The sequence below is a fragment of the Phenylobacterium sp. genome (assembly GCF_041691455.1).
Taxonomy (GTDB): domain Bacteria; phylum Pseudomonadota; class Alphaproteobacteria; order Caulobacterales; family Caulobacteraceae; genus Phenylobacterium.
The window spans coordinates 1-54,320 of sequence record NZ_JBEPUO010000022.1 but is presented as its reverse complement, the minus strand read 5'-3'; the positions used below and the strand labels follow the sequence as shown (position 1 = coordinate 54,320).

At 69.4% G+C, this 54,320-nt stretch carries 55 protein-coding genes; 33 read left to right on the top strand and 22 right to left on the bottom strand.

The genetic code is table 11. The features are described 5' to 3' along the window. Positions 1 to 147: 147 nt before the first annotated feature. Complete coding sequence (locus tag ACESMY_RS18720) at positions 148 to 354, top strand: hypothetical protein (RefSeq protein ID WP_372786133.1); 207 nt, start codon at positions 148 to 150, stop codon at positions 352 to 354. A gap of 3 nt (positions 355 to 357) precedes the next feature. Here the strand turns inward: ACESMY_RS18720 and trpE are convergent, their stop codons facing one another. Beyond that, positions 358 to 1,902 (bottom strand): anthranilate synthase component I, encoded by a 1,545-nt coding sequence (gene trpE / locus ACESMY_RS18715; RefSeq protein ID WP_372786132.1) that lies wholly within the window; start codon positions 1,900 to 1,902, stop codon positions 358 to 360. Then, on the bottom strand, positions 1,899 to 3,839 hold the full coding sequence (locus tag ACESMY_RS18710; RefSeq protein WP_372786131.1) for a SurA N-terminal domain-containing protein: 1,941 nt from the start codon (positions 3,837 to 3,839) through the stop codon (positions 1,899 to 1,901). Before ACESMY_RS18710 ends, trpE begins: the two co-directional genes overlap by 4 nt. Positions 3,840 to 3,975: 136 nt before the next feature. Between ACESMY_RS18710 and tpiA the strand changes: the two genes are divergently transcribed. Next, positions 3,976 to 4,719, top strand: a complete 744-nt coding sequence (gene tpiA / locus ACESMY_RS18705; RefSeq protein ID WP_372786130.1) for a triose-phosphate isomerase — start codon at positions 3,976 to 3,978, stop codon at positions 4,717 to 4,719. Here the strand turns inward: tpiA and ACESMY_RS18700 are convergent. Then, positions 4,716 to 5,129 (bottom strand): VOC family protein, encoded by a 414-nt coding sequence (locus ACESMY_RS18700; RefSeq protein WP_372786129.1) that lies wholly within the window; start codon positions 5,127 to 5,129, stop codon positions 4,716 to 4,718. The two genes, tpiA and ACESMY_RS18700, sit on opposite strands and share 4 nt — an antisense overlap. 39 nt (positions 5,130 to 5,168) lie before the next feature. Beyond that, complete coding sequence (locus ACESMY_RS18695) at positions 5,169 to 5,708, bottom strand: GNAT family N-acetyltransferase (protein ID WP_372786128.1); 540 nt, start codon at positions 5,706 to 5,708, stop codon at positions 5,169 to 5,171. 114 nt (positions 5,709 to 5,822) lie between these two features. On the opposite strand from ACESMY_RS18695, the gene secG reads away from it, so the two are divergent. The 3 genes from secG (at position 5,823) to ACESMY_RS18680 (ending at position 8,351) form a co-directional block, all read left to right on the top strand. Beyond that, positions 5,823 to 6,266, top strand: a complete 444-nt coding sequence (gene secG, locus ACESMY_RS18690) for a preprotein translocase subunit SecG (RefSeq protein WP_372786127.1) — start codon at positions 5,823 to 5,825, stop codon at positions 6,264 to 6,266. A gap of 77 nt (positions 6,267 to 6,343) precedes the next feature. Continuing rightward, complete coding sequence (locus tag ACESMY_RS18685; protein WP_372786126.1) at positions 6,344 to 7,984, top strand: CTP synthase; 1,641 nt, start codon at positions 6,344 to 6,346, stop codon at positions 7,982 to 7,984. 4 nt (positions 7,985 to 7,988) lie between these two features. Further along, complete coding sequence (locus tag ACESMY_RS18680; protein ID WP_372786125.1) at positions 7,989 to 8,351, top strand: MmcQ/YjbR family DNA-binding protein; 363 nt, start codon at positions 7,989 to 7,991, stop codon at positions 8,349 to 8,351. On the opposite strand, the gene ACESMY_RS18675 is transcribed toward ACESMY_RS18680, so the two are convergent. Then, entirely contained in the window at positions 8,348 to 8,758 is a 411-nt protein-coding gene (locus tag ACESMY_RS18675) for an MAPEG family protein (RefSeq protein ID WP_372786124.1), read from the bottom strand. The two genes, ACESMY_RS18680 and ACESMY_RS18675, sit on opposite strands and share 4 nt — an antisense overlap. Positions 8,759 to 8,900: 142 nt before the next feature. Between ACESMY_RS18675 and rpmF the strand changes: the two genes are divergently transcribed. Both rpmF and ACESMY_RS18665 read left to right on the top strand, forming a co-directional pair. Next, positions 8,901 to 9,083: a 50S ribosomal protein L32 gene (gene rpmF / locus ACESMY_RS18670; protein WP_111515250.1), complete on the top strand. Its 183-nt coding sequence runs from the start codon at positions 8,901 to 8,903 to the stop codon at positions 9,081 to 9,083. An 89-nt stretch (positions 9,084 to 9,172) separates the two neighbouring features. Next, positions 9,173 to 9,682 (top strand): hypothetical protein, encoded by a 510-nt coding sequence (locus tag ACESMY_RS18665; protein ID WP_372786123.1) that lies wholly within the window; start codon positions 9,173 to 9,175, stop codon positions 9,680 to 9,682. Between the two features lie 4 nt (positions 9,683 to 9,686). On the opposite strand, the gene ACESMY_RS18660 is transcribed toward ACESMY_RS18665, so the two are convergent. Together ACESMY_RS18660 and ACESMY_RS18655 are read right to left on the bottom strand one after the other, a co-directional pair. Continuing rightward, positions 9,687 to 10,457, bottom strand: coding sequence for an enoyl-CoA hydratase (locus ACESMY_RS18660; protein WP_372786122.1), 771 nt, complete (start codon positions 10,455 to 10,457; stop codon positions 9,687 to 9,689). Between the two features lie 49 nt (positions 10,458 to 10,506). After that, positions 10,507 to 11,958, bottom strand: a complete 1,452-nt coding sequence (locus ACESMY_RS18655; RefSeq protein ID WP_372786121.1) for a LytR/AlgR family response regulator transcription factor — start codon at positions 11,956 to 11,958, stop codon at positions 10,507 to 10,509. A gap of 112 nt (positions 11,959 to 12,070) precedes the next feature. Between ACESMY_RS18655 and ACESMY_RS18650 the strand changes: the two genes are divergently transcribed. Continuing rightward, complete coding sequence (locus ACESMY_RS18650; RefSeq protein ID WP_372786120.1) at positions 12,071 to 13,495, top strand: alpha/beta fold hydrolase; 1,425 nt, start codon at positions 12,071 to 12,073, stop codon at positions 13,493 to 13,495. Positions 13,496 to 13,502: 7 nt separating this feature from the next. On the opposite strand, the gene ACESMY_RS18645 is transcribed toward ACESMY_RS18650, so the two are convergent. Further along, the gene (locus ACESMY_RS18645; protein ID WP_372786119.1) at positions 13,503 to 14,639 is read right to left on the bottom strand and encodes an AAA family ATPase; all 1,137 of its coding nucleotides are present in this window, start codon (positions 14,637 to 14,639) and stop codon (positions 13,503 to 13,505) included. A gap of 118 nt (positions 14,640 to 14,757) precedes the next feature. Between ACESMY_RS18645 and eno the strand changes: the two genes are divergently transcribed. Both eno and ACESMY_RS18635 read left to right on the top strand, forming a co-directional pair. After that, positions 14,758 to 16,035, top strand: coding sequence for a phosphopyruvate hydratase (gene eno / locus ACESMY_RS18640; RefSeq protein WP_372786118.1), 1,278 nt, complete (start codon positions 14,758 to 14,760; stop codon positions 16,033 to 16,035). Between the two features lie 17 nt (positions 16,036 to 16,052). Next, positions 16,053 to 17,237, top strand: coding sequence for a tetratricopeptide repeat protein (locus ACESMY_RS18635; RefSeq protein ID WP_372786117.1), 1,185 nt, complete (start codon positions 16,053 to 16,055; stop codon positions 17,235 to 17,237). Here the strand turns inward: ACESMY_RS18635 and ACESMY_RS18630 are convergent. Beyond that, positions 17,234 to 18,484, bottom strand: coding sequence for a mannosyltransferase family protein (locus tag ACESMY_RS18630; protein ID WP_372786116.1), 1,251 nt, complete (start codon positions 18,482 to 18,484; stop codon positions 17,234 to 17,236). The two genes, ACESMY_RS18635 and ACESMY_RS18630, sit on opposite strands and share 4 nt — an antisense overlap. A gap of 125 nt (positions 18,485 to 18,609) precedes the next feature. Between ACESMY_RS18630 and ACESMY_RS18625 the strand changes: the two genes are divergently transcribed. The 8 genes from ACESMY_RS18625 to lpdA are packed head-to-tail and all read left to right on the top strand — an operon-like array spanning position 18,610 to position 25,494. After that, positions 18,610 to 18,906, top strand: coding sequence for a septum formation initiator family protein (locus tag ACESMY_RS18625; protein WP_372786115.1), 297 nt, complete (start codon positions 18,610 to 18,612; stop codon positions 18,904 to 18,906). Between the two features lie 50 nt (positions 18,907 to 18,956). After that, positions 18,957 to 20,018 carry a pyruvate dehydrogenase (acetyl-transferring) E1 component subunit alpha gene (gene pdhA, locus ACESMY_RS18620; protein WP_372786114.1) on the top strand — a complete coding sequence of 354 codons (1,062 nt, stop codon included), beginning with the start codon at positions 18,957 to 18,959 and terminating at the stop codon, positions 20,016 to 20,018. After that, positions 20,015 to 21,427 (top strand): pyruvate dehydrogenase complex E1 component subunit beta, encoded by a 1,413-nt coding sequence (locus ACESMY_RS18615; RefSeq protein ID WP_372786113.1) that lies wholly within the window; start codon positions 20,015 to 20,017, stop codon positions 21,425 to 21,427. The genes pdhA and ACESMY_RS18615 overlap by 4 nt, the downstream gene beginning before the upstream one ends. Beyond that, entirely contained in the window at positions 21,424 to 21,831 is a 408-nt protein-coding gene (locus ACESMY_RS18610; RefSeq protein WP_372786112.1) for a GFA family protein, read from the top strand. The genes ACESMY_RS18615 and ACESMY_RS18610 overlap by 4 nt, the downstream gene beginning before the upstream one ends. Then, a complete protein-coding gene (locus tag ACESMY_RS18605) occupies positions 21,828 to 22,262 on the top strand; it encodes a GFA family protein (RefSeq protein ID WP_372786111.1) in 435 nt (144 codons plus the stop codon). The genes ACESMY_RS18610 and ACESMY_RS18605 overlap by 4 nt, the downstream gene beginning before the upstream one ends. Before the next feature lie 3 nt (positions 22,263 to 22,265). Further along, complete coding sequence (locus tag ACESMY_RS18600) at positions 22,266 to 23,600, top strand: pyruvate dehydrogenase complex dihydrolipoamide acetyltransferase (RefSeq protein WP_372786110.1); 1,335 nt, start codon at positions 22,266 to 22,268, stop codon at positions 23,598 to 23,600. An 11-nt stretch (positions 23,601 to 23,611) separates the two neighbouring features. Continuing rightward, entirely contained in the window at positions 23,612 to 24,088 is a 477-nt protein-coding gene (locus tag ACESMY_RS18595; RefSeq protein ID WP_372786109.1) for a glutathione peroxidase, read from the top strand. After that, positions 24,088 to 25,494 carry a dihydrolipoyl dehydrogenase gene (gene lpdA, locus ACESMY_RS18590; RefSeq protein ID WP_372786108.1) on the top strand — a complete coding sequence of 469 codons (1,407 nt, stop codon included), beginning with the start codon at positions 24,088 to 24,090 and terminating at the stop codon, positions 25,492 to 25,494. The genes ACESMY_RS18595 and lpdA overlap by 1 nt, the downstream gene beginning before the upstream one ends. Positions 25,495 to 25,498: 4 nt before the next feature. Here lpdA and ACESMY_RS18585 read toward each other — a convergent pair whose 3' ends face one another. Then, complete coding sequence (locus ACESMY_RS18585) at positions 25,499 to 27,055, bottom strand: AMP-binding protein (protein WP_372786107.1); 1,557 nt, start codon at positions 27,053 to 27,055, stop codon at positions 25,499 to 25,501. Between the two features lie 141 nt (positions 27,056 to 27,196). Here ACESMY_RS18585 and lipA point away from each other — a divergent pair, with 141 nt between their 5' ends. Continuing rightward, entirely contained in the window at positions 27,197 to 28,162 is a 966-nt protein-coding gene (gene lipA, locus ACESMY_RS18580) for a lipoyl synthase (RefSeq protein WP_372786106.1), read from the top strand. Beyond that, positions 28,159 to 28,623: a type II toxin-antitoxin system RatA family toxin gene (locus ACESMY_RS18575; RefSeq protein ID WP_372786134.1), complete on the top strand. Its 465-nt coding sequence runs from the start codon at positions 28,159 to 28,161 to the stop codon at positions 28,621 to 28,623. The genes lipA and ACESMY_RS18575 overlap by 4 nt, the downstream gene beginning before the upstream one ends. Here the strand turns inward: ACESMY_RS18575 and ACESMY_RS18570 are convergent. Then, the gene (locus ACESMY_RS18570; protein ID WP_372786105.1) at positions 28,620 to 29,111 is read right to left on the bottom strand and encodes a CinA family protein; all 492 of its coding nucleotides are present in this window, start codon (positions 29,109 to 29,111) and stop codon (positions 28,620 to 28,622) included. The two genes, ACESMY_RS18575 and ACESMY_RS18570, sit on opposite strands and share 4 nt — an antisense overlap. A 92-nt stretch (positions 29,112 to 29,203) precedes the next feature. Here ACESMY_RS18570 and ACESMY_RS18565 point away from each other — a divergent pair, with 92 nt between their 5' ends. Beyond that, complete coding sequence (locus ACESMY_RS18565; RefSeq protein ID WP_372786104.1) at positions 29,204 to 31,516, top strand: spermidine synthase; 2,313 nt, start codon at positions 29,204 to 29,206, stop codon at positions 31,514 to 31,516. Here the strand turns inward: ACESMY_RS18565 and ACESMY_RS18560 are convergent. Continuing rightward, positions 31,513 to 32,658, bottom strand: coding sequence for a bifunctional 2-C-methyl-D-erythritol 4-phosphate cytidylyltransferase/2-C-methyl-D-erythritol 2,4-cyclodiphosphate synthase (locus ACESMY_RS18560; RefSeq protein ID WP_372786103.1), 1,146 nt, complete (start codon positions 32,656 to 32,658; stop codon positions 31,513 to 31,515). The two genes, ACESMY_RS18565 and ACESMY_RS18560, sit on opposite strands and share 4 nt — an antisense overlap. Before the next feature lie 101 nt (positions 32,659 to 32,759). Here ACESMY_RS18560 and dusB point away from each other — a divergent pair, with 101 nt between their 5' ends. From dusB to hflX, 8 genes are all read left to right on the top strand, one after another. After that, entirely contained in the window at positions 32,760 to 33,767 is a 1,008-nt protein-coding gene (gene dusB / locus ACESMY_RS18555) for a tRNA dihydrouridine synthase DusB (RefSeq protein ID WP_372786102.1), read from the top strand. Further along, positions 33,764 to 34,885: a nitrogen regulation protein NR(II) gene (locus ACESMY_RS18550; protein ID WP_372786101.1), complete on the top strand. Its 1,122-nt coding sequence runs from the start codon at positions 33,764 to 33,766 to the stop codon at positions 34,883 to 34,885. The genes dusB and ACESMY_RS18550 overlap by 4 nt, the downstream gene beginning before the upstream one ends. After that, positions 34,882 to 36,303 carry a nitrogen regulation protein NR(I) gene (gene ntrC / locus ACESMY_RS18545; RefSeq protein WP_372786100.1) on the top strand — a complete coding sequence of 474 codons (1,422 nt, stop codon included), beginning with the start codon at positions 34,882 to 34,884 and terminating at the stop codon, positions 36,301 to 36,303. The genes ACESMY_RS18550 and ntrC overlap by 4 nt, the downstream gene beginning before the upstream one ends. An 85-nt stretch (positions 36,304 to 36,388) precedes the next feature. After that, entirely contained in the window at positions 36,389 to 38,605 is a 2,217-nt protein-coding gene (locus ACESMY_RS18540) for an ATP-binding protein (RefSeq protein WP_372786099.1), read from the top strand. Between the two features lie 11 nt (positions 38,606 to 38,616). After that, the gene (locus ACESMY_RS18535) at positions 38,617 to 40,008 is read left to right on the top strand and encodes a sigma-54-dependent transcriptional regulator (RefSeq protein WP_372786098.1); all 1,392 of its coding nucleotides are present in this window, start codon (positions 38,617 to 38,619) and stop codon (positions 40,006 to 40,008) included. Further along, complete coding sequence (locus tag ACESMY_RS18530) at positions 40,008 to 40,871, top strand: D-amino-acid transaminase (RefSeq protein ID WP_372786097.1); 864 nt, start codon at positions 40,008 to 40,010, stop codon at positions 40,869 to 40,871. Before ACESMY_RS18535 ends, ACESMY_RS18530 begins: the two co-directional genes overlap by 1 nt. A 102-nt stretch (positions 40,872 to 40,973) precedes the next feature. Further along, complete coding sequence (gene hfq, locus ACESMY_RS18525) at positions 40,974 to 41,219, top strand: RNA chaperone Hfq (RefSeq protein ID WP_293367327.1); 246 nt, start codon at positions 40,974 to 40,976, stop codon at positions 41,217 to 41,219. A gap of 47 nt (positions 41,220 to 41,266) precedes the next feature. Next, complete coding sequence (gene hflX, locus ACESMY_RS18520) at positions 41,267 to 42,535, top strand: GTPase HflX (RefSeq protein ID WP_372786096.1); 1,269 nt, start codon at positions 41,267 to 41,269, stop codon at positions 42,533 to 42,535. On the opposite strand, the gene mazG is transcribed toward hflX, so the two are convergent. Beyond that, positions 42,532 to 43,347 carry a nucleoside triphosphate pyrophosphohydrolase gene (gene mazG, locus ACESMY_RS18515; RefSeq protein ID WP_372786095.1) on the bottom strand — a complete coding sequence of 272 codons (816 nt, stop codon included), beginning with the start codon at positions 43,345 to 43,347 and terminating at the stop codon, positions 42,532 to 42,534. The two genes, hflX and mazG, sit on opposite strands and share 4 nt — an antisense overlap. A gap of 62 nt (positions 43,348 to 43,409) precedes the next feature. Then, positions 43,410 to 43,898: a hypothetical protein gene (locus ACESMY_RS18510; RefSeq protein WP_372786094.1), complete on the bottom strand. Its 489-nt coding sequence runs from the start codon at positions 43,896 to 43,898 to the stop codon at positions 43,410 to 43,412. A 159-nt stretch (positions 43,899 to 44,057) separates the two neighbouring features. Between ACESMY_RS18510 and ACESMY_RS18505 the strand changes: the two genes are divergently transcribed. Further along, positions 44,058 to 44,744: a GNAT family N-acetyltransferase gene (locus tag ACESMY_RS18505; protein WP_372786093.1), complete on the top strand. Its 687-nt coding sequence runs from the start codon at positions 44,058 to 44,060 to the stop codon at positions 44,742 to 44,744. A 36-nt stretch (positions 44,745 to 44,780) separates the two neighbouring features. Here ACESMY_RS18505 and ACESMY_RS18500 read toward each other — a convergent pair whose 3' ends face one another. The 8 genes from ACESMY_RS18500 to ACESMY_RS18465 all read right to left on the bottom strand — a co-directional run bounded on the left by ACESMY_RS18500 (position 44,781) and on the right by ACESMY_RS18465 (position 51,207). Continuing rightward, a complete protein-coding gene (locus tag ACESMY_RS18500) occupies positions 44,781 to 45,416 on the bottom strand; it encodes a glutathione S-transferase family protein (RefSeq protein WP_372786092.1) in 636 nt (211 codons plus the stop codon). A 64-nt stretch (positions 45,417 to 45,480) separates the two neighbouring features. Continuing rightward, positions 45,481 to 46,209, bottom strand: a complete 729-nt coding sequence (locus ACESMY_RS18495; protein ID WP_372786091.1) for a class I SAM-dependent methyltransferase — start codon at positions 46,207 to 46,209, stop codon at positions 45,481 to 45,483. A 69-nt stretch (positions 46,210 to 46,278) separates the two neighbouring features. Beyond that, the gene (locus ACESMY_RS18490; RefSeq protein WP_372786090.1) at positions 46,279 to 46,878 is read right to left on the bottom strand and encodes a formyltransferase family protein; all 600 of its coding nucleotides are present in this window, start codon (positions 46,876 to 46,878) and stop codon (positions 46,279 to 46,281) included. After that, complete coding sequence (locus ACESMY_RS18485; protein WP_372786089.1) at positions 46,875 to 47,699, bottom strand: MBL fold metallo-hydrolase; 825 nt, start codon at positions 47,697 to 47,699, stop codon at positions 46,875 to 46,877. The genes ACESMY_RS18490 and ACESMY_RS18485 overlap by 4 nt, the downstream gene beginning before the upstream one ends. Beyond that, positions 47,696 to 48,472 carry a TatD family hydrolase gene (locus ACESMY_RS18480; RefSeq protein ID WP_372786088.1) on the bottom strand — a complete coding sequence of 259 codons (777 nt, stop codon included), beginning with the start codon at positions 48,470 to 48,472 and terminating at the stop codon, positions 47,696 to 47,698. Before ACESMY_RS18480 ends, ACESMY_RS18485 begins: the two co-directional genes overlap by 4 nt. 8 nt (positions 48,473 to 48,480) lie before the next feature. Continuing rightward, positions 48,481 to 49,479: a DNA polymerase III subunit delta' gene (locus ACESMY_RS18475; protein ID WP_372786087.1), complete on the bottom strand. Its 999-nt coding sequence runs from the start codon at positions 49,477 to 49,479 to the stop codon at positions 48,481 to 48,483. After that, positions 49,472 to 50,107 carry a dTMP kinase gene (gene tmk / locus ACESMY_RS18470; protein WP_372786086.1) on the bottom strand — a complete coding sequence of 212 codons (636 nt, stop codon included), beginning with the start codon at positions 50,105 to 50,107 and terminating at the stop codon, positions 49,472 to 49,474. Before tmk ends, ACESMY_RS18475 begins: the two co-directional genes overlap by 8 nt. 32 nt (positions 50,108 to 50,139) lie before the next feature. Continuing rightward, positions 50,140 to 51,207 (bottom strand): septal ring lytic transglycosylase RlpA family protein, encoded by a 1,068-nt coding sequence (locus ACESMY_RS18465; protein WP_372786085.1) that lies wholly within the window; start codon positions 51,205 to 51,207, stop codon positions 50,140 to 50,142. Between the two features lie 129 nt (positions 51,208 to 51,336). Between ACESMY_RS18465 and ACESMY_RS18460 the strand changes: the two genes are divergently transcribed. From ACESMY_RS18460 to ACESMY_RS18450, 3 genes are all read left to right on the top strand, one after another. Then, positions 51,337 to 52,131 carry a glycosyltransferase family 2 protein gene (locus ACESMY_RS18460; protein WP_372786084.1) on the top strand — a complete coding sequence of 265 codons (795 nt, stop codon included), beginning with the start codon at positions 51,337 to 51,339 and terminating at the stop codon, positions 52,129 to 52,131. A 103-nt stretch (positions 52,132 to 52,234) separates the two neighbouring features. Next, on the top strand, positions 52,235 to 53,473 hold the full coding sequence (locus tag ACESMY_RS18455; protein WP_372786083.1) for an LLM class flavin-dependent oxidoreductase: 1,239 nt from the start codon (positions 52,235 to 52,237) through the stop codon (positions 53,471 to 53,473). Positions 53,474 to 53,560: 87 nt separating this feature from the next. Continuing rightward, a complete protein-coding gene (locus ACESMY_RS18450; RefSeq protein WP_372786082.1) occupies positions 53,561 to 54,184 on the top strand; it encodes a hypothetical protein in 624 nt (207 codons plus the stop codon). Positions 54,185 to 54,320 lie beyond the last annotated feature (136 nt).

Sequence of the window (54,320 nt, the reverse complement as noted above, 5' to 3'; positions counted from 1 at the left end):
AGGTAATGAACCAGGTTGTAGGTGAAGCTGTCGTAGTTATCGATCACCAGGATCATGGCGCCTATCTAGGCTGTGGCGGCGCCCGCGCCAAGCGCGGCGATTGGCGCCCGATTGGCGAAGGCCGCGACTCCCGCGATCCTGCCGCCAATGGCGAGTCCATTCTCCGCGATCGATCCAGAGGCCATGGCGCGCGCCAGGACGTTGCTCCTGCGCCCCGTGCGCCCCCAGAAGATGTGGCCGGTGCTGGCCGCGGCGGCCGTCCTGGCGGTCAGCGCGCTCGCCTTCGCCGCCGCCATGATCCTGGCCCCGCCGATCACCAGCGAGCACGTCGCCCACGAGCGCGGCGCGACCTGAGGCTCAGACGAAGCGCCAGCTTTCCTCGGCCGCGCGGCGCAGGGCGCGGGCCTTGTGCAGGGTCTCGTCGTATTCCGCGTTGGGATCGCTGTCGGCCACCACGCCGCCGCCAGCCTGGACGTACATCGTCCCGTCCTTGAAGAGCGCTGTGCGCAGGATGATGCAGGTGTCGACCGAGCCGTCGCAGCCGAAATAGCCGGCGCAGCCGGCGTAGCCGACGCCGCGCTTTTCGATCTCAAGCTCGTCGATAATCTCCATGGCCCGCACCTTGGGCGCGCCGGAGAGCGTGCCGGCCGGCAGGGCGGCCATCACCACGTCGACGGGATCGAGTCCTTCCGGCGCGTCGCCCTCGACGTTGGAGACCAGGTGCATGACGTGGCTGTATCGCTCGACGAAGAAGCTGGCGGTCACCCGGACCCGCGGCGCGCCGCGTTTCGCCTGCGGGGTCTGCGGCGGCTCGTTGGCGCCCTGGGCCTTCAGCATGGCGACTCGGCCCACGTCGTTGCGGCCGAGATCCAGCAGCATCAGATGCTCGGCGTGCTCCTTCGGGTCGGTGATCAGCTCCTGCTCCAGCGCCATGTCCTCAGTGGGCGTGGCGCCACGCGGCCGGGTGCCGGCGATCGGGCGGATGGTGATCTTGCCGTCGCGCAGCCGCACCAGGATCTCCGGCGAGGAGCCGGCCAACTGGAAGTCGCCGAAGTTCAGGTAGAACAGGAACGGCGAGGGGTTCATCCGCCGCAGCGACCGGTAGAGCGCGAACGGGTCGCGGCTATAGGGGCTGCGGAAGCGGTGACTCGGCACCACCTGGAAGACGTCGCCGGCGCGGATGTAGTCCTTGGCCTGTTCAACGATCTCGCAGTAACGCTCGCGGCTGATCGGCGAGGTGAAGGCGTCGGGTTCCGGCTCGCCGTCGCCGGCCAGCGGCGGGGCGGGCGTCTTCAGATCGGCCATCACTGCCTGTAGGCGAGCCTGGGCCGCCGCATAGGCCTCGTCGGCCGCGGCCTCGCCGGGGCGAACCGGCGTGACCAGGATGATCTCCTGGGCGATGGCGTCGAAGATCGCGACGATCGAGGGCCGGGTCATCACCCCGTCCGGCAGGTCCAGGGGATCGGGATTGACGTCAGGCAGCCGCTCGACCAGCCGGATCATGTCGTAGCCCATCACCCCGAACAGGCCGGCCGAGGGCGGCGGCAGGCCGGCGGGGAGCTCGATCCGCGAGGCGGCGACAAGGTCGCGCAGGCTGTCGAGCGCGCCGCCCGGCTGGGCCACGAACCGGCCGGCGGCGATCTCCTCGCCCTCGGCGACCTCGGCCAGGTCGCCGCGGCAGCGCCAGACGAGGTCGGGATTGAGGGTGATGATCGAATAGCGGGCGCGGAAGGCGCCGCCCTCCACGGACTCGAAGAGGAAGGCGTAGGGGCGCCCGTGCCCGATCTTCAGATAGGCCGAGACCGGGGTCTCCAGATCGTCGATCAGGCGCGTCCAGACAAGCTGGGGGCGCCCCGCCTGGTATGCCTGCTCGAAAGCCGGATACGCAGGCTCGACCTTCATTTCGCCAGGGCCGGCTTGGCCGCACCCTTCGACCCCGACGCGGCCTTGGGATCGATCGGCTCCAGACCGATCGCCTGGCGGGCGCGGTTGGCGTCGACGGTCACCTTGATCGTGTTGCGGGCGGCGGTGTGCGCGGACTCCCCGATCTCACGGAAGAAGGCCTGGCTCATCTGCGGACGCAGGTCCTCGGCCATCCGCGCGATCGTTGCGGGATCGCCCGCATGGATCGCCTCCAGCTTGCCGACCACGAAGCCGAAGTGGTTGTTCTGGGCGGTGAAGGTGTCGCCGGGACGCGAGGTGAAGAGCTTGCTCAGCATGTCCTGCGAAAGCATGGGGTTCTGGCCCGCGGTCCGGCGGTCGATGCCGGGGACCTGGGTCACCGTCGCCCCAGCGGCCTTGGCGACCGCGTCCAGGCTCTCGCCCTTCTTCACGCGATCCGCGAAGCCCTGAGCGCGGGTTTCCATCGCCTTGGCGAGTTCGCGCTGCATCCAGACCTGCACGAGCTTCGGCTTGACCTCGTCGAGCGGCGGCATGGCGGGCGGGATGACCTTCTCGACGCGCACGGCGAAATATTCGCCGCCCCCGGCGTCCTCGACCTCGCTCTCGCCGCCGGCCGGCAGGGACCAGGCGGTCTCCACCAGCTTCTGGGTCAGGCCCTGCACCGGCTGGCCGGTCAGGTCGCGGCCGTTCTGGGTCAGCGGGCCGAGGGTCACGGTGGGGACACCGGCCTTCTGGGCCGCGGCCGCCAGGCTCGCGCCACCCTGGTGGGCGTCGTCATAGGCCTGGGTCAGGGCGTAGACCTTGTCGGTCGCCGCATCCTTGCGCAGCTCGGCCTCGATCGCCGGGCGCACCTCTTCCAGGGTCACGGCGTGGCCCTTGGTGACCGAGACCACCTTGACGACGGCCATGCCGAGATCGCCCTTCACCATCGCCGCCTGGCCGGCGGGCGTCTGGAAGGCCGCTGCGCCGACCTTGGGGTCGGGAATCGCGGTCTGGGGCTTGTTGTCATAGGTGATCGCCTCGACGCCGGCGGCCTTGGCCACCGCGGCGGCGTCCTGGCCCTTGGCCAACCCCTGGATGATCTGCTGGGCTGCGGCCGGGTTCTTGACCGGGATCTGGATGATCGTGCGCGTCTCCGGCGAGGACAGGGTGTCCTTCCGGAAATCGAAGCGCTTCTTCAGCTCGGCCTCGTCGATCGGCAGGCTTCCCGCGATCAGCGCCGGCGAGAAGCGCACGACGGTCAGCACCCGGAATTCCGGCCGGGTCAGCTGGGAGGCGTTTTCCTTCATGAACTGTGTGAGCTGGGCGTCGGTGGGCGGCGCCGGCGGCGGCACGCTCGACGGTTCGATCCCGAAGTAACCGAAGTCGCGGCTCTCAAGCCCATAGACGGCGGCCAGCGCCGTATAGGCGCGCGGCGCGCGCAGCCCGGCGACGAGGCCAGTGGCGGCCTGCTGCTCGGTGATCTGGTCGCGCACCCGCGCATCGAAGGTCGTCGAGGTCATGCCGTTGTCGGCCAACCGGCGCAGGTATGACTGTTTGTCGAACCGCCCGGTCACCTGGTCGAAGAAGGCCGGAATCTTCTGGATCTCACCGGCGATCAGCTTGTCGGAGGGGCGCAGGCCGATCTTCGTCAAGAGCGCCGCGAAAGCCTCGCGCGTGGCGACGCCTTCCAGCACCCGGCGGTCGAGGCCATTGGCCGCGGCGATCTCCGGCGTGATCGGCTGGCCGACCTGCTGTTCGACCTGCGACTTGTAGCCGTCGAACTCGCGCTTGAAGTCGGCAGGGCTGATCGAGCGGTTCCCGGCGGTGACGACGTCCGTCGAAACCTTGGCGCGGAACATGTCTCTCGCGCCGAACACCGCGAAGCTGATGATGAGCAGACCGATCAGGACGGCGGCGTAGGGCGATTTCGCGAAAGCGCGAATGGCGGCGAGCATGGATTCCCTTTCCGGGGCGCGGGCGTGCGCGCCGGGTATAGTGGAGGCGGCTCCCGCCCCGCAAGCACGTGACACCGGCGCGAGCTTGGCTTAACCGCCGCCAACAGCCGATTTTCGCGACCCCGAGTGAGGCCAGATGACCGCTCCGACCCCCCTGATCGCCGGAAATTGGAAGATGAACGGCACGGCGGCCTCGCTTGGCGAAGCGCTGGCCGTGGCGGCCCAGCAAGGTGGCGGGCGGGCGCGTGTGGCGATCTGTCCCCCCGCCACCCTCATCCAGCGGATGAGCGCAGCGCTGGCCGGTTCGGCCGTCATGGTGGGCGCGCAGGACTGCCGCGCGGAGGAAGCTGGGGCCTTCACCGGCGATGTGTCGGCCGAGATGCTGGCCGACGCCGGCGCGAAGCTGGTGATTCTCGGCCACTCCGAACGCCGCGCCGGCCACGGGGAGACCGACGCGCTGGTGGCGACGAAGGTCAAGGCCGCGCTTCGAGCCGGCCTGGAGCCCATCATCTGCGTCGGCGAGACCCTGGACCAGCGCAAGGCGGGCGACGCGCTGGGCGTGGTGACCGGGCAGGTGCGGGGGTCGCTGCCCCCGGAACTCGCCGGCAAAGCCTGGTCGGTGGCCTACGAACCGGTCTGGGCCATCGGCACGGGCCTGACGCCAACGACGTCCGAGATCGAAGAGATGCACGTCGCCATCCGCGCGACCCTGCGCGATCTCTTCGGCCCGGAGGGCGCCGGGCCGGCGATCCTCTATGGCGGCTCGGTGAAGCCCTCGAACGCCGCTGAGATCCTGCACGCGGCCGAGGTCGGCGGGGCCCTGGTCGGCGGCGCCTCGCTGAAGGCCGACGATTTCCTCGGCATCATCCGCGCACTCTAGGCGCTCGGCCCCTTGAGCTCGACGGTATTACCCTCCGGGTCGCGGACGTAGAGCGAGAAACCCGTGCCGTCGGCGCCATAGCGCTGGCCTTCCTCGACCACAGCGACGCCGTGCGAGGCCAGGTGCGCCCGGATCGCGGCCTCGTCGAACGGCCGGACCTGTAGGGCGAAGTGGTCGAGGTTGCGGCCCTCTGCGTCCGGCCCAGCGCCGCCCATCCGGCCCAGCGGCCCGTCGAGCGTCACCAGATCGATCATCTGGCGGCCGGCGCGGATGTGGGTCAGGCCGAGTTCCGGGCGGTCGCGATCCACGGAAAGGCCCATGACGCCGACATAGAAGCCGAGCATCGCGGCCTTGTCGCGGACCCGCAGAACGATGTGGTCGAAGCCGTCGATCTGGATCGGATGGGCCATGAGCGTCTCCCTGCCGGATCGCAGATAGGCAGCCGACGCCTAGAGCAGAAGGCCGAACAGTCGGCAGTCGCGCCGCTCGCCGTCGCGCAGGACATGGCCGCGCAGCAGGCCCTCCTGCTCGAAGCCGAGTTTCGCTAGCACGGCGTCGGAGCGGCTATTGCCCAGGTGGGTGCGGGCCAGCAGCCGGCGCAGGCCCAGCGTCGCAGCGTAGGACACGACCGCGCGCACCGCCTCCTGGGCATAGCCCTGGCCCCAGGCGTCGCGGCCCAGCAGGAAGCCGACCTCAGCGCGCTTGTGCCGCCGGTCGATCTCGGAGAGGTCGCAGGTCCCGATGAAGCGGTCGTCGGCCAGCGGGCGCAGCGCCCAATAGATCGCCCTGCCGTCGCCCATCTCCTCGACCTGTGCGGCGACGATGGTGTCGATCAGGTCGGGATCGTCGCTTTCCGGCATGTCCCAGAAAGCCATGACCTCGGCGTCGCGCATCAGCGGGAAGATATCGCGCGCATCGTCGGCGGCCAGCGGCGTCAGCCGCAGGCGTTCGGTCTCGAGGATCGGGAAGAGGCTGGGGTCGAAGCTCATGTCTTGTGTTGCGACTGCGACGCCCTAGCTATGGCCTTGGGGCGGGCTCGGTGATAGAGCCCGCGCTTCATTTCGGTGCGGTGTATCCGCCCGAACATATCGGACCAAAGATTAATGCTCATTGGCATCCTGCTCGCCGCCCAGATCGCCGTCAGCCTGATCCTGATCGGGGTCGTGCTGCTACAGCGTTCGGAAGGCGGCGGTTTCGTCGGCGGCGGCAGCCCGTCGGGCATGATGTCCGTGCGCGGCGCGGGCGACCTCTTGACCCGCACCACCTGGATCCTGGGCTCGGCCTTCTTCATCATCAGCCTGCTGCTGACCATCCTGGCCGGCCGGGAGAAGGGCGCGTCCTCGGTCGTCGACCGGCTGAAGATCGACAACGTCGACCCCGGCGCCCTGCAGCAGTCCAAGCCCAGCCAGCCGCCGGCCGGCACGGCCCAGCCCGGCAATCCGCAGAGCGCGCCCAGCCCGCTGCAGGCGCCGACGCCCACCGTGCGCAACCCGTTCCTGGGCGACACCCAAGGCCAGCCCGCCCCTACAGCGCCGCCGCAGAAATAGCCGTGGCGAAAAGAAGCGGGGACGAATCGCACCGGGGCAGGGGCCGCGGCCCCGAATCACGGCTAACCTGAACGCCCATGGCCCGGTACATCTTCATCACCGGCGGCGTGGTCTCCTCACTTGGTAAGGGTCTCGCGTCAGCCGCTCTCGGCGCGCTCCTGCAAGCGCGCGGCTATGGCGTGCGGCTGCGCAAGCTCGACCCCTATCTGAACGTCGATCCGGGAACCATGAGCCCCTACCAGCACGGCGAGGTCTTCGTGACCGACGACGGCGCGGAGACCGACCTCGACCTTGGCCACTACGAGCGGTTCACCGGCGTCAACGCCACCAGGAACGACAACATCACCACCGGCCAGATCTACAAGACCATCATCGAGAAGGAGCGGCGGGGCGACTATCTGGGCGCGACCGTCCAGGTGATCCCGCATGTCACCGACGAGATCAAACAGTTCGTGCTCTCCGACCCGGGCGAGGGCGTCGACTTCGTGCTGGTCGAGATCGGCGGCACGGTCGGCGACATCGAGGGCCTGCCGTTCTTCGAGGCCATCCGCCAGCTCGGCCAGGAGCTGCCGCGCGGCCACGCCTGCTTCATCCACCTGACGCTGCTGCCGTTCATCAAGACGGCCGGCGAGATGAAGACCAAGCCGACCCAGCACTCGGTCAAGGAGCTGCGCTCCATCGGCATCCAGCCGGACATCCTGCTCTGCCGCTGCGAGATGCCGATCCCAGAGGGCGAACGGAAGAAGCTCGGTCTGTTCTGCAACGTCCGTCCCAGCGCGGTCATCCAGGCGATGGACTCGGCCAACATCTACGCCGTGCCGCTCGACTATCACGCCCAGGGCCTGGACGCCGAAGTGCTGGATGTTTTCGGCCTGACCGACACCGCGCCGGCTCCCGACCTGACGCGCTGGGAGACCATCGCCCATACGCTCAGCCATCCGGACGGCGAGGTGAACATCGCCATCGTCGGCAAGTACACAGCCCTGACCGACGCCTACAAATCGCTGATCGAGGCGTTGGCGCACGGCGGGGTCGCCAACAACGTCCGCGTCAAGTTCGACTGGATCGAGGGCGAAACCTTCGAGCGCGACGAGGAGCTGATCGGCGAGCGCCTGACCGGCGTGCATGGCGTCCTGGTGCCCGGCGCCTTCGGGGAACGCGGCTCGGAGGGGATGATCCGCGCCGTGCGCTTCGCCCGCGAGCACGACGTGCCCTATTTCGGCATCTGCTTCGGCATGCAGATGGCGATGATCGAGGCGGCCCGGAACCTGGCCGGCATCCATCAGGCGTCATCCTCTGAATTCGGCCCGACCTCGGAGCCGATCGTCGGCCTGATGACCGAGTGGGTGCGCGGCAACGACAAGGAATTCCGCGCCGAGGGCGGCGAGCTCGGCGGCACCATGCGCTGCGGAGCCTATGAGGCGGTCCTGACCCCCGGCAGCCAGGTCGCGGAGATCTACGGGACCTCGGCGATCTCCGAGCGCCACCGCCACCGCTACGAGGTCAACATCGGCTACCGCGAGGCCATCGAGCAGGCCGGGCTGAAGTTCACGGGCCTCTCTCCCGATGGGGTGCTGCCGGAGCTCTGCGAGCGCGAGGACCACCCGTGGTTCATCGGCGTGCAGTTCCATCCCGAGCTGAAGAGCCGCCCCTTCGACCCGCATCCGCTGTTCGCCAGCTTCATCGGCGCCGCGCGGAACCGGAGCCGGCTGGTCTAGGGCGATGGCCGGCGCGGCCGATCTTCGCCGGATCGCGCTGGCCCTGCCGGAGGCCTATGAGGACGTCCATCGTCGCCGGCCGGCCTTTCGCGTTCAGGCCCGGATCTTCGCCATGCTGGGCGTGACCGGAAACCAGAGCCTGTTCACCTCGCTGGGCTGGGACAACGTGGCGGTCGTGAAGCTCGACCGGGAAGACCAGTTGAACATGGCGGCCGCCCATCCCGACGCGATCCAGCCCACCGAGACCTACGGCCACCACGGCTGGACCTACTTGCGTCTGGAAAACCTCGACGGACCCACGCTCGAAACCGTGCTGCGGCTCGCCTGGATCCACGTGGCGCCCAAGCGCCTGTCGAAGGCGCTCTAGCGCAGGGAGAACAGCGCCCAATAGGCGATCAGCACGAGGTTGCTCAGCGCGAAGGGCAGGAGCCGGTGCATGACCCGGTTGTAGGTCAGGTGGATCAGTGTGTGGACGACGCGGAGCGCCACATAGAGCCAGGCGGTCGCCAGCACGATGCCATCGACCTTGCCGGCCACGAAGAACATCAGGCTGCCGGCGTAGAACAGCATCGGCAGCTCGAGCAGGTTCATGTAGTTGCGGTTCGGAATCGAGACGTGGCCGGGGACGTTCCCCGATTCGCCGAACTTGAAGTCGTCGCTGACGATCTGGCCCGCCGCGCCGGCCCGGAAGCGGCGGATCGGGATAAGGGTGAGGACGCTGAAGGTCAGGAAGGCGAGCGCGCCCATCGGCGCGAAGATCAGATGCTGGTCCACGATTTGTGCCCGCTTGTGACTTACGTCGTAAACTACGCCCGTCACGCTTGATCGGCCAGGGGCTTTCAGGCATAAGCCCGCGCTCACGTCGCCGGCCCGTATTTGGCCGGCGTCCTCATTTCCACGCCAGCGAGAGTCTCCGATGGCCGTTCCTAAACGCAAAACATCGCCTTCGCGGCGGAACATGCGCCGCTCGCACCACGCGCTGGGCGCCAACTCCTTCGTCGAAGACAAGGAAACCGGCGAGCTGAAGCGGCCCCACCACGTCGACCTGAAGACCGGCATGTACAAGGGCCGCCAGGTCCTGACGCCGAAGGAAGACTAGGCGCTTTCAGCGCTGGACGAGCCTGAGACGCCGGCCGCCATCGCGGTCGGCGTTTCTGATTCTGCGGCCGGGCCTTAGGGTCGCAGATCATGTCGCTGCGCCGCTCGGTCCTCATTGCCTTCATCGCGCTGGTTGCGGCCTCTACTGCCGCGGCCGGCCCGGCCCCGCTCACCGCCGAGGGCTGGGGAAAGCTGCGCATCGGGATGCGCGAGCGCGACGCCGTGCGCCTCTTTCATCTGAAGGTTTCGCGAAACGACGGGGTCAGCAGCGATGAATGCCGCGAGGACGCCTGGCCGGGACATCCCGGCATCTGGGTTATGGCGCAGCAGGGGCGGGTCACGCGCATCTCGGTGACCGCTGACGGGCCCAGGACGGACAAGCACGTCGGCGTCGGGTCCCGTGAAGCCGACATCGCGCGGGCCTATGGCCCGGCCCTGATCGTTTCAGAGCACAGCTATGAAGAAGCGCCGGCCCACTACCTGACGGCTTGGGCCGTGAAGGGCCGCCGCGGCGTGCGTTTCGAAACCGACCGGCTGGGCAAGGTGACCGCCTTCCACGTGGGGGACAGGTCCATCGAGGATATCGAGGGCTGTCTGTGAGCGGCTACTGCGTCCGCCCGCGCGCCTGCACCGCCGCTCGCCGCGCCTCGACCATCTGCGGCGTCACCGCCGCGTTGTGGACGACCGAGCGGTCGTGTTCCAGCGCCAGGCCTTCGCCCATGGAGAGCGCATAGCCGTCGTCGATCATCGCCTTGTAGGTGACCAGCATCTCGGCCTCGATGGAGGCCATCTCGTGGGCGAGCTTCAGGGCCGCGGGCATCAACTCGGCGGGTTCGACCACGCGGTTCACCAGGCCCCAGTCGTAGGCCTGCTGGGCGAAGAGGAAATTGCCGGTCAGCGACAGCTCCTTGGCGCGATAGGGCCCGATGGCGCGGCTCAGCTTTTGCGAGAGGCCCCAGCCCGGCGTGATGCCGACCCGCGCGTGGGTGTCGGCGAAGCGGGCGTTGGTCGAGCAGATCAGCACGTCGCAGGCCAGAGCCACCTCGAAGCCGCCGGTGATCGCCACGCCGTTGATCGCGCCGACGATCGGCTTGGAGCAGGCCAGGACGGCCCGGGCCGGGTTCTCCGCCGGGTCGGTCGCATTGGCCGCGCCCATGCCCAGCGGGTCGGTGGAGAGCTCCTTCAGGTCCAGCCCGGCCGTGAACGCGCGCTCGCCCGCGCCGGTCAGCACCACGACCTTCACGGTCGGGTCGGCGTCCAGTTCGAGCATCGCCTGGCGCAGCGCCGCCCGCAGCGCCTTGGAGAGCGCGTTCATCGCCTCGGGACGATTGAGCGTGACGACGGCGACGGCGTCCTGGCGTTCGACGAGCAGCATGGGTGGTCCTTCCTTGCGGCTCCGGGATGGGCCGCGGACGCCGCGTCCGTCAAGCCATGGCGCGCAGAGGGACCGGCGGCGGATCGAGGGCGTCCCGCAGCGCCGGCAAACGCGACCGGCTGACCGGCAGGGCTGGGCCTTCGCTCATGTGGAGGCGCCAGCGCGCGCCGTCGCGCTCCAGCCGCTCGGCGTGGGCGAGATTGGCGATCACCGAGCGGTGGATGCGCACGAAACTGGGAGGAAGCTGGGTCTCCAGGCGTTCCAGCCGCGCGGAGTGCAAGAGGCTGCGGCCGCCGCTCAAGCGCAGTTCCGCATAGTCGTCGGCCCCCAGGATGGCGACAATGTCCTTGAGCGGCGTGAGTTCGACCCCACGCGCGGTCGTGACGGTCAGGCGGTCAGGCCGGCTGGCGGCGCGGGTGAGAGCGGCTTCGCGGTCGCGGTCCTCCCGGCCCAGCCGAACCACCTCGGCGACCAGTAGCGGCAAGGTGAGGGTGGCGGCCAGGACGAAGAACGACAGGTCGAGCAGCCAATAGGGCCAGGCGACGCCCGCGACAAAGAACACGACGAGGTAGGCGAAGATGCTCCGCGCGCCGGGGCGCTTCTCGCGGATGCCCACGGCAGCCGCAAGGCCGGCGAAGCCGACCCCGGTGAGCAAGGCTGCGCCGCTCTTCACGTCGAAGCCTTTCAACAGGTAGGTCGCCGGGATCGCGATCGCGGCGGCGGCGAGGAGGACGTTCCGCCGGCGCGGCAGGAAGCGCTGCGCCGCGAAAGCCGCCAGCAGCAGCGCGAAGATCGCCGACAGGGCCCAGATCGCGTTCACGCGCCAGACGTGGAACGGATAGGGGTAGTTGACGAGGCTTCGGTAGTTTTCGACGCCCGCCTGCAGCGCCGCCACGCCGGCCATCGCCGCCAGCGTCAGGCTCGAGCCCGTGCGGCGCATGGCGTAGACCGCGCCGAACCCGAAGAACGCCGCCAGCAGGGCGCCCGCGGCCGCGAAGGTGACGGCGATCTGCGGTGAGCGCGAGGGCTGGGGATAGCGCCCGATGCCGATGCCGCCGACCGGCTGATCGAAGCGCATGCCGACGTGGAAGGCTGACAGGCGGACGATCAGATCCCCGCCGGCCGGCCGCCATAGGGCCTGCGGAATCGGGAACTCAGCTTCGTAGCGGCCCGGCCGTTCGGCCGCGGCGGTCGGGCCGGGCGCGCCGTTTGCGCCGAGATGAACTCCGTTGAGCCAGACCTCCGAGGACGCCGCGCCAAAGATGTAGACGGCGGAGGGCGTCTGCTCGCGCGCCGTCTTCGCCCGCACCGGCGCACGCAGCCACAGCTCCCGGCCCTGGGGATCGATGACACCCTTGAGGGGGTGGCAATGGCTGAGCGTCGGAGCCGCCGATGTCGGGGCGCCATCGCAAATCTCCCAGACGCCGACCAGCGGGTCGGCGCTCGCCCATCTCGGCGAGAGGCCGAGCGCGACTATCGCCAGGAAGAGGCTCCGCCACATCGCGCCAGTCTAGGGCGCCGTTCGCCGAGCCGCTTGTCCGTTCGCCGACCGAGCGGCGCCATTGGCCGAACCGGGGCGGCGCCGGCGAGGGGGATCGGGCTGGTTGGCGGCCATGATGATTCATCGCCGCGCCCTGCTGGCCGCCGCCGGCCTCCTCGTTCCCGCCACCGCGTTCGCCCAGACCGCCGGCCCGATCAAGTTCCGCTCCTCCAAGGGCGTCGAGGTCGAGGCTGAGCGCGGGGTCTTCGAGGTTCCGGAGGATCGGCGGGACCCCGCATCCCGTCGTATCAAGCTGACCTATGTCCGGTTCGCCTCGACCGCGGCGAAGCCTGGACCGCCGATCATCTACCTGGCCGGCGGACCAGGCGGCACGGGTAGCGGGACCGCGGCCGGCGCCCGCTTCCCGATCTTCATGGCGTTGCGCGAGGTCTCCGATGTCATCGCCTTCGACCAGCGGGGGACCGGGCTCTCTAACCACATCCCGCCGCGCCCAAGGCAGGGCGGCCCACCGCCGCCGTTCACCCGCGACGGCTTGACCGCCTATTTCCGCGCCGAATTCGCCCGCGCCTGGACGGACTGGACAAGCGCCGGCGTCGCCATGCGCGGTTACAACACCAACGAGAGCGCCGACGACGTCGACGAGCTGCGCCGTCACCTGGGCGCCGAGCGCATGCACCTGTGGGGCATCAGCTACGGCTCGCACCTGGGCCTGGCGGTGCTGCGGCGTCACGGGGACAAGGTCGACCGCGTCGCTCTGGCCAGCCTCGAGGGTCAGGACCAGACGGTGAAGCGCCCGGCGCGGTGGGATGACTATCTGCGGCAGGTCGACCGGCTGATGGGCGCCGATCCCGCCGCCCGCGCCGCCGTGCCGGACCTTCTGGCGCTGATGCGGCGGGTGCACACTCGGATGGAGGCCGAGCCGGTGCGGACCTCGATGCGCCAGCGCACGGGCGGACCGATCGATGTCCAGATCGGCGGGTTCGCGGTGCAGATGCTGGCCGGGTCGCTGGCGGCCAATCCCGAGACCTTGGCGCTGCTGCCGGGTCTCTACCAGGCGCTCGACGCGGGCAAGACCGATGTGTTCGCCGCTTTCGCCGGACAGATGGACGGGCTGCTGGGCATAGCCGGCATGCCGGAAACGATGGACCTGGCTTCCGGAATCTCGCCGCGAAAGCTGGCCCTCATCGAACGCGAGGCGAAGAGCGCGGTGATCGGCGATGCGCTGAACTTCCCGATGCCGCATCTCCTGGGCGTGGTCCCCGGCGTCGACCTCGGCGAGGGCTTCCGCAGCCCGTTCAAGATTCCGAACCGCTCGCTGCTGGTCGCGGGCTCGCTCGACGGCCGCACGGTGCTGGCGGAGCAGGCCGAGGTGGCGGCCCAGTTCCGGAACAAGTCGCAGATTCTCGTCGAGAACGCCGGCCACAACGTCTTCGAGGCCCACCCGCAGGTGCAGGACCTGCTGCTGCGCTTCTTCCGCGGCGAAACGGTCCCGGACACCAAGCTCGCCCTTCCTCCCCCGAAGTTTCGGCTGACCTAGAGGGCGACTAGTCGTCCTCCTCGTCGTCATAGGCTCCGAACAGTTTCAGCCCATCGATCCAGGTGGCGCCGTCCTTCTTCAACACTCTGCGGATCTCGGCGCCGTCGCTGCGGCTCACCAGTTCCGCGAGGCGCTCGGAGTGGGTGACCAGCCACACCTGGGTCCGCTTGCCAGCGCGCACAATGAGATCAGCCAACGGCGCCATAAGGTCGGGATGCAGGCTGGATTCCGGTTCGTTCAGAGCGATGAAGGGCGGCAGGCGGTAGGCCATCAGCGCACCCGCCAGAGCGAGGAATCGCAGGGTGCCGTCGGAGAGCTCGGCCGGCGCGAAGACCCGCCGTGGGAACTCAGCGAAGCTCATGCCGAACGTCGCAGACTCGTCCGGCCGATCGATGACCAGCCGGGCGCCTGGAAAGGCGTTGGCGATAACCTCGTCGAGATCGGCCGTATCTCCGCGAATCTCCGATAGGGTCGCGAACACCGCCGCCAGATTAGCGCCATCCGAGGCCAGCGTCGGGCTTGCGACAGCGACACAGGGTCGCCGAATAGGCGAGGCGTCATCGGTGCGGAAGTCATGATAGAAGCGCCACTCCAGCAGGGTCCTGCGCACGGCGTCCATCGCCGGGTATTCGCTCGGGTCCTGCAGCCGTCCCATCACCGTTTCGGACGCCAGCAGGTCGATATCGACTTCCACGGGCCGCCCGTCTTCGCCTCGCGCCATGACCGACGCGCCTTGCCGGTCGACGAGGCGGACCGCACGTCCGCCCGCGATGGCGACGAGGACCTCGCTTTTTACGTGCGGCTCTCCCCTGAAGGCGCCGGCGGGCTGAGCCGGAAACCCGACTTCGATCTCGTAGCTGAACCGGGTCGCGCTGGAGGACCCCGCTAACGTGGCGGCGAACTTCATCCGCGCCGGGGAGCCCTGCCGCCGAGGTCCCGCCCAGAATGCCGACCTCAGCCCCTCTCGAGCCAGCACCAGTCCCAGCCGATTGGCCGCGGCCGCCTGCAGCAGCTCCAGACCTCGGTAGAGGTTGGTCTTGCCGACCCCGTTGGCGCCGACGAACACCTCCAGCCCGCCAACCGGATAGGTGATGGCTCGCAAGGAGCGATAGCCGGAGGTCGAGACTTCTCTAAGCGAGAGCATCGTCGGTCCGTTCTTGTGCGTGAACATAAAGAGAACAAGAAACGGCGAAGTCAACCGGCGTTGCCCCACGCCGTGAAGCTGGCTAAGCCTCCGGCGCGCCCGAAAGCCTGAGGACCCCATGACCGAGATCGTCGACATCACCGCCCGGGAGATCCTGGACAGCCGCGGCAACCCCACGGTGGAGGTCGACGTGATCCTCGAAGACGGATCCATGGGCCGCGCCGCCGTGCCTTCCGGCGCCTCGACGGGCGCTCACGAGGCGGTCGAGAAGCGCGATGGGGACAAGAAGCGCTACGGCGGCAAGGGCGTCCTGCAGGCGGTCGATGCGGTGAACGGCGAGATCTATGACGCGCTGGCCGGCTCTGACGCCGAAGACCAGCGCCGCGTCGACCGCATGCTGATCGAGCTCGACGGCACGCCGAACAAGGCCCGCCTGGGCGCCAATGCTATCCTGGGCGTCAGCCTGGCGACCGCCAAGGCGGCGGCGAGTTCGGCGGCCCTGCCGCTCTACAAGTACGTGGGCGGGGTCTCGGCCCGCGTCCTGCCGGTGCCGATGATGAACATCATCAACGGCGGGGCCCACGCCGACAATCCGATCGACATCCAGGAGTTCATGATCCTGCCGACCGGGGCGGCGACCTTCGCCGAAGCCCTGCGGATGGGCGCGGAGATCTTCCACGCCCTGAAGGGTCAGCTGCACGCCGCCGGCCACAACACCAATGTCGGCGACGAGGGCGGATTCGCCCCCAACATCGGCTCGGCCGAGCAGGCGCTGGCCTTCATCATGAAGGCGGGCGAGGGCGCCGGCTACAAGGCCGGCAAGGACTTCGTGCTCGGCCTCGACGCGGCCTCCAGCGAGTTCTTCAAGGGCGGCAAATATGTGATGGCCGGCGAGGGCAAGACCGTCGATCCGGCCGGCATGGTCGACTATCTGGCGGGCCTCGCCGACAAGTTCCCGATCGTCACCATCGAGGACGGCTGCGCGGAGGACGACCTGGAAGGCTGGAAGCTGCTCACCGAACGGCTGGGCGCCAAGTTGCAGCTGGTCGGCGACGACCTCTTCGTGACCAATTCCGAGCGCCTGGCGATGGGCATCGGCAGGGGCTTGGCCAATTCGATCCTGGTGAAGGTCAACCAGATCGGCACGCTGTCGGAGACGCTGGACGCCGTCGATCTGGCGCACCGCAACGCCTACACCGCGGTGATGAGCCACCGCTCCGGCGAGACCGAGGACTCGACCATCGCCGACCTCGCCGTGGCCACCAACTGCGGGCAGATCAAGACCGGCTCGCTCTCCCGTTCCGACCGTACGGCGAAGTACAACCAGCTCCTGCGGATCGAAGAGGAACTCGGCGACCAGGCGGTCTACGCCGGCCGGGCGACCCTGAAACACTGAGACCGTCGAGGAGCGCCATGCGCCTCACCAACGACAACATCCTGGCCGCCTTCCACGAGGCCGCGAGCCTGCAGGTGGCGGGCGACCTGACCGCGGCGGCGGACCTCTGGCGCCAGATCGTCGCGGCCGCGCCCACCAGCGCCGAAGCGTGGCGCAACTTCGCCGACGTCCTGACCCGCCTGGAGCAGTTCACCGACGCAGAGGCGGCCTATCGCCAGGCATTCACCCGGCGACCCGACGCGGCCTGGTCGCAGTGGGGGCTCGCGGGCTTCCTGCACAAGACCGGGCGCTGGCGTGAAGCCGAGCCGCTCTACGCCCAGGCGCTCGCCGCGACGCCGAACGATCCGCAGCTGCGGCTGGCCTACGCCCATCTGCTGCTGGGCCTCGGCGACTTTGACGCGGGCTGGCCGCTTTACGAGAGCCGCAAGGGCCTGGCCGGCCAGGGGGCCGACCCGCCGCCGATGCGTGACGAATGGATCGGCGAGCCGGTGGCCGGCCGGTCGTTCCTGATCTGGCCGGAGCAGGGGTTCGGCGATCAGATCCAGTTCGTCCGCTATGCGCTGGCCCTCCGGGACCAGGAGGCCAAGGTGGTCCTGGTCTGCCCGCCGGAACTGCATGCCCTGTTCTCCGAACTGCCGGTCAAGGTCGTGGCCGGGGCCGAGAGCCTGACGCTCGACGTGCCGGACTATTGGGCCATGACCTGTTCGATCCCCGGGCGCTTCGGCGTGACGCTCGACGACCTCAGCGGCGCGCCCTACCTGAAGGCGCCGGCCGATCGCCGGGCGAAGTGGGCGGGGCATGCGCCGCCGGGCGCGGTGGGCGTGGCCTGGCGCGGCCGCACCAGTCACCCCAACGACTCGCACCGCTCCCTGCCGACCGCCGAGGCCCTGCAGCCGCTCAGGGACGCCGGAGCCCATCTGGTCGACCTGACCGAGCCGGTCGGTGACTTCGCCGATCTCGCCGCGATCATCGAGCAGCTCGACCTCGTGGTGACCGTCGACACCGCCGTCGCCCATCTGGCCGGCGCGCTCGGCAAGCCTTGCTGGGTCATGTTGCCCTGGTTCCGCCAGGACTGGCGCTGGCTGCACGGCCGCGACGACAGCCCCTGGTACGACAGCGTGCGGCTGTTCCGGCAGACGGCGCCGGGTGACTGGGCGCCGGTCGTCTCCGAGATCGCCGCGGCCTTCGCCGCGCGCGCCTAGCCCGCCCAGAAGTCCAGGCTGAAGGCGAGGCCGAAGACCGCGAGGCCAAGGATGCTGGCGAGGCTCCAGAGCCGGTCGAAGGTCACGCTGCGCCCCCACCGCGCGGGCGCCAGGAAAAGCGCCGGGACGGCGATCACATAGCGCGGCAGGCCGAGCGCCGCGCCGCTGGTGAGCGCCACGGCCAGGATCGCCGCGCCGTAGAGCGCGACGGCCTTGTGGCTGCGCCAGAGGACCGCCGAACACACCGCGGCCGCCAGCACGGCGAGCCCTTCGACGGCGTAGTAGGCGCGCGCCTGGGCGTCGCCCTCCTGCATGAAGTCGATCAGGTCGGCGAAGGACTGGGCGGTGGCGCGCAACTGCAGCAGGCCGCGGCCGAAATAGTGAGCTTCGACATAGCCGAACCGCGCGCCCAGGATCGCGCGCCAGGCCAGGTAGGCGATGGCCGGCGCCGCGGCGAGCACCAATGTCACGGCCGAACCGCTCCGCAGCCGGCGCAGGCCGCCGTCCGCCAGCCAGGTCCAGACGAAGGGGATCAGGAGCAGGCCGCCGGTCGCCCGGGTCCAGGTGGCGAACGCCGCCAGCACCGCGGCCAGCACCCATTTCCGGCGCCCCATCATGGCGAGCGCGCCGAACGACAGGCCGACGAAGAGGCCCTCCGTATAGACCTGGGCCAGGAAGATCGAGGCCGGCCAGATCAGCAGGTAGAAGCCGGCCCGGATCGCGTCATCGGCCCGTTCGCCCGCGAGATCGGAGAGCGCCCACATGCCGGCGAGCGCGCCCGCCAGGGAGATCAGCACCCCGGCCAGAGTCGCGGCCGCCACCGGATCGAGACCGACCAGGCCGAGTGGCGCGGCGAGCGCCCGAATCGCGAAGGGGTAGGCCGGGAAGAAGGCGTAGTTGATCGAGGTCCAGGTTGGATGCTCGCGCTGAAGGCCGCCGACCGGCGCCTCGGCGGTCGAGGCCGGCGAGACCGCCCGCATCTGGGGGTCGTCGTATCCGTGCAGCGCGATCGACAGATAGTATTCCGAGTCCCAGGCCACGTGGGTGTTGAGGAAGGCGCCGGAGAGATAGGGGCGGCCCTTGAGGCGCCCGGGTCCCGTCTCGTCAGCGCTGAACGAGGTGGCGCGGTCGGGCCGCTCAAGCGGCAGCCGGGCCGGGGCGAAGGCCTGATAGGCCAGCATGATCACCGCCCAGCCCAGCCAGATCAGCGCGATCGTGCGAAAACTGCGCGGAAACCCGGTCGTCATCGCGCGCTCATTCGTCATGGGTCTCCCGTCTGGCCGGCGCTCCGGCGGATCGTCCGCCGAGGGACGTTAGCTGGCCCTTAACCACAACGCGCCGAGAAATCGTTCCTGCGCCTCAGGGAATCGCCGTGCTTGCTCGTCTCCGCTCCTATCTGCCGACCGCGGCCCTGGCCTTCCTGATCTTCTACTTCGGTTTCCACGCCTTCACGGGCGATCGCGGCATCCTGAGCTCCAACCAGCGGGACGAAACCCTGGTGGCCAAGACCCGCGAGCTCGTCCAGGTGCGCGCCGAGCGCCAGGATCTGGAGACCCGGGCCCGTCTGCTGCGCGACACCAGCCTATCGGCCGATCTCCTGGAGGAAAGGGCGCGCTCCCTGCTAGGCTTCGCCGATCCGAGGGACTATGTGATCCGGATGAAGCCTTAGCGCCCCTCGGGGGTTCTAGAGGACTTATCGGAAGTATCACGGAGAGACGCATGGCGCGTGAGCAGACCGGCGCGGCCGGTCGGCGGAAAGCCAACGGCGCCGCAACCTCAAAATCCGCCAAGGCGGATGGCGGCGGCAAAGACGAGTTGTTGAAGTACTATCGCGACATGCTGCTGATCCGCCGCTTCGAGGAGCGGGCGGGCCAGCTCTATGGCATGGGTCTGATCGGCGGCTTCTGCCACCTCTATATCGGACAGGAAGCCATCGCGGTCGGCGTCCAGGCAGCCCAGAAGCCTGGCGATCAGGTGATCACCGGCTATCGCGAGCATGGCCACATGCTGGCCTGCGGCATGGACCCGAAGGAGGTCATGGCCGAGCTCACGGGCCGCGCCTCGGGCTCGTCGCACGGCAAGGGCGGGTCGATGCACATGTTCTCCACCGAGGCCCATTTCTACGGCGGCCACGGCATCGTGGGCGCCCAGGTGAGCCTGGGGACGGGCCTCGCGCTCGCCAACCGCTATCGCAAGAACGGCCAGGTGGCCTTCACCTACTTCGGCGACGGCGCCGCCAACCAGGGCCAGGTCTACGAGAGCTTCAACATGGCCGAGCTCTGGAGCCTGCCGGTCGTCTATGTGATCGAGAACAACCAGTACGCCATGGGCACCGCCGTCGACCGTTCGTCGGCCGAGACCCACCTCTACAAGCGCGGCGCCTCGTTCCGCATTCCCGGCGAGGAAGTCGACGGCATGGACGTGCTGGCGGTGAAGGCCGCCGCCGAGAAGGCCGCCGAGCACGCCCGGTCCGGCAAGGGGCCCTACATCCTGGAGATGAAGACCTACCGCTACCGCGGCCACTCGATGAGCGACCCGGCCAAGTACCGCACCCGCGACGAGGTCGACGAGATCCGCAAGACGCGCGACCCCATCGACCACGCCGAGGAGCTGCTGGAGAAGGCTGGATTCGCCGACGAGGCCGCGCTGAAGGCCATCGACGCGGAGGTGAAGCGCATCGTCGCCGACGCCGCCGAGTTCGCCCGGACCAGTCCCGAGCCCGATCCCAAGGAGCTCTACACCGACGTCTACACCGACGCCCCGGTAGGAGCGCCCGCATGACCGACGTCCTGATGCCGGCGCTCTCGCCCACCATGGAGGAGGGCACCCTCGCCAAGTGGCACGTGAAGGTCGGCGACACGGTGAAGTCCGGCGACGTGATCGCCGAGATCGAGACCGACAAGGCGACCATGGAGGTCGAAGCCGTCGACGAGGGCACGGTCGAAGCGCTCCTGGTGCCGGAGGGCGCCGAGGAGGTTAAGGTCAACACCCCCATCGCCCGGCTCTCCGGCGAGGCCGGTGCGGCACCGCCCCCGCCGCAACCCTCTGCTCCCAAAGCAGATGCGCCGCAGTCTCGCGCGGAAGCCTCCGGCGATCCGGAGCGCAAGGCGCCGGAAGCCGACGCCAAGCCGCGGCCGGAAGGCGAGGGGACGGCCCCCGTCGCCCCCGCCCAGCCGCTGAAGGACCCGGAGCTGCCGGAAGGCGTCAAGCTGGTGAAGGTCACGGTCCGCGATGCGCTGCGCGACGCCATGGCCGAGGAGATGCGCCGCGACAAGGACGTCTTCCTGATGGGCGAGGAAGTCGCCCAGTACCAGGGCGCCTACAAGGTCTCCCGCGACCTCCTGCAGGAGTTCGGCGACCAGCGGGTGATCGACACCCCGATCACCGAATACGGCTTCACCGGCCTGGGGGTCGGCGCGGCGATGGCCGGACTGAAGCCGATCGTCGAGTTCATGACCTTCAACTTCGCCATGCAGGCCATTGATCATATTATCAATTCGGCGGCCAAGACGCTCTATATGTCCGGCGGCCAGATCAAGACCTCGATCGTCTTCCGCGGGCCCAACGGCGCGGCCGCCCGGGTCGGCGCCCAGCATAGCCAGGACTATGCCGCCTGGTACGGCCACGTGCCGGGCCTGAAGGTCATCGCCCCCTACGACGCGGCCGACGCCAAGGGCCTGCTCAAGGCCGCCATCCGCGACCCCAACCCCGTGGTCTTCCTCGAAAACGAGATGATCTACGGCCAGGAGTTCGACGTCCCTGAGGGCGTCGACTGGGTGGTGCCGATCGGCAAGGCCAAGGTCCGCCGGCAGGGAACCGACGTCACCCTGGTCTCCTATTCCCGCATGGTCGGCTTCTGCCTGCAGGCCGCCGAGAAGCTGGCGGAGGAGGGGATCTCGGCCGAGGTCGTGGATCTGCGCACCATCCGCCCGATGGACATCGAGACCGTCGTCGAAAGCGTCAAGAAGACCAATCGCCTGGTCACCGTCGAGGAAGGCTGGGGTCCGATGGGCGTCGGCGCCGAAGTCGCGGCCCGGGTGGTGGAACTCGCCTTCGATTACCTCGACGCCCCGCCGGCCCGGGTCCACCAGGAGGACGTGCCCTTGCCCTACGCCGCCAACCTCGAGGCGCTCTCCCTGCCGTCCTTGGACAAGATCGTGAAGGCGGCCAAGGCGGTGAGCTACAAATGAGCCCGACGCCCTTCACCTGGCATGCCGGCGGCTGCCACTGCGGCGGGGTCCGGTTCGAGGTGGCCCTGCCGGCCGTCGTCGAGGCGCAGAGCTGCAACTGCTCGATGTGCGCCAAGACCGGCTTCGTGCACATTATCGTGCCGGAGAGCCGTTTCCGCCTCACCAAGGGCGCCGAGCGGCTGGCCGAATACACCTTCAATACCCGCGTGGCGAAGCACCTGTTTTGCGCCGAATGCGGCATCAAGGGCTTCTATCGGCCGCGGTCCAACCCCGACGGCTGGAGCGTCAACGCGCGCTGCCTGGACTCCACCGACGGCTTCGACCTGCGGATCGAGGCTTTCGACGGCCAGAACTGGGAAGCCAACGCCTCGGAGCTGGCGCACCTTTCCAGGGAGCCGGCATGACCGAACTGGCCGGCCACTGCCATTGCGGGGCGATCCGCGTGGAGCTGACCACGGCGCTCGCGGTCGAGGACCTGCCGCTGCGCGCCTGCCAGTGCGGCTTCTGCCGCCGGCATGGGGCCCTGACCACCAGCGATCCCGAAGGCTGGCTGCATATCGAGGCCGCGCCGGGGGCCGCCAACCGCTACCGGTTCGGCCTGGGCATCACCGACTTCCTGCTCTGCGCCGAATGCGGGGTCTATGTCGCGGCGACCATGGAGACCGAGGGGCGCCTGACCGCGGTCCTGAACGTGCCCGGGGTCAACCTGCCGGGCTTCGAGGGCCGCGCGCCCAGTCCGATGATCTATGATGACGAGACGCCGGACGAGCGCGTGGCGCGGCGCGCCGGCCGCTGGATGCCCGCGGTCTTTGTCGAAACAAGCCCGAGCGCCTGACGCATGCCCATCGACATCCTCATGCCCGCCCTGTCGCCCACCATGGAGGAGGGCACGCTCGCCAAGTGGCACGTGAAAAAGGGCGACCAGGTGAAGTCCGGCGACGTGATCGCCGAGATCGAGACCGACAAGGCCACCATGGAGGTGGAAGCCGTCGACGAGGGCACCATCGAGGAGTTGCTGGTGCCGGAAGGCGCCGAGAACGTGAAGGTCAACGCCCCGATCGCCCGCCTGTCCGGCGACAGCGCCGGCGGCTCCGCGCCGCCTCCGCCCAAGGCCGACGCCGCGCCAGAGGCTCCGAAGGCCGAAACTGCGCCTGCGCCTGCGCCTGCGCCCGCACCCCAGCCGGCCGCGGCGCCGCCGGCCCAACCCGCCGCGCCTGCGCCCGTCGCCAAGGCCGCGGACGGCCAACGCATCTTCGCCTCGCCGCTCGCCCGGCGCATCGCCGAGCAGAAGGGCCTGGACCTCGCGAGCCTGAAGGGCTCCGGCCCGCACGGCCGCATCGTCAAGGCGGACGTCGAAGGCGCCCAGCCCGGCCAGGCCAAGGCTCCGGGCGCAGCGCCCGCCGCTCAGCCCACGGCGCCGGGCCAGGCCCCGCCCGCCGCGCCGCGCCAGGTCCAGTCGCTGGAACAGCAGGGCATTCCGGCCGGCAGCTACGACCTCATCCCGCTGGACGGCATGAAGAAGACCGTCGCCCGGCGGATGACCGAGAGCGCGCGCGACGTGCCGCACTTCCCGCTGACCATCGACCTGGAGATCGACGCCCTGCTGGCGGCGCGCGCCAAGATCAACGCGCTCTTGGAAAAGTCCGGCGGCAAGGTCAGCGTCAACGACATGGTGATCAAGGCCGCTGCGGTGGCCCTGATGCAGGTGAAGGAGGCCAACGCCTCCTACACGCCCGAGGGCATCGCCATGCACCACCACGCCGACATCGCCCTGGCGGTGGCGGTGCCCGGTGGCTTGATCACGCCGATCATCCGCATGGCCGAGACCAAGGGCCTCGCCCAGATCGCGGCAGAGGCCAAGGACCTGGCTGAGCGCGCCCGGACCAAGAAGCTGAAGCCCGAGGAGTTCCAGGGCGGCACCTTCTCGATCTCCAACCTCGGCATGTTCGGGATCAAGTCGTTCTCCTCGATCATCAACGAGCCGCAGGGCGCGATCCTCTCGGTGGGGACCGGCGAGAAGCGGCCCGTGGTGCGCGGCAATGAGCTCGCCATCGCCACCGTGATGACCGTCACGCTCACCTGCGATCACCGGGTGGTCGACGGGGCCACCGGCGCGCGCTGGCTCGCCGCCTTCAAGCCGCTGATCGAAGACCCGATCACCATGATCGTCTGAGGACCGGCGGCATGGGCATCTACGACTTCAGCGCCGAGACGATCGATGGAAAGCCGGCCCCGCTCGCCGACTGGCGCGACAAGGTGGTGCTGATCGTCAACACGGCCAGCAAGTGCGGCTTCACCCGCCAGTACGAGGGGCTGGAAGCGCTCTACCGCAAGTACCGCGACCGCGGCTTCGTGGTGCTGGGTTTCCCGTGCAACCAGTTCGGCCACCAGGAGCCGGGCGACGAGGCCGAGATCGCCAGCTTCTGCAGCCTGACCTACGAGGTCGACTTCCCGATGATGCGCAAGATCGAGGTCAACGGGCCGACCGCGCACCCGCTCTACGCCTATCTCAAGAAGGCCAGGCGGGGCCTGCTGGGCACCGAAGGCGTGAAATGGAACTTCACCAAGTTCCTGATCGACCGGAAGGGCGAGGTCGTGGGCCGCTTCGCCCCCGGATTCGAACCCAAGGCGCTGGAAGGCGAGATCGAGGCGCTGCTCTGATGGCCGACACCTTCGACCTGATCATCATCGGTTCCGGGCCCGGGGGCTACGTCACCGCCATCCGCGCCGCCCAGCTCGGGATGAAGGTGGCCATCGTCGAGCGCGAGCTCCTGGGCGGCATCTGCCTCAACTGGGGCTGCATCCCGACCAAGGCGCTGCTGAAATCCGGCGAGGTCTACGAACAGCTCGACCACCTGGCCGACTACGGCCTGTCGGTGGAGAAACGCGGCTTCGATTTCAGCAAGGTCGTGGAGCGCTCGCGCAAGGTAGCCGCCCAGCTCAACGCCGGCGTCGCCTTCCTGATGAAGAAGCACAAGGTCGAGGTGATCGAGGGGACCGCGAAGCTGGCCAAGGGGCAGGCGGCGCCGAGCGTCGTCGTAGCCCTGAAGGCCGGCGGCTCGCGCACCATCACAGCCAAGTCGGTGATCCTGGCCACCGGTGCTCGGGCCCGCACCATCCCCGCCGTCGGGCTGGAGCCGGACGGCGAGCAGGTCTGGACCTACCGCGAGGCCCTCGTTCCGAAGACTGTTCCGAAAACCCTGATCGTCATCGGCTCGGGCGCCATCGGCATAGAATTCGCGAGCTTCTACCGAGCCTTGGGCTCGGATGTTACGGTGATCGAGGCCCTCCCGCGCATCCTGCCGGTCGAGGACGAAGAGGTCTCGAAGGCCGCTCACAAGGCCTTCGAGAAGCGCGGCTTGAAATTCCGTGTTCCGGCCAACGTCAAGAAGCTGACCAGGTCCAAGTCCGGCGTCGCGGTCGAGATCGAGGCCGGCGGCAAGACCGAGACCCTGGACGCCGACGTCGCCATCGTCGCGGTCGGCATCGTCGGCAACGTCGAGGACCTGGGGCTCGAAGCGCTGGGCGTGAAGGTCGAGCGCACCCACATCGTCACCGACGGTCACGGCGCCACCAACGTCGCCGGCCTCTACGCCATCGGCGATGTCGCGGGGCCGCCCTGGCTGGCCCACAAGGCGAGCCACGAGGGCGTCCATTGCGTCGAGCACATCGCGGGCCTGAAACCCACCAACATCGAAAGCCCGATCCCGGGCTGCACCTATTCCACCCCGCAGATCGCCTCGGTGGGCCTCACCGAGGCGCAGGCGAAAGAACAGGGCCGCGAGCCCAAGGTCGGCCGCTTCCCGTTCCGGGTGAACGGCAAGGCCATCGCCTCCGGGGAACTCGACGGCTTCGTGAAGACCGTTTTCGACGGCAAGACCGGCGCGCTGATCGGCGCCCACATGATCGGCGCCGAGGTCACCGAGATGATCCAGGGCTTCACGCTCGCCATGACGCTGGAAGCCACCGAGGCCGAACTCCACGCCACTGTCTTCCCGCACCCGACCATGAGCGAGGCCATGCACGAGGCCTCGCTCGACGCCTACGGCATGGTGCTGCACATCTGAAGCGTCACGCCGCCCGGCGCAGCTCCGCGTCGACGATGCGCTGCAGGGCCACGTAGTCGGTCTTGCCGGTGCCCAGCACAGGGATTTCCTGGACCCGGATGATCTTGCGCGGCACCGCGATCTCCGGCGCGCCGATCGACTGGGCGTGGGCGATCAGCGGGGCGGTGTCGGCGTCTCTACGGTCGGTGACCAGGATCAGCCGCTCACCCTTCTTGGGGTCGGGCAGGGAGATCACCGCATGGCGGCTGTCGGACCAGACTGCCGAGGCCAGGTCTTCGGCGGCGGTCAGCGAGACCATCTCGCCGGCGATCTTGGCGAAGCGTTTCACCCGGCCCTTGATCTTCACCCAGCCGTCCTCGGTGATCGAAACCACGTCGCCGGTGTCGTGCCAGCCGTCGACAAGCGGCTCCAGGCCGCCGCCGGGGGCGAGATAGCCCGCCATGACGTTGGGCCCGCGCACATAGAGCTTGCCGCCGCCGGGGATGCCTTCCACCGGCTCCAGCCGCGTCTCCATGCCGGGCAGCAGACCGCCCACCGTGCCGCGGCGGTTGTCGGTCGGCTTGTTCACCGCGATCACCGGGGCGGCCTCGGTCGCGCCATAGCCCTCCAGCACCGGCACCGGGCCGAACCGCTCGGCGATCAGGTTGTGGGTCTCCTCGCGCACCTTCTCCGCGCCGCAGACGATGAACTTCAGGCCCGAGAGCTCGTCCGGCTCGGCCGAGCGCGCGTACTGGTTCACGAAGGTGTCGGTGGCCAGCAGGATCGAGGCGCCGGTGTCCTTCACCAGCGGCGGGATCTGCTTGATGTGCAGCGGCGACGGGTACTGGAAGGCCTTCATCCCGGTCAGGATCGGCAGCAGCGCTCCACCGGTCAGGCCGAAGCAGTGGAAGGTCGGCAGCGGGTTGAACATCACCCAGGCCGGGTCGAGGTCGATGTGGGCCGCGATCTGACGCACGTTGGCGACCAGGTTCTCCTGGCTAAGCATCACCCCGCGCGGCGCGCCGAAGCTGCCGGAGGTGAAGAGGATCACCCCGGGATCCGACGGCTTGCTGGGGTTGCGGAACTGCTTGGGAAACGCGCCCGCCGCGGCGGCGAACAGCTTGTCGGCGACGCCCAGGCTTTCGCGCACGTCCTCGAGGTAGGTGATGGTGGTGAGCGTCTCGAGCGCGTCCACCAGGTCGTGCAGCTTGCCCTGTTCGACGAACCGGTGGGAGGTCAGCACCCGCCGCACACCGGCCAGCTCGCAGGCGGCCTTCAGGTTGCGGATGCCGGCGGTGAAGTTGAGCATGGTCGGCACCCGGCCGAAGGCGTGCAGGGCGAAGAAGGTGACCACGGCGGCCGAACTCGCCGGCAGCATCACGCCCACGCGCTCGCCAGGCCTGGTCATGGCCGCGATCTTGCGCCCGAGCGCGAAGGCCGCGCGGATCAGGTCGGTGTAGCTCAAGGGATTGCGTTCCTGGTCCTCCAGGATCGGCTTCTTGGCGCCGTAGGTCTGGCGCGCCTCCACCAGGGCGTCGAACAGGGTCGTCTTCGCCTGGCTGGCGTCAAAGAAACGCGACAAACCCACCACCTCCCGCTTGTTATCGTTGGGGCAAGCCTATCCGCCGCCTGCGCGGATGAAAAGAATGGTTACGGAGCGTGAGCAGGCGGGAGCGGCCATTCGCGACTTGATCCGGAGGCCCCGACCGCCGATCTAGGGCTCATGGCCGTGGTCATCGACAACCTCTCGGGCGCGATCCGCCCGCGTCACCCGGAAAAGCAGGCGAACCCGGAGACGCCGCTCCTGCGCAAGCCCGACTGGCTGCGCGTGCGCGCGCCGGGCTCGGCCGGCTACAACGCCACCCGCGACATCGTGAAGGCCCACGGCCTGGTCACCGTCTGCGAGGAGGCGGCCTGCCCGAACATCGGCGAGTGCTGGTCGAAGAGCCACGCGACCATGATGATCATGGGCGAGGTCTGCACCCGGGCCTGCGCCTTCTGCAACGTCGCCACCGGCAAGCCCCAGGCGCTCGACCCGACCGAGCCGGCGCGGGTGGGCGACGCCGTGGCCAAGATGGGCTTGAAGCACGTGGTCATCACCTCGGTGGACCGCGACGACCTCAGCGACGGCGGGGCAGGGCACTTCGCGGCCGTCGTGCGCGCCATCCGCGCCGCCGCGCCCGGCACGACCGTCGAGATCCTCACCCCGGACTTCCTGCGCAAGCCCGTCGAAGCGGCCTTCGAGGTGATCGATTCCAAGCCCGACGTCTTCAACCACAACCTGGAGACCGTGCCGCGGCTGTACCTGTCGATTCGCCCCGGCGCGCGCTACTACCACTCGCTGCGCCTGCTCGAGCGGGTGAAGGAACGCGACCCCGAGCAGTTCACCAAGTCCGGCGTCATGGTCGGTCTCGGCGAGACCAAGGAAGAGGTCATGCAGGTGATGGACGACATGCGCTCGGCGGGCGTCGACTTCATCACCATCGGCCAGTACCTGCAGCCGACCCGCAGGCACGCCCCGATCGACCGCTTCGTCCATCCCGACGAGTTCCACGCCTACGAAGAGATCGCCCGCGCCAAGGGCTTCCTGATGGTGGCCGCGAGCCCGCTCACCCGTTCGTCGCACCACGCCGGCGAGGACTTCGCGCGCCTGCAGGCCGCCCGGACCGCGCGGGACACCGCGGCCTGAAACACCACGTCTCAAAACGCCTGCCCTACACGCCGGACCAATTGTTCGCGCTGGTGGGCGACGTCATGGCCTATCCGGATTTCGTGCCCTGGATCACCGCCATGCGCACCTGGAATGCGCGCTCGCTGGAGGACGGCGTGGAGACCTTGGACGCCGAGGCGGGCGTCGGCTTCTCGTTCCTGAGGGAACGGTTCTCGACCCGCGTGCGCCGCGACGCGCAGAACCGCCAGATCGACGTCAACCTGCTCTCAGGTCCGTTCCGCCGCCTCGCCAACCGCTGGCAGTTCTTCGCGGCGGAGGAGGGCGGGACCCGCGTCGAATTCGACATCGATTTCCAGTTCAAGTCCCGCCTGCTGGAGGCCCTGCTCAGCGCCAACTTCGCCCACGCGGTCGACCGGCTGATGACCTGTTTCGAGGACCGGGCGAGGGCGCTCTACGGCGCGACCCCGCCGGCGGCCTAGGTCATCCGCTCGCGCAGCATCTCCAGCGCCGACTGCACGGCGGCGAGCTGGATGCCGATGCGGTCCTCGACCTCGAAGAATTCCAGGCGGTGCGAGAGGCCGTGGTTGGTCCGGGCGGTGGCGATGTGGACCGTGCCCACCGGCTTCATCGGCGTGCCGCCGCCGGGCCCCGCGACCCCGGTGATCGCCACCGAAATATGGGCGTTGGAGTTCTCCAGCGCGCCCTCGGCCATCATCCGCGCCACGGGCTCCGAAACTGAGCCCAGATCGGCGATCAGGTCGCCGGGCACGCCCAGGAGCTCCTGCTTGGCGCGGTTGGAATAGGTCACGAAGCCGCGCTCGAAGACGTCCGAGGCGCCGGCCACCTGGCAGATCGCGCCCGCCACCAGCCCGCCGGTGCAGCTCTCGGCAGTGACGATCCGCAGCGACCGCTCCCGGGCCTCGTCGACAAGCAGGCGGGCCAGGGTCACGATCTCAAGCGAAAACATCGGCAGGCCTCTTAACGGCTCGGAAGGTGGCTGGACCAGAGCATCGGACAGACAGTCCATTCAAGGCGATTCGCGCCTACGGTTCCGCATCCATGACGACGCTCGCTCCAGATGCTTCGAACCCCGGCGCTGTACGCGGCCGTCCGCCCGCCGCGCTCTTCGCGCTCACCGTTTTCGCGAGCGCCGCCCTGGTGTTCCTGGTCGAGCCGATGGTGGCCAAGCTGGTGCTGCCGAGGCTGGGCGGCAGCCCATCGGTCTGGAACACCAGCCTGGCGTTCTTCCAGGCGGCGCTGTTGGCCGGCTACGGCTACGCCCACGCCCTGCAGCGGCTGCGCTCGCTCCGCGCCCAGGCGCTGACCCACGGCGCGGCCCTGCTGCTCGCCGCGGTCGCCCTGCCGCTGCGGATCAACGAGCTGGTCGGACCGCCGTCCTCCAATCATCCGACGCTCTGGCTTTTGGGCGTGCTGGCGGTCTCCATCGGCGCGCCCTTCGCCGTGCTCTCGGCGACGGCGCCGCTGGTGCAGGCCTGGCATGCGCGGACCTTCGGGGAAGGCGAGGAGAGCGAGCCCTATGTGCTCTACGCGGCCAGCAACCTCGGCAGCCTGCTGGCCCTGCTCGCCTATCCGCTGATCGTCGAGCCGGGGTTCACCCTGCACGCCCAGCGCTTCGGCTGGAGCGGCGGCTATTTCGCCTTCATCCTGCTGATGGCCGGCCTGGCGCTCAGCGTCATCCGCGCCGGCGACGGCCGCGCCCAGGCCGCCCCGCACGCCGCCGCCGTCGCTCCGATCTCCTGGGGCGACCGGCTCATCTGGGTCGGGCTCGCGGCCATTCCGTCGAGCCTGATGCTGGGGGTCACCACCTACATCACCACAGACGTCGCCTCGGCGCCCTTCCTGTGGGTGCTGCCGCTGGCGCTCTACCTCCTGACCTTCATCATCGCCTTCCAGGCCAGGCCGATCATCTCGCGTGACCTGACGCTGATCCTGCAGGCCGCCGCGCTCGCCGCCTGCGTGGCGATCCTGCCCTTCACCAACGCCTCCTTCGCCCTGCAGCTTCCGGTCCACCTGATCGCCTTCTTCCTGACGGCGTTGATGTGCCACCAAGCCCTGGTGGCCCGCCGGCCGGACCCTGCGCGGCTGACCGAGTTCTATTTCTGGATGTCGCTGGGCGGCGTCGTCGGCGGCTCGTTCAACGCCTTCCTCGCCCCGGTGATCTTCGATAACGTCTGGGAATATCCCCTGGTCCTGGTGCTCTCCTGCTTCGCCCGGCCGTGGGGCGACTGGAAGATCGACCGCATCACCTGGGCGATGCTGATCCTCGGCGTGCTGGGCGGTCTCGCGACCCCGGTCCTCAACACCTTCGTGGCCCCGCACACCTTCGCCCGGCCGTTCGTCGCCGGCTTCACCCAGATCGAGGCCTTCGGGATGGCCGTCCGGGTCGCGATCGGCGTCGCGGTGATCTGCGCCTTCATGGTCCGCAGCCGCGCGCTCTTCTTCTTCGCCCTGATCGCGGTGCTCTCGATGGGCGCCGACGCCGCAGCCAACCGCAGCGACACCACCAGGAGCTGGCGCAGCTTCTTCGGGGTGCTGCATCAGTCGGAGACCCAGGTCCCGGCGCTCGGCGGGCCGGTGCGGATGCTGGCCCACGGCACAACGCTTCACGGGGCCCAGGCGCTGACCGCGCCCTGGAACTGCAATCCGCTGGTCTACTATGCGCAATCGAGCCCCATCGGGCAGGTGTTCCTGGCCCAGGAGCGCGAGAAGGCGGCCTTGCGGATCGGCGCGGTCGGCCTCGGGACGGGCTCGGTCTCGGCCTATGTCCGGCCGGGCGACCGGCTGACCTTCTTCGAGATAGACCCGCTGGTGATCAAGCTCTCCAGCGACCCGAGCCACTTCAGCTACACCACCCGCTGCGCCAAGGCGCCGGTGGCCTACGTGCTGGGCGACGCGCGCCTGACGCTGGCCCGGCAACCGAGGGACATCTTCGACGTCCTCTTGATCGACGCCTTTTCGTCGGACGCCGTGCCGACCCACCTGCTGACGGTGCAAGCCGTGCAGGGCTACCTGACCCACCTCAAGCCTGACGGCGTGCTGATCCTGCACCTCTCCAACCGCAATCTGGAGCTCAACGGCCCGGCGCAGGCGGTGGCCAGGGCGGCCGGCGGCGTCGCGCTGATCCAGCACTATCGCCCGGGCCCGAAGCAGGACCTGGGCGGCTGGCCCTCGCCGGAGGACGCGGTGATTGTCGCCCGGTCGCCGGCCGGCCTCGCCCGTTTCGCCCACGACCCACGCTGGCAGGCCACCGATCCCAACAGGGTCGCGCCCTGGACCGACGACTACACCAACCTCTTCGGCGCGCTCTGGCGCTCGCTGAAGCAGAAGTTCGATCCCGACGCGAAGCGCTAGGCCGGCGTCTCCACGCTGACCACCGCCTGGGCCATCAGGCCTTCCTCGCGGCCGGTGAAGCCCATGCCCTCGGTGGTGGTGGCCTTGACGCTGACCCGCTCGATCGGCAGGCCCAGCAGCTCGGCGATGCGCGCGCGCATGGCCTCGCGGTGCGGCCCGATCTTCGGCCGCTCGCAGACCAGCGTCAGGTCGGCGCTGAGGAGTCGGGCGCCCTTGGCCTGGGCCAGCCCGACCGCATGGACGAGGAAACGGTCGGACGAAGCGTCCTTCCACTGCGGGTCTGACGGCGGGAAGTGCTGGCCGATATCGCCCTCGGCGATGGCGCCCAGCAGCGCGTCGGTGAGCGCGTGCAAGCCGGCGTCGGCGTCGGAGTGTCCGATAAGACCATGATCATGGGCGATCCGGACACCGCCCAGTATCACCGCGTCCCCCGGCCCGAAGCGATGGGCGTCGAGGCCGAAGCCGGTCCGCACGATCCGCTGGCCGCCCGCCAGTTGCTCCGCCATCAGGAAGTCCTCCGGCCAGGTCAGCTTCATCAGCATGGGGTCGCCCGCGACCATCGCCACCCGGCCGCCGTCGCGTTCCACCACGCCGGCGTCATCGGTGGGCTCCTCGCCGGCCGGCCACCGCCCGTAGGCCGCGCCGAGGCGGCCGCGGCGGAAGGCCTGCGGGGTCTGGGCGCGCCACAGGCCCTCGCGGCTGACGGTTTCGGCGACCAGGCTCTCGCCGCGCTTCAAGGTGTCCGGGACGGGCAGGGCGGGCACCGCGCCGTCCGCCGTCTCCAGCGCCGCCAGCAGCCGCGCCACATGGCTCGCGGTCACGAAGGGCCGCGCGGCGTCGTGCACCAGAACCATCGCCTCGTCCGGGCAAGCCAGGGACGCGAGGCCCGCCTGCACGGACTGCGCCCGCGTCTGGCCGCCCGCCACGGCCCGCCAGCGTTCGAGACCTTGGAGCGCCTCGCCGGCCGCGGCCAGCCGCTCGGCCGCCACGACCACCACGACCTCGTCCGCCCCGGCCGCCAGCAGTCCCTCCACCGACCAGCGCACCAGCGGACGCGCGCCCAGCCGGCGCCAGGCCTTGGGCTCGCCCGGACCGGCCCGCAGGCCTTCGCCCGCCGCTACGACGATGGCTGAGAAACTCATGGGCCCCGTGTTTAGGGGCAGGGCTGCGCTTGTCCAGTTCGGGCGGGGTTTACTGCACCGCACAAATTGCCTAAAAACCCAGCGGTGGGGATGATTACAAAATGAGCAGTGCGCTCAAGCTTCGCGACATCACGGTCGGCGGCCACGTGTGGATCGCGCCGATGACCGGGGTCTCCGACCTGCCGTTCCGGCGGGCGGCGAGCCGGTTGGGCGCGGCCTATGTGGCCACCGAGATGGTCGCCTGCGCCGAGTTCTCCAAGGGGCGGCCCGATGTGGTCCGGCGCGCCGCCGTGGGGGAGGGTCTGCCCCTGATGGTCGTCCAGCTGGTCGGCCGCGACCCGGTCCACATCGCCGAGGGCGCGCGCCTCGCCCAGGCGGCCGGCGCCCAGATCATCGACCTCAACTTCGGCTGCCCGGCGCGCGAGGTGACCGGTGGCCATGGCGGCTCGGCCCTGATGCGCGAACCGGAGCTCGCCGAACGCCTGATGGCCGCGGCCATCGCGGCCGTCGACGTGCCGGTCACCGTCAAGATGCGGCTGGGCTGGGACGACGCCTCGCAGAATGCGCCGGAGATCGCCGCCCGCGCCGAGGCGCTGGGCGTCGCGGCCGTCACCGTCCACGGCCGCACCCGCTGCCAGTTCTACAAGGGCGCCGCCGACTGGGCCGCCGTGCGGGCGGTGAAGGAGGCGGTCTCCGTCCCGGTCATCGTCAACGGCGACATCGTCGATGGCGCGACCGCGCGCGCCGCGCTCGCCGCCTCGGGCGCCGACGGGGTGATGGTCGGCCGAGGCGTCTATGGCCGGCCCTGGATCGCCGCCCAGCTTGAGGCAGAGCTGGCGGGCCGCGCCTTCGCTCCGCCGGACGCCGCGACCCGCCTGGGTATCGCCCTGGACCACTTCCGCGATGCGCTCGGCTTCTACGGCGACCGCCTGGGCCTGAAGGTCTTCCGCAAGCACCTGGCCTCCTATGTCGACCAAGCGCCCTGGCCGGCCGACGCCGAAGCCCGGCGTGAGGCCCGCGGAATCCTCTGCCGCCTTGAGGCGCCGGGAGAGGTCGAGCGCGGCCTGACGGCGCTGTGGGCCGATCCGGAACGGCGGCTGGCGGCATGAGCTGGCGTACGCTCCCCCAATCGCTCGGCGTCGATACCCTGGCCCTGAAGGCCGCGGCCTTCGAGCTCAGTCCCGACCCGGCCATGGTGGTCGACGACACCGGCGCCCTGGTCGCGGTCAACGAGGCCGCCGAGGCGCTGTTCGGCCAGGGCCTGGGCCTCCTGGCCCGCGGCCGCTTCAGCGCCGCCCTGCCGCCGGGTTCGGCGCTCGTTTCCCTCCTCAACCGCGCGATCGAGGAAGACGCCAAGGTTCGCGAACGCGGCGTGCAGATCAGCCTTTTCGGCCTGCCGCCCTTTGAGGCCGACGGCGCGGCGGCCCCGCTCGGCGACGGCTCGGTGCTGCTGACCCTCAGCGTCAAGGCCGGGCTCGGCGCCGAACGCAACGGGGCGGAGGCGGCCGGGGGCCTGCGGTCCATCGTCGGCCTCGGCCGCATGCTGGCCCATGAGATCAAGAATCCGCTGGCCGGCATCCGCGGCGCGGCCCAGCTGCTCAAGTCCGGCGCGAAGGCCGAGGACGCCCCGCTCGCCCAGCTGATCGTCGACGAGACCGACCGGGTGCGCCGGCTGGTCGACCGCATGGAGGCCTTCTCCGACGACGCGCTGCCTTCGCTCGCCCCGCTCAACATCCACCAGGTGCTGGACCGGGTGCGGGCGCTGGCCGCCAACGGTGTCGCCGACGGCCTGACGTTGCGCGAGCAGTACGATCCTTCGCTGCCGCCGGTGCTGGGCGACGAGGATCAGCTGATCCAGATTTTCCTGAACCTGGTGAAGAACGCCGCTGAGGCCGCCCATTCGCGCGGCGACGGGCGCGGCGCGATCGGCATCTACACGGCCTATCGGCACGGGGTGCGGGTGCGCGCGGCCAAGGGTCAGGCGCTGCGCGGCGCGCCGCTTGAGGTGCGGATCGTCGACAACGGCCCCGGCGTGCCGGCCCACCTGCGTGAGCACCTGTTCCAACCCTTCGTGACCTCCAAGGCCAATGGCGCGGGTCTTGGCCTCGCCTTGGTCAGCAAGCTGGTCGGGGCCCACGGCGGCCTGCTGGACTTCGAATCCGAGCCCGGGCGGACGGAATTCCGCGTCTTGTTGCCTATCGCTTCCGCAGAGGACGTCCCGGCATGAACGCCGCCAGTAAGAAGATTCTGATCGCCGACGACGACGCCTCGATCCGCCTCGTGCTCTCCCAGGCCTTCACCCGGCTGGGCTACCAGGTGCGGGCCACGGGCAACGCCGCGACCCTGCTGAAGTGGGTCTCGGACGGAGAGGGCGACCTGATCATCACCGACGTGGTCATGCCCGACGAGAACGTCTTCGACGTCCTGCCGCGCATCCGCAAGGAGCGCCCGAAACTGCCGATCATCGTGATGAGCGCGCAGAACAACCTGATCACGGCGGTCAACGCCGCGGAGATGGGGGCCTTCGACTACATCCCGAAGCCCTTCGACCTGGACGACATGACCTCCGCGGCGCGGCGCGCGCTGTCGCGGCCCGCCGATCCCGAGGCCGCCCGCGCCCAGGCCCGCGCCGTGCGTGACGACCGCCTGCCGCTGATCGGCCGCTCAGGGCCCATGCAGGAGGTCTACCGCACCATCGCCCGGCTGGTGGGCGCCGACCTCACCGTGCTGTTGAGCGGCGAGTCCGGCACCGGCAAGGAATTGGTAGCCCGCGCCCTGCACGACATGGGCCGCCGGCGGGACGGCAAGTTCGTCACCATCAACCTCGCCGCCGTGCCCCGCGAGCGGGTCGAGACCGAGCTTTTCGGCAAGGAGGACGGCGACTGCGGCAAGCTGATCGACGCGGACGGCGGCACGCTGTTCCTCGACGAGATCGGCGACATGCCGCTCGACGCCCAGACCCGGCTCCTGCGGGTGATCGACGGGTCGGAGCCGGCGCTCAATCCCAAGACCAGCCGCCGGCCGAACGTGCGAATCATCGCCGCCACCAACCGCGACCTGCGCGGCCTGATCCAGCAGGGCCTGTTCCGCGAGGACCTGTTCTTCCGCCTGAACGTCGCGCCCCTGCGCCTGCCGCCGCTGCGCGACCGGGTGGACGACATCCCCGACCTGGCGCGGGCCTTCCTGCTGCGCGCCAATCGTGAAGGCCTGCCGTCCAAGACCATCGACGCCGCTGCGCTCGACCGGCTGAAGCAGCACCCCTGGCCAGGCAACGTCCGGGAGCTTGAGAACCTCGTCCGCCGGATCTGCGCCCTTTACGGCGAGGATCTGATCACCGCCCGCATCGTCGAGCGCGAACTGGCAGACCAGCAGCCGACGGTCCAAGGGGAGGAGGGGCCCGCGACGCTCTCCCAGATCGTCGAGCGCAAGCTCTCCAGCTACTTCGCCGACCAACCCGACGGCCTGCCGCCGGCCGGCCTCTACGACCGCGTGCTGGAGGAGGTCGAGCGCCCGTTGATCCAGCTCACCCTGTCCGCCACGCGGGGGAATCAGGTCCGCGCAGCGGAGATCCTCGGGCTCAACCGAAACACCCTGCGCAAGAAAATCTCCGACCTTGGCGTGGAAATGCAGCGGGGCCGCCGCTAGAAAAAGCCTGCCTGCGAGCGGCCTGACACATCTCTGCCACAAGCCTGTTGAGTTTAGGGCACAGTCCCTTAGGCTCCCTCACGCAATGGCTTTCGACCTTCGACAGTGGATCGCCGCCGCCGGCTTCGGCCGCGTGTGGCAGGCGATGCAGTCCCGGGTGGTGCTCGGCATCGGCTACGGGCTCGCCGCGGCGCTCACCGGCCTTGCGATCCTGCTGGCCGCCTCGCCGCCGTCGACCGGCCCCCTCGGACCCGCCAGCGACCTGATCCTGACGGTCCTGGGCTTCAACCTGGTCCTGATCCTGGCGCTGACCCTGGTGGTCTTCCTGCGCTTCGCGGTCCTGCTGGACGCCCGCGAGCGCGACCCCGGCGCGCGCCTGCAGGTCCGATTCGTCATGCTCTTCGCCGTGGCGGCCGTGGCGCCGGCCGTAGTGGTCGCGCTGTTCTACGGTGTGCTGGTCAACCGGGGCGTCGACAACTGGTTCAGCACGCGGGTGCAGACCGTCGTCGAGAACTCGGCCACCGTCGCGCGCTCCTACGTCGATGAACAGAGCCGCTACATCCAGCGGCACGTGACCCTGATGGCCGGAGACCTGAACCACGCGGCGCCGGCGCTGCAGGCGAGCCCGATCACCTTCAACCAGTTCCTGGGGCAGCTCGCCTCGGCCCACGCCTTCTCGGCGGCCTATCTGATCGACCGGGACGGGCGCGTGCTGGCCCGCGCCGAGGCGGCGGGCGCGCCGGAGCTGGTCATGCCGACCGCCTCCAGCTTCAAGGCCGCTGACCAGGGCGACATCTGGCTCTGCTATCGGACCTGCGGCGACGTGATGCGCTCGGTCTACCGGCTGCGCGCCTATCCGGACGCCTACCTCTATGTGATCCGGCCGGTGGAGAAGGGGATCGTCGCCCACCTGCTGGAGGCCGAGGCGAGCCTGGTCGCCTATCGCGACGCCGCCCAGAACCGCCAGAAGATTCAGACCATCTTCGCGCTCAGCTACGCAGAGACCGCGCTCCTCGTGCTGGTCGGGGCGGTCTGGCTCGGTCTGGGCGCGGCCAGCGCCATCTCCGCCCCGGTGGCGCGCCTGGTGCAGGCGGCAGGCAAGGTGGCCGGCGGCGACCTGACCGCCCGCGTCGACGCCGACAGCGACCCCGAGGAGATCGCCGTCCTGTCACGCGCCTTCAACAGCATGACCCACGATCTCCAGACCCAGCAGGAGGCGATCCGCACCGCCCACGAGGAGGCCGAGCGCAGGCGTCAGTTCATCGAGACCGTGCTGGCCGAGGTGAGCGCCGGCGTGATCGGCCTCGACGCCAACGGCAAGATCTCCGCGGCCAACCGCCAGGCCGAGGTGCTGCTGGGGCTTAAGGCCAATCAGGGCCGCGGCCGCAAGCTTTCCGAGATCGCGCCCGAGATCGCCGCCGTCGCCGCCGAGGCCGGCCGCGGGGCTGAGGCCGAGGCCGAGGTCGACATCGTCCGCGGCCGCGACACCCTGCGCCTGCGGGTGCGCGCGAGCCGCATCGAGGACGGCCTGGTCCTGACCTTCGACGACATCACCCGGCTGGTCACCGCCCAGCGCAACGCCGCCTGGCGCGACGTCGCCCGCCGCATCGCCCACGAGATCAAGAACCCGCTGACGCCGATCCAGCTCTCGGCCGAGCGGCTGCGGAAGAAATACCGCAAGGACATCGCCGCCCCGGAGCTGGAAACCTTCGACCGCTGCACCGACACCATCGTGCGCCAGGTGGACGCCATCCGGCAGATGGTCGACGAGTTCTCGTCCTTCGCCCGGATGCCCGCGCCGAAGTTCGCCGACCAGGACGCCTCCGAGCTGATCCGCGCGGCGGTCTTCGCACAACGGGTGGCGAGCCCCGACATCGCGGTCGAGCTGCTGGAGCCGATCCCCGAGGTCCGCCTGCTGGCCGACGAGCGGATGCTCACCCAGGCGCTGACCAACATCCTGAAGAACGCCGCCGAGGCGGTGGGCGCCCGCCGCACGGCCAAGCCCAAGGGCCGCATCCGCGCCCGGCTGGTCTCCGACGAGACCGGCGTCGCCTTCGAGGTCGAAGACAACGGCGTGGGCCTGCCCGAGAAAGACCGCGACCGCCTGACCGAACCCTATGTGACGACCCGCGAGAAGGGCACCGGCCTGGGCCTCGCCATCGTCAAACGCATCCTCGAAGACCATGGCGGCGAGCTGGAGCTTTCCGATGCCCGGACGGGCCCGGGCGCGCTCGCCATCCTGCGTCTCCCCGCCTCGGCGCGCGTGAAGCCTGCGCCGAAATCCGAAACCGTGACGGCTTGAAGGACTGAATGATGGTCTCCGACGTTCTGGTGGTCGACGACGAGGCGGATATCCGCGAGCTGGTGGCGGGCATCCTCGCCGACGAGGGCTATGCGGTGCGCACGGCCACCGACTCGGAGTCGGCGCTGGCCGCCATCCGGGCGCGCAAGCCGGCTCTGCTGATCCTCGACATCTGGATGGCCGGCGGCGGCATGGACGGCCTGGAACTCTTGGACATGGTCCGGACGCTGGACGGCGACCTGCCGGTGATCATGATCTCCGGCCACGGCAACATCGAAACCGCCGTCAGCGCCATCAAGCGCGGCGCCTACGAGTTCCTGGAAAAGCCGTTCAAGTCCGACCGCCTGCTGCTGGTGGTCGAGCGCGCCCTGGAGGCGGCCAATCTTCGCCGCGAGAACCGCCGCCTGCGCACCCAGGCGATCACGCCGGAGGGCATGACCGGCAAGTCGATGGCCGCACAGCAATTGCGCCAGATGATCGTCAAACTGGCCGGCGCCAACAGCCGCGTGCTGATCTCCGGGCCGCCGGGGTCCGGCAAGGAGACCGTGGCCCGCCTGATCCACGGCGCCTCCAGCCGCGCGCGCAACGAGTTCGTGCCGATCAGCGCCGCCGGCATGACGCCGGAGCGCATGGACGTGGAGCTGTTCGGCCAGGAGGGCGACGATGGCCGCACCGCCAAGGTCGGCGTCTTCGAGCGCGCCCACGCCGGCACGCTCTACCTCGACGAAGTGGCCGACATGCCCCGCGAGACGCAAGGGCGCATCCTGCGCGTCCTGGTCGACCAAAGCTTCCGCCGGGTCGGCGGCGACTCGGACGTGCACGTCGACGTCCGCGTGGTCTCCTCGACCTCCCGCGATCTGCGCGAGGAGATCGCCGCGGGCCGCTTCCGCGAGGACCTGTTCCACCGGCTGAACGTCGTGCCGGTCAACGTGCCGGGCCTCTCCGAGCGCCGCGAGGACATCCCCGAGCTGGTCGAATACTTCATCGAGCGGATCAGTGACGCCACCGGCATGCCCAGGCGCCGGCTGGCCGATGACGCGCTCGCCACCCTGCAGGTTCGCGCCTGGCCGGGGAACCTGCGCCAGCTGCGCAACAACGTGGAGCGGATGCTGATCCTGGCTTCCGGCGCGCCCGCCGACCCGATCACCGCCAACATGCTGCCGGCCGAGGCCATGGTCACCGACCAGGCGACCAGCCTGGGCGCCGAGCGGATGATCGCGCTGCCGTTGCGCGAGGCCCGCGAGGTGTTCGAGCGCGAGTACCTCAACGCCCAGATGCTGCGCTTCTCCGGCAACATCTCGCGCACTGCGGCCTTCATCGGGATGGAGCGCTCGGCCCTGCACAGGAAGCTGAAGTCGCTGGGCCTCTCCGGAGCACGGGCTCTGGAGGAAGAGGTCAGCTGATGGGCCGCGTCGCCTACGTCAACGGCCGCTTCGTCCCGCACGGCGAGGCGGTCGTCCACATCGAGGACCGTGGCTACCAGTTCGGCGACGCGATCTACGAGGTCTGGGCGCTGTTCGACGGCAAGCTGGCCGATGCCGAGGGCCACTTCGCGCGCCTGGAGCGGTCCCTGGGCGAACTCTCCATCGACATGCCGATGAGCCGCGCGGCCCTGACCTTGGTTTTGAAGGAGACCGTGCGCCGCAACCGGGTTCGCGACGGGATGCTCTATCTGCAGGTCAGCCGCGGCGTAGCCAGGCGCGACCACCCCTTTCCGAACCCGCCGGTGCGGCCGGCGGTGATTATGACGGTGAACGCTACGAACCGGGCCGCCGCCGAAGCCCGCGCGGCCAAGGGTGTGTCGGTGGTCACGACGCCGGAAAACCGCTGGGGCCGCTGCGATATCAAGACCGTGAACCTGATCCCCAATGTGCTCGCCAAGCAGAAGGCGCGCGCGGCCGGGGCGGTGGAGGCCTGGTTCGTGGACGAGCTCGGCTTCGTCACCGAGGGCGGCTCCTCCAACGCCTGGATCGTCGACGGAGACGGGCGCCTGCGCACCCGCGACACCAACGCCAACATCCTGCGCGGCGTCACCCGCAGCTCCCTCCTGGAGGTGATCCGCCGCGACGGCCTGGAGGTGGACGAGCGGCCTTTCACCCCCGCCGAGGCCTTGGCCGCGCGGGAGGCGTTCATCACCGGGGCGGGGACGCTTGTGCTGCCGGTGATCGCCGTGGATGGCAAGCCGGTGGGCGAAGGCACGCCCGGTCCGGTGGCGACGAGGCTCCGGCGTCTCTATATCGAGCAGGCGAAGGCTTCGGCCATCTGAAGCCTCGCCCGCGATTGCGCCCGTCGCAAATCGCGGTCTAGCTAACTTTCGTGTGTGGGTGGCGCTTTGGCCGCCCGAAGCAAAAAGAAGAGGCGAAAAGCCGTGAGCGAGAAGAAACAAAACCTGCAGGACACGTTCCTGAACAGCGTGCGGAAGTCCAAGACGCCGCTCACCATCTTCCTGGTCAATGGCGTGAAGCTGCAGGGCGTGGTGAGCTGGTTCGATAATTTCTGCGTCCTGCTCCGCCGGGACGGGCAGTCCCAGCTGGTCTACAAGCACGCCATCTCCACCATCATGCCGGCGCAACCTGTGCAGCTCTACGAGCCCGGCGAAGACGAGTCCGATTGAGTTCCTCCAAACCCGTAGACCGTGAAGCGCCGGTCCAAGGCGCCATTGTGATCCACCCTGACCGGGAAGGGCGCAGCTCTTCCCGGCAGGCGGCCGCGCGCCTGGAAGAGGCCGTGGGCCTGGCGCTCGCCCTCGACCTCGACGTCCGCGAGACCCTGATCGCCAACCTGCGCCAGCTGACGCCGGCCACCCTGTTCGGCAAGGGCAAGGTGGCCGAGATCGGCAAGATCATCGAGCTCGCCGAGGCCGACGTGGCGATCGTCGACGACAGCCTGACGCCGGTGCAGCAGCGCAATCTGGAGACCGCCTGGCAGGTGAAGGTCATCGACCGCACCGGCCTGATCCTGGAGATCTTCGCCCGCCGCGCCCGCACGCGGGAAGGCCGGCTGCAGGTCGAGCTGGCGAGGCTCTCCTACGAGCGCTCGCGCCTGGTGCGCACCTGGACCCACCTGGAGCGCCAACGCGGCGGCTTCGGGGTCATGGGCGGCCCCGGCGAAACCCAGATCGAGACCGACCGGCGGCTGATCGCCGACAAGATCCGCAAGCTGAAGCTTGAGCTGGTCGAGGTGCGCCGCACCCGCACCCTGCAGCGCTCGGCCCGCAAGCGGCATCCGTACCCGACGGTGGCGCTGGTCGGCTACACCAACGCCGGCAAGTCGACGCTGTTCAACCGCCTCACTAAGTCCGAAGTGGTGGCCGAGGACATGCTGTTCGCCACCCTCGATCCGACGCTGCGCATGCTGAAGCTGCCGGACGGGCGCCCGGCGATCATGTCCGACACGGTGGGCTTCATCTCCGACCTGCCGCATGAGCTGGTCGAGGCCTTCCGCGCCACCCTGGAGGAGGTCAAGGAGGCCGACGTCGTCCTGCACATCCGGGACATCGCCAGCGCCGAAAGCGCCGCCCAGGCGGGCGACGTGCGTGAGGTGCTGTCCAAGCTGGGCGTCGACATGGAGGAGCGCTCAATCCTGGAGGTCTGGAACAAGACCGACCTCATCCCCGCCGAGGACCGCGACATCGTCCGCGGCGACGCTCGCCGCGCGCATCCGCCGGCCATTCCACTCTCGGCTGCGACCGGGGAGGGGTGTGACGACCTGCTCGACGCCATCGCCGCCCTGGTCGACGAGGCCCCGCCGGTCGACGTGTTCACGCCGATGGGCGAGGGGGCCGCCATCGCCTGGCTTTATCGCCACGGGCGCGTCCTCGAACGCCACGACGGCAAGGACGGCTCGGTCCGTCTGGCCGTCAGCCTCTCACCCCAGGCGCTAGGCCAGTTCGAGCAGCAGTTTCCTGGCGCCGAGATCCGGGGACACTAGGCCCGGCGCTCGGTCGCCTTCGCCTCGTCCCAAAGCGCATCCATCTCGGCGAGGTCGGACTGGTCGGGGGTCTTGCCGCGTTCGGCGAGCCGCGCCTCGATATACTGGAAGCGCCGCGCGAACTTGGCGTTGGTGAACCGCAGCGAGTCCTCCGGATCGACCTCCAGGGTGCGGGCGAGATTGGCCACCACGAAGAGCACGTCGCCCATCTCCTGACGGGCCTTTTCCAGGTCGCCGGCGGCGATCTCGGCCTCCAGCTCGCCGATCTCCTCATGCAGCTTGGCCATCACATCCTCGACGGTCGGCCAGACGAAACCAACGCCTGCCGCGCGCTTGGAGAGCTTCACGGCGCGGGTGAGGGCGGGGAGGCCCACGGGCACGTCGTCCAGCAGCGACGCCGTCCGCCCCTTTCCCTGACGCTCCGCCGCTTTCAGCGCCTCCCAACCCTCCTTCTGATGGGCGAGGGACGCGTAGGTTTCTTCTGCGAAAACATGCGGATGTCGGCGAATCATCTTGTCGTTGATCGCGATCGCCACATCGTCGAATGCGAAGACGCCCTGCTCCTCGGCCATGCGCGCGTGGAACACCACCTGCAGCAACAGGTCGCCGAGTTCATCCTTCAGGTCGGAAAGGTCGTTCCGCTCGATCGCGTCGGCGACCTCATAGGCCTCCTCGACGGTGTAGGGGGCGACGGTCGCGAAGGTCTGCTCCAGGTCCCAGGGGCATCCGCCCTGCGGATCGCGCAGCCGCGCCATGATCGCCAGCAACCGGTCGATGGGCCGCAAGGTCGCGGGCGGTGCGGCTCGGGTCATGGGATTCTCTGGGATCAGCGCGCGACGATCAGACCGCGCGTCGGTCCCAGAGGCAACCGCGTTCAGCGGCGGGCGACGGCGTCGCCGCGGCCGAGCTGGTAGGCGAACCGGTCGATGGTCCATTGGGCGTCCGCCCAGGTGCCGCCGCGGCGCGCCCAGCGGATGTCGGACTCATAATATTTGTAGCTGATCGGCGTGACCTTGCCGTCCGATGCGATGGCGCTGCCTTCGATCCGCGCACCGCCGACGCCGAAGCTCTCGTAGGAGAGGCCGGGCTTGTCGGCGAGCTGCTTGAAGGTCGGCCGGTTGGGCTCCACGTCGGTCAGTTCGAGCTGGATCCGCTGGCCGTCATAGGCGCCGGTCTTGGCGAGCTGCTTTTCGACTCGGGTCCGAAGTTCGGTGGCGAGGTCGTTCACATCCCGCTGGCCGAGCGTCTTGGCGGCCTTGGCCTGCAGCTCAGGGCCGACGGTGACGGTCACCGAGGCGGGCGCCGCGGCCGCGGCGGTGGCGCTGGCAAGCAGCGCGGCGGTGGCAAAGACTAGGGTGCGCATGGTCTTCTCTCAGTTCTCGCCCTCACGCTTAAGGTAAGCCTCCCAGCGGTCACCGCAACTCTCGGGCGCGCGCGCCAGCCCTAGAATGTCTGTTTCACCCCTGTCCGTCGCCCGGTTGGCCCGGCGCGAAGCAGGGCGGTCCTGGGGTAAGAGGGGACGATGACGACTCACCATCCCCTCGACCGGCCGGTCTGGAGTTCGCTGACGACCCGCCAGGCGCCTCTGTCGCTCGGCGACGCGCGCGCCCTGCGGTTCGCGCCGGACTACGGCCTGTTCGCCGCCGTGACGGACACCACGCCCGAAAGCCTCGCCGCGCTCGCCGCCCTGATCCCCGCCGACGGCCAGGTGGCCCTGGTGGAGGCCGCAGAGCCGCCGGCCGTTCCCGGAACGGCCATCGAGTCGCGCTCCAACATCTGGCAGATGGTCCTGCAGGGGCTCACGCCGGCTGGACCGCCGGATTTCGAGATCGTCCCGCTTACCGAGGCCGACGCGCCGCAGATGCTGGCGCTCGCGACCCTGACCCGGCCCGGCCCCTTCTTCAGCCGCACCCACCAGCTCGGGGACTTCGTCGGGGTGAAACGGGAGGGCCGGCTGCTGGCCATGGCCGGCGAGCGCATGCAGCCGGCGGGTTTCACCGAGGTCAGCGGCGTCTGCACCGATCCGGACCACCGCGGGCGCGGCTACGCCGGCGCCCTGATGCGCGTCGCGGCCGGCCGCATCATCGCACGCGGCGAGACGGCCTTCCTGCACACCTACGCCCACAATACCGGCGCGATCGGGCTCTACGAGTCCCTCGGATTCGCGTTTCGCCGGGAACTCGGCATGACGGTCCTGAGCCGCGCCTAGGGTGCGAGCGGGCGCGGAGCCCTCCCACCGCGCAGCCTACGAGCGGATCTTATCGCCTGCGGCGAAGTGCGCCATCTGATCGGCATGAGCCTTCTTGAACGAGGGGCGCTCTGTGATCCGAGTCACATAGGACTCCGTCGCCGGTCGATTCCCGAAAGAGCGAACTCTTGCGACCCGGAGCACATCGGCCATCAGTAGGTCTGCGACCGTGAATCGGTCGGCCGCCAGCCATTGCCGCTCTTTCAGGATGCCCTCCATGTGGTCGAGGCGGCCTTCCAACCAGCCAGTAAGCTGATTGTCCTTTACGCCTGTCACTTCCAGGAACCACCAGGGGACTGAAACCATCTCGATCGAATTGAGCGCGGCGATCGTCCATTGCAGCGTTTGAGCTTCGCCGACCGGATCGCGCGGCATCAGCGCTTCGCTTTTTCCGGCGAGATGCAGCAGCCCCGCGCCACTTTCGAATATTTGAAGCTCGCCATCGCTCAGGAATGGGACCTGGCCGAACGGTTGAAGCGCCAGATGGTCAGGCCCCCGGTCTTCGAACGGGACTGTTCGCACGGAGTAGGCGAGCCCGGCTTCCTCGCACGCCCACCTCAGCCGTATGTCGCGCACAAAGCCACGGGGGCCTTCGGGCACCCAATCATAGGTCCAAACAATCGGTTCGCTCACACTAACCAATTCCGGCCATATCCCTGTTGCGCCTAAGGAAGATTATCGGAAATATAGCGAGCCCTCACTTGGGCTTTCGGAATTTCAGCAGGAACTGGTCGGTCTTCCCGCGGATCGACGGATGGAACACCATCTTGTCGCGCGGGTCGTCCGGATTGGCGAAGATCGCGCTCTCGCCGTCCAGCTTGAAGCCGGCCTTGAGCACCTCGGCCACCACGGCGTCGCGGTCGATCCGATGCAGCGTCTCGGTCGCCGTCAGGCCGGAACCCTTCACGGCCGAATGGTCCAGGATCACATAGACACCGCCGGGCTTCAGCGCGGCATAGACTTCCTTGTTGAACGTCGGCACGTCGGCCGGGCTCATGAACTTGTCGTAGAGGTCGTGGTAGTTCTGGCGGATGAACACCACGTCGAGGCGGCTCGGCAGCCCCAGGGCGTTCGTCGGGTTCGTGCTCATCACCTCGATGTTGTGACCCTCGGCGCCTTCGGCCGCCTTGGCCATCGCCGGCAGGACCTCGGAGTGGGTCTTCACGATCTCGGCCGGTTCGACGGCGTAGACCTTGCCCTTCGGCCCCACGGCCACGGACAACGCCCGCGTGAAGCGGCCCGCGACGATGTCGGCCACCCGGTCACCGGGCTTCAAGCCCATGAACTTGATGACCTCCTCGCGCTTGAAGGACGGATCGGTCATGGCGTCGGCCGGCGGCGGCGGTTGCGCCAGCGCGGGCGCGACGGCGCCAGCCATCAGAATGAGGCTCAGCCCGAGGCCGGCGGCGCGGATATGGTTCTTCATGTCACCCTCCCAAAGGTCATCTGGACGAACGCTGTAACGGAAGTCCGTTCCGCACAACCGCATTCGCACTCAAAGGACGATCTCGCCCCGCGCAATCCGACAGAGCGTCTCGACGAAAAATCCCGGCTCCAGGCCGGTCACCCGGACCTCCAGCGTCTCCGCCGTGTCGCCGGCCATCACCGGCACGGCCATCCGGGCGATCACCGGGCCGCGATCGTACTCCTCATCCACCAGGTGGATGCAGATGCCGCTTTCCGCGACGCCAGCGGCGATCACCGCCTCGTGGACGCGCCGCCCGTACATGCCGTGGCCGCCGAATTCCGGCAGCGGGCCCGGATGGATGTTGAGAATCCGCCCGGCGTAGCGCCCCAGCGTCTGAGGCCCGAGCTGGCGCAGATAGCCGGACAGGACGATCAGCTCGACGCCATGGCCGGCCATCGCCTCGGCGAGCCGCGCGTCGGCCGCCGCCGGATCGCCCTGGGTTGGAACATAGAGCGCCGGTACGTCCATCTCGGCGGCAAAGGCCAGGGCCGGGGCGCTTTTGTTGTTGCTGACCAGCAGCCGCGCCTGCGCCGCGAGCCCATCGGCCTGGATCGCGGCAGCGATCGCCCGGGCGCTGGAGCCGTTTCCCGACGCGAGGAAACCAAGCTTAAGCGGCGAAGATATCACGCGAAATCGCCGCTGAGTTCATGTTCGAACCGAAGCCCGTCGAAGGCCGGCTCGACGCCCGCCGGCAGCTCGGCCTTGAGGGTCTCGTAGTCCAGGTCGATATGCAGGTTGGTGAGGATCGCCCGGCGCGGCTTCAGCCGCTCGATCCACGAAAGCGCCAGCGCCAGGTGCGCGTGGGTCGGATGCGGCCGGTAGCGCAGGGCGTCGACGATCCAGACGTCCAGGTCCGCCAGCGCCGCGAAGGCGGATTCATCCAGGTTAACGACGTCGCTGGAGTAGGCGACCCCGCCGAACCGGTAGCCCACCGAGCGCACCCCGCCGTGATCCTGATCGAAGGTCACGACCGGGATCGCGCCCGACGGCCCCTCGACGGCCCACCGTTCGCCGTGCGCCGGGATCGCGCGCCGCTCGCAGATCGCCGGATAGCCGCCTTCGCCCTCGAAGATGTAGCCGAACCGCCGCATCATCGAAGTGTCGGTCGCGGCGTCCATGTGGCAGCCGATCTTCGCCCGCTGGCGGATGAAGAAGGCCCGCACATCGTCGATGCCGTGCACCTGGTCGGCGTGGTCGTGGGTCAGGAGGATGGCGTCGAGCCGCTTGGCGCCGGCGTTCGCGGTCTGCAGCCGCAGGTCCGGCGAGGTGTCGACGATAGCGGTCGTCTCACGCTCCGCCCCCTCCCCCAGCCGCCGGACGAGGAGGGAACAGCGCGAGCGCAGGTTCTTCGGGTTCGCCGGATCGCAGGCGCCCCAGTCGCCGTCAGCCCTTGGCACACCCCCCGACGAGCCGCAGCCCAGCACCGTGAACTCCAGGCGCCCGGTCACGGGCGGGGTATCCGGTCGAAGAGCGCGAAGAAGGCATCCTCGCTGCGGGCCTCCGCCTCCTCCAGCGTCCAGCCGCGGATCTCGGCCAGCTTGGCCAGCACATGCGGCAGGAAGGCCGGCTCGTTGCGCCGCCCGCGATAGGGTACGGGCGCAAGATAAGGGCAGTCGGTCTCGACGATGATCCGGTCGGCCGGCATCTCGGCGATCACCGCGCGGACCTCCGTGGCGGCCTTGAAGGTGGCGATGCCGGAGACCGAGAACCAGGCGCCCAGCGCCGCGGCGCGCGCCGCCAGCTCGGGGCCGGAGGTGTAGCAGTGCATCAGGATGCGGAACGGACCCTGCGCGTATTCCGCCTCCAGGATGTCGCCCATGTCCGCGTCGGCCTCGCGGGTATGGACCACCAGCGGCAGGCCGGTCTGCCGGGCCGCGGCGGCGTGGGCGCGGAACACCTTGGCCTGGATGACGCGCGGGCTGAGGTCATAGTGGAAGTCGAGGCCGGTCTCGCCGACGCCCACGACCCGCGGATCGGCCGCCAGCGCGACCAGGGTCTCGGCCGCGAGGTCCGGGTCCTCCTTGGCCTCGTGCGGGTGGGTCCCCACGGTGCACCAGATGTCGGGATGCTGGGCCACCTGCCGCACGGCCTCATAGTTCGAGACCTTGTCGCAGATATTGACCATCAGCCGCACGCCGGCCGCCAGCGCGCGGGAGATCACCGCCTCGCGATCGGCGTCGAACTGCGGGGCGTGCAGGTTCACGTGGCTGTCGATCAGCATGGGCTGGTCTAGGCCGCCCGGGCCGCCTGGCGCAACTCGCCGAGCGCGGTGAAGAGGGCGTCGGCGCGGTCGAGGTTCAGCGCCTCGGCCTCGCGCGGCAGCCGCTGCAGTGTCTCCCAGGCCTGCGCCCAGCGGTCGAGGCCGCCGATCCCCTGCCCCGCCCGTTCTGCGGCGAAGCCGTGGACCCGCTCGGCCAGGCGGTCGAACAGCAGGTTGAACTGCGCCTGCCCCTCCCCACCCCGGAACCGGTCGGAGAGCGACAGCGCCATGGCCTCGTCCACCCTGGGCAGGGCCTCGATCAGCGCGCGGGCCGCGTCGTCCATGGCGATGGCGTTGGCGCCGGCCAGCGCCCAGGCCCGGCCCGGCGCCCCGCCGGCCATCTTCGCCAGCCTGAGCGCGTCCTCGGCGCTGACGTCTTCGCGCTCGCGCACGAAGGCCGCGGCCGCCTCCAGCGACAGCGGCTGGAACGCCAGCCTGCGGCACCGAGAGCGGATAGTGGCCAGCAGGCGCCCGGGGGAATGGCTGACCATCAGCAGCACCCCATGGGCCGGCGGCTCCTCGAGGGTCTTCAGGATGGCGTTGGCGGCGTTGACGTTGAGGTCGTCGGCGGCGTCGACGATCGCCACCCGGTGCGGGGCGCTGGCCGGCGACTTGGAGAAGAACTCGGAGAGGCCGCGCGCCTCGTCGACGGGGATCACCTTGCGGACCTTGCCGTCCTCGCCCACCCGCTCCAGCACGAAGAGATCGGGGTGCGAGCGGGCGATCACCTGGCGGCTGACCGGATGGTCCGGACTGGAGCCCAGGACCCCGTAGGCGGCGTCCGCGGGCGCGCCCAGCAGCCGGCGCGCGGCGCGGTAAGCGAAGGTCGCCTTGCCGTCGCCCTCCGGACCGGTGAGCAGCCAGGCGTGGTGCAGCCGCCCGCGCGCCCGCGTCGCCTCGAAGGCCGCCTCGGCGGTCTCGTGGCCGATGAGGTCGAAGACCTCGCGGGGATGGCGCATCTCAGCCATGGACCGAGATCCGGCCCCAGACCGCCGCCCAGACCGCCTCTTCGACCTCGTCCAGCGAGCCGGTGGCGTCGATCACCGCGCAGCGCTCCGGCTCGGCCCTGGCGATGGCCAGGAAGCCCTCGCGCAGACGTTCATGGAAGGCTTGGCCCTTGGACTCGAAGCGCATCTCCGCCCCGGCCCGCGCGTGCGCTCGCTCGAGGCCCACCTCCACCGGCAGGTCGAAGATCAGCGTCATGTCCGGCCGCGTGTCCTCCAGGATGAAGGTCTCCAGCGCCGCGATCAGCGCCGGGTCGGCGCCGCCGGCCGCGCCTTGGTAGGCCCGCGTGGAGTCGGAGAACCGGTCGCAGACCACCCAGGCGCCGCGCTCCAGCGCCGGGCGGATCACCCGCTCGATATGGTCGCGCCGCGCGGCATACATCAGCAGCGTCTCGGTGACCGGGCTCCAGCGGTCGGCATTGCCCTTCAGCACAAGCTCGCGGATGGCCTCGCCGCCCGGCGAACCGCCCGGTTCGCGGGTGGCTACGACCTCACGGCCGCCGTCGCGCAGGCGCGTGACCAGCCGCACGAGCTGGGTGGATTTCCCCGCCCCCTCGCCGCCTTCGAGCGTGATGAATTGACCCGGCTGCACCAGGCCCAAATTGGCCAGTTCGGCGCGGAAGTCTAGAAGCTAGCGGGCCGGATCACCCGTGCGTCGGTAAAGCCGATGGCGGCCACCTTGTCGCGGACCGCATAGGCCTCCGCCTCGTCCGAGGGGCCCGGCAGCAGCACCCGATAGAGCGTCGTGCCGCCGTGGTCGAAGGGCTCGACGGTCGCCGCGCCCTGCGCGGACAGCTGGGCGGCGACACGGCGGGCGCGGTCCTGGTCGCTGAAGGCGCCGGCCTGGATGCGATAGAGGGCCGCGTCGGCGCCGGCCGCCGACGACCGCGGGACGGAGGCGAGCGGCGTGAGCGTCGAGACCGAAACTGGCTCGGGCGGCGCCACCAGGGGCTTCACCTCGACCTGCAACCCGCGCTGCGCCGAATGCGGCGCGGCGATGGGGGTGGCGGCGACGGGGGCGCCAGCGATGGGGGTGAACGAGCGCGTGGGCGCCGCATCGGCGAAGATCTCCTCGTCGGCCGGCCGCGCAGACCGGGCGGCGGGCGCATAGGCCGGCGCGGTCGCCCGGGCATAGCGCACCCCGGCCTCCGGTCCGCCCAGAGGCGCGGGCCCGACGTAGCGCACGCGCACCCGCGCCGTTCCCTGACGGTCGTAGCCGAGCTCCCGCGCCGCGGCCTGGCTCAGGTCGATGATCCGGCCGCCGACGAAGGGGCCCCGGTCATTCACCCGCACGATCAGCTTCCGCCCGTTGCCGAGATTGGTCACCTCCACCATCGAGGGCAGCGGCAGGGTGGTGTGCGCTGCGGAGAATTGGTTGAGGTCGAAGATCTCGCCGTTGGCGGTGGCCTTCATCTGGAACGCGTCGCCGTACCAGGAGGCGATGCCGGTCTGGTCGTAGTTGGGCTGCTCCTGGGGCACGTACCAGATGCCGCCCACCTGATAGGGCTCGCCGGTCTTGTAGCGGCCGTTCGGCGCCGGCGCTGGGGCGGTCCTGGCGTAGGCCTTCGGCGGCGCGGCCGCGGACCCCGGCCCGCGCACGGCGTATTGCGGCGTCATGCAGGCTGTCAGCGAGCCCGCCGCCATCAGCACGGCGGCCAAGCGGCCCGTGCGCATGATCCGTCCGCGATCCATGGCGATGCTAGCTCCGCTGGCGTTTGCTAGGCCCGAGCTTGCCCGCGCAAGCTTTCGCCAGGGTTAACCGGAGATTGCCGATTTAGGCCCATGAGTCGGGATTGGTGAGAGTTGGGGCGGGGAACAGCCGTGACGGTCAGGCGTCGCATCAAGGTCAGGCTGAAGTGGGCGATCCGGCGAACCGTCGGGGCCTTGCGCGTCTGGGAGTGGGTTCTGGCCCTCAGCCAGGCGCACCGCGTCCCGGCCATCTGGCTCTTCGAGCGCCGCGAGATCGCCCGGCTTCGGCGTGCGCTCGGGCCCCAGCCGCGGGCCCGCGTCGCCTGCATCGTCTCCACCTATCGCCGGCCGGAAAAACTGCGCCTGGCGGTCGAGTCCATCCTGGCCCAGACCGAGCCCGATTTCCGGATCGTGGTGGTCGACGACGGCGCGGGCCTGCCGGAGCTGCCGGCCGATCCGCGCCTCCTGGCGGTGTCGCTCTCGCGGAACACCGGCATCCCCGGGGTCGTGCGCAACGTCGGGATCGGCCTCGGCGCCTCGGACTGCATCGCCTTCCTCGACGACGACAACACCTGGGAGCCCAACCACCTGGCCGTGGGCCTGGCCGAGCTCGAGGCCGGCTATGACCTGGTCTACACCGGCCTCACCCGCCGCAGGCCTGACGGCGAGGTGCAGGACACGCTCGCCAGGCCCTTCGATCGCCGGACGCTGGCCCGCCGCTCCTATGTGGACACCAGCTCGATCCTGGTGCGCCGCACGCCCAAGGTCCGCTTCAGCCGCCTGCCGCGCTCGCACCTCAGCCGCGGCGGCGAGGACCGCGAGCTGGTCTACCGGCTGAGCCACAACGCCCGCGTGACCCTCGTGCCGGTCGTCACCGTGAACTACCTCGTCCACCCGGGGAACGTGTTCAACATCTGGAAGGACTGAGGCCGCAGCCCGGCCGCCTGGGTCTTGCCAAACCCGCCGCCCTGGCGGGAAGTGGCGGATAGGCCCGCGCCAGACGGGCCGGCGATGGGCGGAGGACGCGAGGATGCGGTTCGGGATCTTCTACGAGCACCAGCTCCCCAAGCCGTGGAACGACGGCGACGAGGCGCGCTTGTTCCACCAGGCCCTGGAGCAGGTCGTGCTCGCCGACCGGCTCGGCTACGACTACGCCTGGGAGGTCGAGCACCACTTCCTGGAGGAATATTCCCACTCCTCCGCGCCCGAGGTGTTCCTGGCGGCCTGCGCGGCCCTGACCAAGACCATCCGGGTCGGCCACGGCATCCGCCAGGTGATCCCCAACTACAACCACCCCGCCCGCACCGCCGAGGGCCTGGCGACGCTCGACATCATCTCCAATGGCCGGCTCGACTTCGGCATCGGCGAGGGCGCGACGCGGCTGGAGCTCGGCGGCTTCGCCATCCCGGCCAAGGAAAAGCGCGCCCTGGCCATCGAGGCGGCCGAGCAGATCGCCAACATGATGGTCATGGCCCCCTACCCCGGCTTCGAAGGGCGGGGCTTCTCCTTCCCCTGCCGCAACGTGGTGCCCAAGCCCGTGCAGAAGCCGCATCCGCCCATGTGGATGGCCTGCACCAACCGCGACACCATCAAGGTCGCGGCCTCCATCGGGGTCGGCGCCCTGGCCTTCTCCTTCGTCGATCCGGAAGAGGCGCGGAACTGGGCCGAGATCTACTACGGCATCATCAAGTCCGATGAATGCGTCCCGGTCGGCCACGCGGTGAACGCCAACATGGCCATGGTCTCCAACTTCTCGGTCCATCCCGACCGCGACGAGGCGATCCGCCGGGGCCAGGAGGGGTTCGAGTTCTTCAACTATGCGGTCAACGCCCTGGTCGCCCACGACGTCCTGCCCGGCCGCTCGGCGCTCTTCGCCGACTTCCAGAAGGCCCGCCAGGCCTCCGACGAGGAGATCATCGCCGCGCGCAAGGCCAGCGCCCGCAACGCCAGCGGCATCGGTACGCCCGCCGACATCCGCGACCATATCGCCGCCTTCCGCGACGCCGGCGTCGACCAGGTGATCTTCCTGCAGCAGGCCGGCCGCAACAAGCATGAGCACATCTGCGAGGCCCTGGAACTCTTCGCCGCCAAGGTGATGCCGCAGTTCAAGGCCGAGGTCGCCGAGCGCGAGGCGAAGAAAGCCGCGGACCTCGCGCCGTATATCGAGGCGGCGATGGCGCGGAAGGTCTGGATGCAACCGCTCGCCGACGCGGACATCCCGGTGGTCCCGGCCTCGCGGAAGAAGGCGGAGATCAACGAGGCGAGATAGTGGCGGCATCGCTCGTCAAGTGGGGTGCACGGTTGACACACACACCTACGCACGCTGAAGCTCGAACTCGTGAAGGTGGGGTGAGCAATGCGTTGGATTGCGTTGGCTGCGATGTGCGCGGCTGGATTGGTGGCTGCTTTGCCGGCAGATGCGGCGAGCATCACCTATACGATCAGCGGGCTAGGTTCAGGCTCGCTCGCCGGGACCGCTTTCACCGACGCCGGCTATACCTTCACACTCTCCGGGGACACGGAAGACATCTCCGATCTAGGCACGGCTGGCTATCAGCTGAGCCCTTTGGGGTCGACCTCCATCCTGATCGATGGTTTCTCCGCGGCCTATCTCACGGACCCGCTGCGGTTATTTATCAACTCTTCCAGCACATTGGGGGTAGCGCCAACCTCGACGACTGCGAGTGATTTTGTAGTCCACCTGACTGGGTTTCCGGATATCAGCCTGAGCTTCGGCCCGCTGACCGGATCTGCCGCGCCGGGCTTCTTTGGCATTCCGTTGCCTACTTCCAGCGGCGAACTCGTGCTTGACAGCCTCGGCCGCGCCAGCGTTTCCGCAGTCACGGACAACACCATCTCAAGTCTGTCGGGCGACATAGTCCCCTTCGGTACACCGGAACCCGACAGCTGGATGCTCATGTTGTCCGGCTTCTTTGCGCTGGGAACCATGCTACGGCGCCGTCAGAGGGCTCACCCATAGCTTGGGCTACGCCGCGGCGACCTTCTGAGGTTAGCGAGAGCCCACCAAAAGGTCGTGTGCAATGGCGGACGGGGTGGGATTCGAACCCACGGTGGGCTTTCACCCACGGCGGTTTTCAAGACCGCTGCCTTAAACC

Excerpts from the sequence above, each read along its gene's own strand:
- eno (WP_372786118.1), top strand. The coding sequence starts at position 14,758 with ATGACCGAGATCGTCGACATCACCGCCCGGGAGATCCTGGACAGCCGC.
- ACESMY_RS18720 (WP_372786133.1), top strand. The coding sequence starts at position 148 with ATGGCGAGTCCATTCTCCGCGATCGATCCAGAGGCCATGGCGCGCGCC.
- lpdA (WP_372786108.1), top strand. The coding sequence starts at position 24,088 with ATGGCCGACACCTTCGACCTGATCATCATCGGTTCCGGGCCCGGGGGC.
- ACESMY_RS18660 (WP_372786122.1), bottom strand. The coding sequence starts at position 10,457 with ATGCTGCTCGTCGAACGCCAGGACGCCGTCGCCGTCGTCACGCTCAAT.
- ACESMY_RS18605 (WP_372786111.1), top strand. The coding sequence starts at position 21,828 with ATGACCGAACTGGCCGGCCACTGCCATTGCGGGGCGATCCGCGTGGAG.
- ACESMY_RS18535 (WP_372786098.1), top strand. The coding sequence starts at position 38,617 with ATGGTCTCCGACGTTCTGGTGGTCGACGACGAGGCGGATATCCGCGAG.
- secG (WP_372786127.1), top strand. The coding sequence starts at position 5,823 with ATGCTCATTGGCATCCTGCTCGCCGCCCAGATCGCCGTCAGCCTGATC.
- ACESMY_RS18630 (WP_372786116.1), bottom strand. The coding sequence starts at position 18,484 with ATGACGACCGGGTTTCCGCGCAGTTTTCGCACGATCGCGCTGATCTGG.
- ACESMY_RS18655 (WP_372786121.1), bottom strand. The coding sequence starts at position 11,958 with ATGTGGCGGAGCCTCTTCCTGGCGATAGTCGCGCTCGGCCTCTCGCCG.
- mazG (WP_372786095.1), bottom strand. The coding sequence starts at position 43,347 with ATGACCCGAGCCGCACCGCCCGCGACCTTGCGGCCCATCGACCGGTTG.
- ACESMY_RS18665 (WP_372786123.1), top strand. The coding sequence starts at position 9,173 with ATGTCGCTGCGCCGCTCGGTCCTCATTGCCTTCATCGCGCTGGTTGCG.
- ACESMY_RS18635 (WP_372786117.1), top strand. The coding sequence starts at position 16,053 with ATGCGCCTCACCAACGACAACATCCTGGCCGCCTTCCACGAGGCCGCG.
- ACESMY_RS18495 (WP_372786091.1), bottom strand. The coding sequence starts at position 46,209 with ATGAAGAACCATATCCGCGCCGCCGGCCTCGGGCTGAGCCTCATTCTG.
- ACESMY_RS18695 (WP_372786128.1), bottom strand. The coding sequence starts at position 5,708 with ATGAGCTTCGACCCCAGCCTCTTCCCGATCCTCGAGACCGAACGCCTG.
- ACESMY_RS18565 (WP_372786104.1), top strand. The coding sequence starts at position 29,204 with ATGACGACGCTCGCTCCAGATGCTTCGAACCCCGGCGCTGTACGCGGC.
- ACESMY_RS18480 (WP_372786088.1), bottom strand. The coding sequence starts at position 48,472 with ATGCTGATCGACAGCCACGTGAACCTGCACGCCCCGCAGTTCGACGCC.
- rpmF (WP_111515250.1), top strand. The coding sequence starts at position 8,901 with ATGGCCGTTCCTAAACGCAAAACATCGCCTTCGCGGCGGAACATGCGC.
- ACESMY_RS18610 (WP_372786112.1), top strand. The coding sequence starts at position 21,424 with ATGAGCCCGACGCCCTTCACCTGGCATGCCGGCGGCTGCCACTGCGGC.
- dusB (WP_372786102.1), top strand. The coding sequence starts at position 32,760 with ATGAGCAGTGCGCTCAAGCTTCGCGACATCACGGTCGGCGGCCACGTG.
- ACESMY_RS18475 (WP_372786087.1), bottom strand. The coding sequence starts at position 49,479 with ATGGCTGAGATGCGCCATCCCCGCGAGGTCTTCGACCTCATCGGCCAC.
- ACESMY_RS18710 (WP_372786131.1), bottom strand. The coding sequence starts at position 3,839 with ATGCTCGCCGCCATTCGCGCTTTCGCGAAATCGCCCTACGCCGCCGTC.
- ACESMY_RS18450 (WP_372786082.1), top strand. The coding sequence starts at position 53,561 with ATGCGTTGGATTGCGTTGGCTGCGATGTGCGCGGCTGGATTGGTGGCT.
- ACESMY_RS18550 (WP_372786101.1), top strand. The coding sequence starts at position 33,764 with ATGAGCTGGCGTACGCTCCCCCAATCGCTCGGCGTCGATACCCTGGCC.
- ACESMY_RS18595 (WP_372786109.1), top strand. The coding sequence starts at position 23,612 with ATGGGCATCTACGACTTCAGCGCCGAGACGATCGATGGAAAGCCGGCC.
- ACESMY_RS18510 (WP_372786094.1), bottom strand. The coding sequence starts at position 43,898 with ATGCGCACCCTAGTCTTTGCCACCGCCGCGCTGCTTGCCAGCGCCACC.
- lipA (WP_372786106.1), top strand. The coding sequence starts at position 27,197 with ATGGCCGTGGTCATCGACAACCTCTCGGGCGCGATCCGCCCGCGTCAC.
- tpiA (WP_372786130.1), top strand. The coding sequence starts at position 3,976 with ATGACCGCTCCGACCCCCCTGATCGCCGGAAATTGGAAGATGAACGGC.
- ACESMY_RS18615 (WP_372786113.1), top strand. The coding sequence starts at position 20,015 with ATGACCGACGTCCTGATGCCGGCGCTCTCGCCCACCATGGAGGAGGGC.
- ACESMY_RS18505 (WP_372786093.1), top strand. The coding sequence starts at position 44,058 with ATGACGACTCACCATCCCCTCGACCGGCCGGTCTGGAGTTCGCTGACG.
- ACESMY_RS18570 (WP_372786105.1), bottom strand. The coding sequence starts at position 29,111 with ATGTTTTCGCTTGAGATCGTGACCCTGGCCCGCCTGCTTGTCGACGAG.
- ACESMY_RS18650 (WP_372786120.1), top strand. The coding sequence starts at position 12,071 with ATGATGATTCATCGCCGCGCCCTGCTGGCCGCCGCCGGCCTCCTCGTT.
- ACESMY_RS18680 (WP_372786125.1), top strand. The coding sequence starts at position 7,989 with ATGGCCGGCGCGGCCGATCTTCGCCGGATCGCGCTGGCCCTGCCGGAG.
- ACESMY_RS18685 (WP_372786126.1), top strand. The coding sequence starts at position 6,344 with ATGGCCCGGTACATCTTCATCACCGGCGGCGTGGTCTCCTCACTTGGT.
- ACESMY_RS18455 (WP_372786083.1), top strand. The coding sequence starts at position 52,235 with ATGCGGTTCGGGATCTTCTACGAGCACCAGCTCCCCAAGCCGTGGAAC.
- ACESMY_RS18645 (WP_372786119.1), bottom strand. The coding sequence starts at position 14,639 with ATGCTCTCGCTTAGAGAAGTCTCGACCTCCGGCTATCGCTCCTTGCGA.
- ACESMY_RS18600 (WP_372786110.1), top strand. The coding sequence starts at position 22,266 with ATGCCCATCGACATCCTCATGCCCGCCCTGTCGCCCACCATGGAGGAG.
- ACESMY_RS18700 (WP_372786129.1), bottom strand. The coding sequence starts at position 5,129 with ATGGCCCATCCGATCCAGATCGACGGCTTCGACCACATCGTTCTGCGG.
- trpE (WP_372786132.1), bottom strand. The coding sequence starts at position 1,902 with ATGAAGGTCGAGCCTGCGTATCCGGCTTTCGAGCAGGCATACCAGGCG.
- ACESMY_RS18465 (WP_372786085.1), bottom strand. The coding sequence starts at position 51,207 with ATGGATCGCGGACGGATCATGCGCACGGGCCGCTTGGCCGCCGTGCTG.
- ACESMY_RS18560 (WP_372786103.1), bottom strand. The coding sequence starts at position 32,658 with ATGAGTTTCTCAGCCATCGTCGTAGCGGCGGGCGAAGGCCTGCGGGCC.
- ntrC (WP_372786100.1), top strand. The coding sequence starts at position 34,882 with ATGAACGCCGCCAGTAAGAAGATTCTGATCGCCGACGACGACGCCTCG.
- ACESMY_RS18530 (WP_372786097.1), top strand. The coding sequence starts at position 40,008 with ATGGGCCGCGTCGCCTACGTCAACGGCCGCTTCGTCCCGCACGGCGAG.
- ACESMY_RS18540 (WP_372786099.1), top strand. The coding sequence starts at position 36,389 with ATGGCTTTCGACCTTCGACAGTGGATCGCCGCCGCCGGCTTCGGCCGC.
- pdhA (WP_372786114.1), top strand. The coding sequence starts at position 18,957 with ATGGCGCGTGAGCAGACCGGCGCGGCCGGTCGGCGGAAAGCCAACGGC.